The sequence below is a fragment of the Pseudomonas sp. F-14 TE3482 genome (genome assembly GCF_053629455.1).
Map to the genome: position 1 here is coordinate 6371782 of NZ_JBRJII010000001.1, position 56323 is coordinate 6428104.

Sequence of the window (56323 nt, forward strand, 5' to 3'; positions counted from 1 at the left end):
ATCACGCCGCCGATGCGCAGCCCTTGCGCCATGAACAGATTGCCGCCGCGCTGTCGGACCCACAGGCGCTGAGCGAGCTGACGGTCGGGTTTCATCCCTCCCTGAATCTGCTGACTTCAGCCTTTGCCGTGGTTGCGATCTGGGCGGCGCATCAACAGGACGCGACGCTGGCCGGGATCGACCTCGGCCACGGGCAAAACGCCCTGGTGCTGCGCAACGATCTGGAGGTTGAGGTCTTTGCCATCGACCACGGCGCCTGCACCTTCATTCAGAACCTGCGACTCGGCCAGCCTCTGGCCCAAGCGCTGGAAACAGCGCCTGACTTCGACCTCAGCCAAACCCTGGCGCTGCTGATCAGCCACAACGTCATTACCCATTTACACCACAAGGTATCGCCATGAACACCCACCAGAACCCCATCGCCCGCGCCATCAAGTGGCTGGAAAAAATCCCCCACAGCCTGATCGCCTTTATCGCGCGTTTTTCCATTGCCGCGGTGTTCTGGAAGTCCGGACAAACCAAGGTGGAAGGCCTGGCCATCGACTTGATCGACGGCACGTTTCAACTCGGCGTACCACGGCTGGCGGACTCGACTATTCCGTTGTTCGAGAGCGAGTATCACCTGCCATTGCTCTCCCCGGAACTGGCGGCGCACCTGGCAGCCTTTGCCGAGCATTTCTTTCCGGTGCTGATTCTGATCGGCTTCGCCACCCGCTTTTCGGCTCTGGCGCTATTGGGTATGACCCTGACCATTCAGCTGTTCGTGTACCCTGATGCTTATCCGACCCATGGCACTTGGGCGGCGGTGTTGCTGTACTTGATGGCGACCGGGCCGGGCAAGTTGTCGATTGATCATCTGATTGCCAAGCGGTATGCCAGACCTCAAAACTCCAGACAGTGAAGATCCCCTTGTGGGAGCGGGCTTGCTCGCGAAGGCGGTTTCACATTCAACAGAGATGTTGACTGATACACCGCTTTCGCGAGCAAGCCCGCTCCCACAGGGGATTGTGTGATGAATCAGATTTCAATGCCCTTTCGCTACCTTAAAGCCTGTCCAACGCCTCGCCACTGCGCTTGAACCAACCGATCAAATAATCCGCCAACACTTGGGTACGTTTCGGCAAACCGCCCTGATACGGGTGCACCAGGTACATCGGCATGCTGCGGGTCTGATAATCGCGCAGGAGCCAGCGCAAACGCCCGTCAGCCAATTCCTCTTGCAGCAAATACGACGGCAAACGCGCAATGCCCGCACCCGCCAGCGCGGCTTTCTTCAAGAGATTGTAATGGTTGCTGGCGAACGGCCCCGATACTCGTACCCGCAGTAACTCGTGCTGTTGGTGATAGAGCCATTCTTCGCGACCGCTGTAATGGCTGTTGAGCAGGCAGCGGTGTTCGGCCAGTGCCTGAGGCGTCAGTGGTTCACCGAATCGCCCAAGGTACGCGGGGCTGGCGCAGGTCATCTCGTGCCAGGCCAGCAGCGGGCGGGCGACAAGGCGTTCGTCGTTGGCCACTTCCGAGCGGATTGCCAAATCGAAACCGTCCCGGGACAGGTCGCGGTAATTATTGTTGAGCTCCAGCTCGATCTGCACCTCGGGGTATTGCCGGGAAAACTCCAGCAGCGCGCCGTCAAAGAAGGTTTCCCCCAATGAAACCGGAACCGTCATCCGCACAGGGCCGGCCATGTCGTCTTTCAACCGCGCCAGGGCCTGACGCGCTCGCTCGACTTGAACCACCAGCGCCTGGGCTTGCGGCAACAACGCCGCACCCGCCGCCGTCAGGCTCAAGCGGCGCGTAGTGCGTTGCAGCAACACCACGGCAAACCGCGCTTCCAGCAGGCTGATGCGCTTGGAGAGTTGCCCTTTACTGCAGCCCAGTTGCTGGGCAGCCGAGGTGAAACTGCCCGCCTCGATCAACACCGCGAATGCTGCCAGGTCGTCCATTTCGCTCACGGGATTGTTTCCATTTGAAAACCAAAGGTTGCCTATTAGCCCGCTTATCTATGGAAAAAACCACTCTAAACTTAAATTTAAATCCAACCCATTCAGGTACATCACGATGAAAATTCTTTTGATCGGCGCCTCTGGCACCGTCGGTTCGGCCATTGACCATGAACTGTCCCAGCGCCACGAAGTCATCCGTATCGGCCGCAAGAGCGGTGAGTTTCAGGTCGACATCAGTGACAGCGCCTCGATCCGCAAATTGTTCCAACAGACCGGCAACTTCGATGCGCTGATCTGCGCCGCTGGCAGCGTCAACTTCGTGCCACTGGCGACCATGACCGAACAAGACTTCGAGCTCGGCTTGCGGGACAAGCTGATGGGCCAGGTCAACCTGCTGCTGATCGGCCGGGAATTCGCCAATGACGGTGCGTCATTCACCTTCACCTCCGGCATCCTCAGCCACGATCCGATTCGCACCGGCAGCTCGGCCTCCCTGGTCAACGGCGCCCTGGACAGCTTCGTCCGTGCAGCAGCGATCGAACTGCCGCGCGGTTTGCGCATCAACTCGGTCAGCCCGAACGTGCTGGTCGAAGCCATGGGCAGTTATGCCCCGTACTTCCGTGGCTTCAAACCGGTTCCCGCCGCCGAAGTGGCGCTGGCCTACGCCAAAAGCGTGGAAGGCTTGCAGACCGGCCAGACTTACCACGTCGGTTAAACCGACCATGCCCCGTAGGAAAGCGAGGACATCGCAGGGTTGTGATGAACGGTCAGGCTAAGTAACGTGGCGACACTTGTCAGGAGACTCAAAGATGCGTGTTGCCCGTTCCTTAGTGCTTGTTGCCCTGCTTCCGCTGTTCGCCGCCTGTCAGTTGCTTGATGGCCCGCGCGAAAGTGCTTCCCATGTGGGCCAGACCCGCCTGCAGGGCCAGTTGACGGCGGCCGATGGCAAGTTGCTGTTCCAGCCATGCAATGAGCAGCGCAGCTTGGTGGTCAACGACACCGGCGGCACCAGCGTCCTGCAAGAGGCCGCGACCCTGGCCGATGATCAGGGCAAGCTGTTCGCCGACGTGCGCGGCCGGATCACCGCCAGCGGCCAGCTGGATCTGGAGCAGTTGTACCGCGTCGAACGCTCGGGCACGGCGTGCGACGATCCCGATTTCAAGCAGCTGACGCTGCGCGCCGCCGGCCATGGCCCGGAATGGAACGTCAGAGTCAGCGGCAAAGGCATGGTCATCGACCGCGCCGGCCAGCCGCCCCTGGCCCTGCCGTACGTTGAAGAGCAACTGGGCGATGGCCGTTTCAACCTGAGCACCGAAGCCAATAACCAGCGCATCGAGCTCTGGGCCGCGCCGCAACGTTGCGTCGACGGCAGCACCGGCAGCGTGCAGCACATGAGCGCCGAGCTGCGCATCAATGGCCAGGTGCAACGCGGCTGCGGGTATTTTGGCGGTTCGCGTAACGACTGATCGTTTTTGCCTCACGGGAATCATTCTTTGAGGCTTATAATCGCGGGCTTCAAACGCCTTGGCGCAGTTGTGCGCCCCGCGAACCGGATCCCGTCATGTTACGAATCACCGAACTCAAGCTGCCGATCGACCATCCCGAAGAAGACCTGCGCCCTGCCATCGTGCAGCGCCTGGGCATCGCCAGTGATGACCTGCTCGATTTCACCTTGTTCAAGCGCAGCTACGATGCGCGCAAAAAGTCCTCCGAACTGTGTTTCATCTACACCATCGACCTCAACGTTCGCGATGAGGCGGCGGTGCTGCACAGATTCGCCGATGACCGTAACGTCAACGTGGCGCCGGATGTCAGCTACAAAGTGGTCGGCCAGGCACCGGCCGACCTGAGCCAGCGCCCGATCGTGGTCGGGTTCGGCCCCTGCGGGATCTTCGCCGGCCTGCTGCTGGCGCAAATGGGCTTCAAGCCGATCATTCTCGAACGGGGCACCGAAGTGCGTCAGCGCACCAAGGACACTTGGGGCCTGTGGCGCAAAAGCGTGCTCAACCCCGAATCCAACGTGCAGTTCGGTGAAGGCGGCGCGGGTACGTTCTCCGATGGCAAGCTCTACAGCCAGATCAAAGACCCGAAATTCATCGGTCGCAAAGTCTTGCACGAGTTCGTCAAAGCCGGCGCGCCGGAAGAAATCCTCTACGTCAGCAAACCGCACATTGGTACGTTCCGTCTGACCGGTGTCGTGGAAAACATGCGTGAGCAGATTCGCGCCATGGGCGGCGAAGTGCGCTTCCAGCAGCGCGTCACTGACGTCTTGATCGAGGACGGCCAACTGGTCGGCGTCGAGCTCAATGGCGGCGAGCAGATCCATTCGAAACACGTGATTCTGGCCCTCGGCCACAGCGCTCGGGACACCTTCCGCATGCTCCACGGTCGTGGCGTGTACATGGAGGCCAAGCCGTTTTCGGTAGGTTTCCGCATCGAGCACCCGCAATCGCTGATCGACCGCGCACGCCTGGGCAAATACGCCGGGCACCCGAAACTCGGCGCTGCCGACTACAAACTGGTGCACCACGCCAGCAACGGTCGTTCGGTCTACAGCTTCTGCATGTGCCCGGGCGGCACCGTGGTGGCAGCGACCTCCGAGCCGAACCGCGTGGTCACCAATGGCATGAGCCAGTACTCGCGTAACGAGCGCAACGCCAACTCCGGGATCGTTGTCGGGATCACCCCGGAAGTCGATTACCCAGGTGGCCCACTGGCTGGCATCGAGTTGCAGGAACGTCTGGAATCCCACGCCTTTGTGTTGGGCGGCAGCAATTACGAAGCGCCAGCGCAATTGGTCGGCGACTTCATTGCAGGCAAACCGTCGACCGAATTGGGCAGCGTCGAGCCGTCCTACAAACCGGGCGTTGCCTTGGGCGATTTGGCCCTGGCGTTGCCGGCGTTCGCCATCGAAGCCATTCGCGAAGCCTTGCCAGCGTTCGAGAAGCAGATTCGTGGCTATTCGCTGCACGATGCCGTGTTGACCGGGATCGAGACGCGCACGTCATCGCCACTGCGGATTACCCGTAACGAGTCGATGCAAAGCCTGAACGTGAAGGGCTTGTTCCCGGCGGGTGAAGGCGCGGGTTATGCGGGCGGGATTCTGTCGGCGGGTGTCGACGGGATTCGGATTGCTGAAGCGGTAGCCCGAGACATACTTGGCCTCGAGGCCTGACCGGCATTTCCTGACAAAATGCAAACCCCTGTGGGAGCGGGCTTGCCCGCGATAGCGGTGGATCAGTCAACATTTCTGTTGAATTTGAATCCGCCATCGCGGGCAAGCCCGGCTCCCACAAGGGTCTTCAGCGTCTGTTAGGTCTTAGATATTGGCGCGCAACACGCTGGCCGGCAACGGCTCGCCACGCTCGACACTCGCCGCCACGGCATCCATCAAACCACTCAACTCATACCCCTGGGCCTTGAGCCAGGCCTGATCGTAATAGGTGGTGGCATAGCGCTCGCCGCCATCGCACAGAATCGCCACGATCGACCCCGACTCCCCCGCCGCCTTCATCTGTTGCGCCGCCATCAGCGCGCCAATCAGGTTGGTGCCGCTTGATCCGCCTACATGCCGACCCAAACGCTGCGCCAGATAGTGCATCGCCGCCAGCGACAACGCATCCGGTACTTTGACCATCGCATCGATCACCTTGGGCAGGAACGACGCTTCCACTCGCGGACGACCAATGCCTTCAATCCGTGACCCGCAATCCAGGCGCAAGCTGGCATCGCCGGTCTGGTAATAGTCGAAGAACACCGAACGCTCGGCATCGGCGCACAGCACGCGGGTGGAGTGCTGGCGATAGCGCACGTAACGGCCGAGCGTCGCGGTAGTGCCTCCGGTGCCGGGGCTGGAAATCAGCCAGCTCGGTTCCGGATGTTGCTCGAAGCGCATCTGCTGGAAGATCGATTCTGCGATGTTGTTGTTCGCCCGCCAGTCGGTGGCGCGTTCGGCGTAGGTGAACTGGTCGATGAAGTGCCCGTCATGTTCGCGAGCCAGGCGTTCGGACTCGGCGTAGATCTGCGTCGGATCGTCCACCAGATGGCTCTTGCCACCGTAGAAAGCGATCTGCGCGATCTTTTCCTTGGACGTGCTTGCGGGCATTACTGCAATGAACGGCAAACCCAGCAACCGGGCAAAGTACGCCTCGGAAATCGCCGTCGAACCGCTGGAGGCTTCGATCACCGGCGCACCGGGTTTGAGCCAGCCGTTACACAGGGCGTAAAGAAACAACGAGCGCGCCAGCCGATGTTTCAGGCTACCGGTGGGATGGCTCGACTCATCCTTGAAATACAACTCGATACCCGGCAACCCCGGCAGCGGCAAGGGAATCAGGTGGGTATCGGCGCTACGCTGGAAGTCGGCTTCGATGATCCGGATGGCTTCGCGGGCCCACTGTCGGTTGTCGCTCATGATGGTTTTCTCGTTGAATCAGGCAAAGAGTCGGCCTTGTCGCAAGGCTCAGCCCACAAGCTTAGGAAAGAACCTACATCATGCACAGATACAGCTGAGGTCCAATACGTCCGGCAACTGCTAGGCTCAGGCCTTTGCTGAGCGCCACACGTTGTAACGGTATATAACAAAAAAGAATATAACTTTTGTTTTAACAACTAACGGTACGGGTTAGGGTGTGCCACCTTTTTGAATTCATCGATGGAGAGCGACCTTGCCTCTGCGTAGCACGTTCACGCGTTTCTTTCAGTTGGAAGCTGCCAGCGGTCTGTTATTGATCGCCGCCGCCGCTCTCGCCCTGATCATCAACAATTCATCACTGTCGTGGCTCTATAGCGGGCTGCTGGACACCCCCGTGGTGGCTCAGATCGGCGCGCTGAAAATCGCCAAGCCACTGCTGTTGTGGATCAACGACGGCCTGATGGCCCTGTTCTTCCTGCTGATTGGCCTGGAAGTGAAACGCGAAGTCCTCGACGGCCAGCTGTCGAAACCGTCGCAAATCGTCCTGCCCGGCGCGGCGGCGATTGGCGGCATGGTGGTGCCGGCGCTGATCTACTGGTTCCTCAACCGCGACAACCCGTCCGCCCTGAGTGGCTGGGCCATTCCGACCGCCACCGACATCGCCTTCGCCCTCGGCGTATTGGCCCTGCTGGGCAAACGCGTGCCGGTGTCGCTGAAACTGTTCCTGATGACCCTGGCGATCATCGACGACCTGGGCGCGATCATCATCATCGCGATCTTCTATTCCGGCGCACTGTCGACCTTGTCCCTCGCGTTGGCCGCAGCCTGCATCGCGGCCTTGATCGGGATGAACCGACTCGGCGTGGTCAAGCTCGGGCCGTACATGATCATCGGGCTGATCCTCTGGGTCTGCGTACTCAAGAGCGGCGTGCACGCCACGCTGGCCGGCGTGACCCTGGCCTTCTGCATTCCACTGCGCACGAAAAACGCCGAGCCTTCGCCGCTGCTGACCCTGGAACATGCCCTGCATCCGTGGGTGGCCTACGGCATCCTGCCGCTGTTCGCCTTCGCCAACGCCGGCCTGTCCCTGAGCGGCGTGACCGCCGAAAGCTTCACCCACGACGTGCCGATGGGCATCGCCGTCGGCCTGCTACTGGGCAAGACCATCGGTGTCTACGGCCTGACCTGGCTGGCGGTAAAAATCGGCATCGCTACCCTGCCCCAAGGCGCCAATTGGGGCCAGGTGCTGGGTGTGGCGATCCTTTGCGGCATCGGGTTCACCATGAGCCTGTTCGTCGGCTCCCTGGCCTTCGTGCCCGGCACCAGTGAATACGCCGGGATGGATCGAATGGGGATTCTGACCGGCTCGATACTGGCGGCATTGATCGGTTATGCGGTGACGGCGGCAGCGAGTCGCAAGAACCCCGCACTGCCTTCCTGAGCGATAGAGAACACTCTTAGCGACATTCAGGATTCGTCCTACAGCCACGCTTAGCCACGTTCGTTAACGTCGTGCAGCCCCTCTTTCAGGGGTTGCCGATGGACGAGCGAAAGGACAATCAGTGGCTGGCAACAAGGACATCCCCCGGGTTAAAAACCCACCGTCAGGCGATGGGCATCACGTCACCCACCGCTACATGACTGCCACTGAATTGGCCGAGCGGGACGCCAGGCAAAACGCCTACGACGCCATGCTCGCCAGGCAGCAGATCTTCGAAGACAGCCTTCAAGTCGCGGCGAAGAAAGACAACGTTGTCCGCGCGGGCTGCGTATTCGCCAAGTCCTGCAAGCTGCCCGACGCAATCATCGACTACACGAATCCCTCTGGCGTTGTTCCGACTGACAGCCTGAAAGATTACGGCGAACTGATCCTGCTCGGCGCTCGCGAGGCCGATGAAAGCGGTGTTGTACCGCTCAAGAAAATCAGTGGCACTGCGGTTCCGGCAGGTTTCGGCAGTTTTGCTTTGACCGGCTCAGCGTTCACCGCACTGCCCGCCGTCGCCGCCAGCACCGCTGCGGCCACCTTGGCAGGCCTGGTGGCCCTGGTCATACCGTCGAGCCTTGGCGACAGCTCGCTCTATACCGAAGACCAACTGCGATCCCTTAAACAGGCCCGCACTCGCGTGCGCCTGCGGGTCGAGCAACAGGCTGACGGCAGTCTCAAGGGGTATGGTTTCTACACCGGTAAAAACCGTGACTGGGAGATGGTCGATGTCGTGCAATTCGCCTTGCGCGGCAGTCAGCAGGTGGCGGACCTTGGAGACGGCGTTGAGCTGATCTGGACACCGGGCGAGGACGGTTCAAACATCCTAGGCATCCCCGCGCTGGAAGCCGCACCGCAAGCACCGCATATCTGGGTTTACCCGCCGACGAAGGCGGCTGACAGCATCATCGTGAACCCGGTTTATCCGCCGGAGTATAAGGATTTCATTCTTGTTTTTCCGGCGGATTCGGGGGTGAAGCCGTTATACGTAGTGGTGGCAAGGCCTATCAGTGGTGACCACGGTTATCATCCTCCGCCAAAGGTTCTGCCGGCATTCCCCGATGCTATCCCTGTTCAAACTAAAGGAAATCGAAAACGCTGGGAAAGTAAGAAGCGCATTTATGAGTGGGATTATCAACATGGCGCCGTCGAAGTGTACAACTGGGCCGGGGATCACTTAGGGGAGTTTGATGCAAAAACTGGCGAACAGACAGGAAAAGCAAAACCTGAAAGACGGACTTCAACGAAGTAATGATGAGGGATAAGAATGATATTTATCGCAATTACCGGATTTTTCCCGGAGCCGAATCCCGACAATTCATTGCAATATGAAAAGGATGTGCCGCAAACCTTAGAGACGGCAGTGTTGAAAGTCATGGGCTGGTCAACCTTATGGGATGTACCTATGGGTGAGCACACACTCTCTCACGATCAAGCCAGTGTGATTTTGGACTTGGTGGGTGACCCCTTCAGAGAAGACCTGATGTACTACATGGGACTCTGTAGCAACGACTAAAGATATTGAATCTGACATAACTGACGAAACCAACTACAAAAAACCCCGACCAGTCACCTGATCGGGGTTTTCTTTTACCCGTATTCCCGCTTAGTGCGTAACGCGGCTGGTGCCATCAACCGTGGCAATCCGCACCCGCTCACCCACGCGGAACACTTCGTTTGGCTGAACTTCCTGCACGTAGGCGCGCATGCTGCCATCGTCTTCGCGCACGGTGATTTCAACACCTTGCGTACGGGTCAGGCCTTCTTCGGCAGCCGAGCCTATCAGGCCGCCGGCAACAGCACCGATGACCGCTGCGACAATGCTGCCGCGACCGCCGCCGATGGAGCTACCGCCGACACCACCCACGGCTGCGCCCGCGACGCTGCCGATCGGGGTTTTGGTGCCTTCGATTTTCACCGGACGAAGCGCTTCGATAGTGCCCATGCGAATCGTCTGCACACGACGCGCTTCGTCACGGGAGTAGGAGTCACCGGTCAGGCTCGATTGGCAACCGGAGAGCAACATCGCCATCGTGGAAAAGGAAGCAACCAGCAGAACAGACTTACGCATAGCATCAAACTCCATAGGACAGGTATCCATTAAACTCCGCAGCTTGACGCCTGTCACGGCATTGCCCGGATAAAATTGGTTTCATTCAGGCCCGATACAGGCGCTTTTTTCGAACTCACATACAGTAGCGGCAAATTACAAAATCTGCGCCGCAGACCCAAGGACTTTCATGGATTACTTCATCATTGTCGTCACGACCGTTGCCGGCTTGTACTTCCATTGGTGGCTGTACGTGCGGATCAAACGCTGGATGGACCGCGATCTGGCGTTGTCACTGGCGGGTAAAGACGAACAGAAAAGAGCCTTTATGCTCCAGCAACTGGCGAACGCTCAAGCGCAGAAGATCAAGCGGCGGGACCTGCCTCAGTGGCTGGCGGCCGCTGCGGCAGGGTACTCCGATCGGTAGGCTATTTACGTTACGGTGCCAGGCGCTCACGAACCCAGTCGGTGCCTTCCAAGCGATAGTTGAGGCGATCGTGCAAACGGCTCGGACGGCCCTGCCAGAATTCGATGCGCTCGGGTAGCAAACGATAACCGCCCCAGTGTTCGGGGCAGTGAGGCTGAGTATCGCTGAAACGTTGCTCGGTATTCTTGAGCAGCGCTTCCAGTTCGCCGCGATCGGCGATGACCCGGCTCTGGGGCGAGGCCCAGGCACCGAGACGGCTGCCCAGAGGACGAACCTGATAATAAGCGTCGGACTCTTCAGGCGTGACCTTCACCACCCGCCCTTCGATGCGCACCTGGCGCTCCAGGGCCGGCCAGAAGAACGTCATGGCCGCAAATGGATTGGCTGCCAGTTGCTGCCCCTTGTCGCTATCGTAGTTGGTGAAAAAGGTGAAGCCCTGCTCGTCCAACCCCTTGAGCAGCAGGATGCGGCAATGCGGCCGACCGTCCTGATCGACGGTGGCCAGCGTCATGGCATTCGCCTCCACCGGCACCTGCTCGGTTTTCACCGCATCGGCAAACCACTGATGAAACAGCGCGAACGGCTCGGCCGGGGCTTGCGCCTCGGTCAGGCCATCTCGGGTGTAGTCGCGACGCATATCTGCCAAGGGCCGGGTCATGGCGCATTCCTTTTGGTTAACGAATCACTTCTTTGTGTCATCGGCGACAGCGACTTTCTTGGTGTCGACAGCGGCTTTGGCTGGCGCAGTCTTTTTCACCACGGCTTTTTTGGCTGGCGCCTTGGCAGCCGCTTTCTTGGCCGGGGCCTTTTTCGTCGCCGGCACAGCCGCTTTCTTCGCAGCAGGCGCCGGGGTCACAGGCTTGGCCACTGGCTTGATGTCTTGCGCAGCGACCATGGTTTTCACGGGTGCAGGAGCCGGCATGTTGTACTTGCTCAGCAGCGCGACCATGGTGTTTGCCGGGGTCACCAACAACTCGACGCGACGGTTCAGGGCACGACCTTCAGAACTGTCGTTGGCGGCGCGCGGAGCCTCACCACCCATGCCGCGCAGCATCAAACGATCACGCTGCAGACCGCTGAGACGGAAGATCGCCGCCACCGCTTGGGCACGCTCCTGGCTCAGCTTCACATTGGCCGGTGCGGCGCCCGACGTATCACTGTGACCGAGTACCAGCACGGCTGTCTTTGGATCGACTTCGAGGATTTTCGCGACACGGGTGAACGGGCCGAGTGTCACCGGCAGCAGCATGGACGGACGGTCAGGGTTAAACGAACCTTCTACCGGTGCCGTGACGACCAGCACGTTTTCGCGGCGCTCGAGTTTCAGGTTGCTGTCCTTGATCGCCTCGCGCAGACGCGGTTCGTAGTCGTCGAGCCAGGCCTGGGTGACTTTCGGGTCGGGCATCGGTACGACCTTGGCGGTGCTCTGCTCCTTACCGCCGAACGGCCACCACCAATTGCCACCGGCATCGGCTTCAGCCTTGGCTGCAACGGCCGGCTTGGCTTCAGGTTTAACTTCCGGCTTCACGTCCGGTTTGGCCACTTTGTCGGCAGCGTCATCGGAACCGAACGGCCAGTACCAAGGGGATGCACTGTCAGCCTTGGCGACGGGGGCTGTTGCAGCAGGTTTCAACGGGGCCGGGGCCGGTTCTTTGGTCGCAACCTTGTCGGAAGAGCCGAACGGCCACCAGCTGCCGCCGTCTGCGTCATTTTGTGGGGTTTGTGCGCAACCGGTGATAGCGAAGCACAGGGCCAGGGCGAGAGTTTTATTGGATGACATTGGATATCCACAAAATGAAGTAATGAAAAATCAGACCGGGTTAGCCCGGATAAACAGCGCTTTGAAACCACAAAGGCTTTCGGGTTCCGGCCCTGGCCCCCTTAAGCGTGATTTACAGACAAGTGGCCAGTACTCGCACAAGCTGTTGCGCTCGTGGATCCATCAAGACGTACGGCCCCAGGGTATTTGTCACAAAGCCGAAGGCCACATCGTATTCCGGATCAGCAAAACCGATGGAACCGCCGGCGCCCGGGTGACCGAACGCCCGTGGGCCGAGGCCATAGGTGGCGTTGGGTACGTCCGGTTGATCGAGCATGCAACCCAGGCCGAAGCGGGTCCGGGTCAATAAAGTCTTGTCTTCGCCGACGCTGTGTTCGCGGGTCAGCTCCTCGAGCATGTCGCTTTCCAGCACGCTGCCGTCGAGCAAACCGGCGTAGAACCCGGCCAGGCTGCGGGCATTGCCGTGGCCATTGGCGGCCGGCTGCTGCATGCGCCGCCATTCCGGTTTGTTGGTGCTAGTCATTATAGACGGCGGATTGGTGAAGGCCCGCGTGCTCATGGCCGTCGGCTCGCGCATGGTCACTTGCAGCAAGCGCTGGGCCGCGGCGTCGCCGAGGTTGCCCTTGCTACGGGCAATGTGCGCCACGCGATGAAACTCTTTGTCGGCGAGGCCAACGTGGAAGTCCAGCCCCAAAGGCTTCGCGACCCGTGCCACGATGGACTCGCCCGGCCCACGACCGTCGGCGCGACGCAGCAATTCACCGACCAGCCAACCATAGGTGATCGCCGCATAACCGTGACCTTGACCCGGTGTCCACCATGGTGCTTCGGCAGCCAGGGCATCGACCATGGTCTGCCAGTCGTAAAGTGCTTCTGACGCCAGCAATTCGCGCAGCGCAGGCAGGCCGGCCTGATGACTGAGCAAGTGGCGCAGGGTCACGGATTCTTTGCCGGCGGCAGCGAACTCGGGCCAGTAGCGAGCGACTGGAGCATCCAGTTGCAGCTTGCCTTCGGCCACCAGTTGCAGCGCGGTCACGGCGGTGAAGGTCTTGGTGCAGGAAAACAGGTTGGCAATGGTGTCGCTGTGCCAGGCTTCGGTGCCGTCCTTGTCGGCGGTACCACCCCAGAGGTCGAGGACAGTTTCACCGCCAATGCGAATGCACAACGCCGCACCACGCTCCTGAGGATCGTCGAACAGCGCCGCAAAAGCTTCGCGCACCGCTTCGAACTTAAGCTCGTAATGACCCTGAATCTGCACCCACAACGCTCCCGGATAAACGCTCTATAAAGTGGCCCGCATTGTTCCAGCCCTTGAGGGATTTGGGAACAGGGTCGGGCCGGGCGGTCGCCCATGGAATTAATCAGTAACCTTTGTGGCGAGGGAGCTTGCTCCCGTTGGGGCGCGGAGCGGCCCCCTTATCCCCATAAAGAATGGGACTGCTGCGAGTCCAACGGGAGCAAGCTCCCTCGCCACAGGGGATCTCAGTGCTTAATGACCATTGCCCGAATGCCCACCCGCATGGCCGGCGCCCTGCTCCGCACCTTTGCCGGCAGCACCTTGCTTGCCGCTCTCGCCTTCATGGTTCCCGGCGGCTTTTTCCGCCTCGGCCCTGGCCTTCTCGGCCTCTTTGCCGAGTTGATCGACAGTCTGCACATTGCTTTTGCGCACCGTGTCGACAAAGCCCTGGAACGGCAGATCAGTAATACCCACCAGCCCGAAGTGACCGTTCTCGCCATCCAGCAGGCGACCGGTCACCGGTTGATCGAGGTACTGGAACCAATGCACCCCGACAATCGACGGTTCGCTCATCGCCTGCTTGAGGAAATTGGCGTAGGCCGGGCCGCGGTCTTCTTCTTTCGCCAGTTGCGTCACGCCTCCCCAGAACGGGCCGCGATCCGTCGAACCGAAATTGAATTCAGTGATCAGCACCGGCTTGTCCAGGCTGCGCAGTCTGGCGAAGTCGTAACCGTCCTGGGGTTGCAGGGTGTACATATTGAAGCTCAGCACGTCGCAGTATTGCGCGCAGGACTCGACGGCTTCCGGGGTGCTGACGGCAAAACGGCCACCCAGCAACAACTGGTTAGGCGCATGCCATTTGAGCGAGTCGGAAACGGTTTTGAAGTAGGTGTCGGCGAACACTTTCTGGAAGTATTTGAAGTCGGCTTCGATTTCCGGGTACTCGGCGCTCGGCTGCGGCGGCACGAAGCCCGGGTCTTCCATCAATTCCCAGGCCGGCAGATCAATGCCCCATGCCTTGGAAAGGCCCGCCTGGTTGCGGTACTTATCACGCAGTTGTTTGAGGAAGGCACGTTTGGCCGGCACATCGGTGGTCATTTTCAAGGTCCCGTAGGCCAGCGCGTAACGGGCCTTCGGGTCATCACCGGGACCGGCCCAGGCCAGTTCGTTATCGGCGAAGTAACCGATCAGCCAAGGATCGTCGCGATGGTCGCGGGCGGCGATGGCCACGGCGCGCTCGGTGGCCATGGCGAAACGCGGATCGAACGGATCGGGCATGCCGCCCCACCAATCGGTGCCGGTGCTGATGCTGGCGTAATCGCCGACGATCGACAGCGGCAGGGTGTATGGCACTCGGTCAGCGTTGCCAAACACCGGTGCGCTCCAGTTGCCGAGGGTGTTGAAACCCCAGGCTTGCAGGCGATCGAGGGTGTGACTGGCCCAACGCTTTTCGTCGAAAACCACTTTGCAAGGTTCGGCGGCCGTTTGCTCGGCCGCTTTTTCGACTGACGCTTCAACGGCGCCGGTCTTGGCCGCTTCGGCAACACCAGCCACGGACTCGGTCGCCGCAGGAGCGACTGATTGCTCGGCAGCCTTATCGGTCGTCGCCTCGACCGCATCAGCCTTGGCCGCTTCGGCAACACCGGCCTTGGTGTCGCTGCCCGGTGCGCAAGGCTCGCCATACAGACGCTGCAGGTTGGCGCCATAGAAATCGTACCAGCGCCCGGCATTGTAGGCTCGGCCCTGGTCGGCGCCATTGCCGCCACGGTTGTCGCCTTCGCCATAGTAGCTGGCAAGGGGCTCGTCGGGTTTGGGCAGGGACTCGAACATCCACTCGCGACCGGCGACGTAGGTCTGGTTTGCGCTCGGGGTCACGCTGTTGACGCCGAGGGAATAGAACAGATGCCCTTCCGGGGTTACCAGGTACCAGCGGCCGTCACGTTTTTCTGTGCGGAAAAAGCCGCTGGCCTTGAACGCAGGGCCTTTGGTCCAGCCGCCGAACTTGTCCAGGGACTGCTTCTCGCGCTCGGCCAGCCAGCTTTTCAGTTGTTGCTGTTCTTTGGCCGCGGCGGATTTCAGTTGCTCGTCGCTGCTGACCTTCTCCGGCCATTTGGCCCGGGTCGATTGGCCGTAGGCGTCCACCAGACCGCCATAAGCGGCCTTGGTGACAGCCTCGCCATCCTGCACGCCGAAGCGCTCGAGCAGGATGCTTTGGGCGACTTTGGGCTGATCCATCGACAAGGTCACTGACACCACTTGGCTGCGGTCCAGCTCACCGGTGCTGCTGGCCAGCAATACACGCTGGCCTTCGAAGTTGATCGGCATCGGCGGGCCGGCTTTCATGCCCAGGCTCAAAGGCGAACTCGGTTGCAGTGGCACCAGCAGGGTTTGCGCCGGGCCGGCCGGCAGATCGACGCGGCTGACCAGGGTCTTGCCGTCGTTGCTCTGGATTTTCACGTACAGGGTCACGGCCCAGTTCATCGCACTCTGGATCCGCAGGCTCATGACGCCCGACTGCGACCAGTCCCAGGCACCGGTCTGCGGCGTCAGACGCAAGTTCGGCTGGGCGACCGGGTTGAAGGTCACGCGGCGCAGCACTTCGCCTTCGGCCGTTTGCTCCGCGTTGGATTGCGGCAGGCTGGCGTCCTGGGTCGCCACCTGAACCACATCGGCGGGACGCACAAAGTTGAACAGCGTCTGCTGGCCGGCAGGGGCCGCCAGCAAGGGGGCTGCGAACATCAAGGCAAAAACGGCGGGCAACGAACGGCGAATCATAGGAACGTGGATCTCCCAAGCGACCATCAATGGGCCAGTGGAAAAGCGGTGGCAGTGTGGTAGACAACGCGGTGGGCTTATTTGCCCACCGGTGCATCAGGAAATTTCACGACGAAATGGCGGCAACGCATTGAGAATAGCTTTGCCGTAGCGCTGCGTGACCAGACGACGGTCGAGCAAGGTGATGGTGCCGCGGTCTTCTTCGGTCCGCAGCAAGCGACCGCAGGCCTGGACCAGTTTCAGCGAAGCGTCCGGCACGGAGATTTCCATGAACGGATTGCCGCCACGGGCCTCGATCCATTCCGCCAGCGCCGCTTCGACCGGATCGTCGGGCACCGAGAACGGAATCTTGGCGATCACCACGTGCTCGCAATACGCACCGGGCAAATCCACGCCTTCGGCAAAACTCGCCAGGCCGAACAGCACGCTGGAATCCCCGCCATCGACCCGCGCCTTGTGCTTGTTCAGGGTTTCCTGCTTCGACAGGTTGCCTTGAATGAACACTTGCTTGCGCCAGTCGCGGTCCAGGCCGTCGAACACGTCCTGCATCTGTTTACGCGATGAGAACAGCACCAGGGTGCCACGGGAACCTTCTACCAGTTGCGGCAGGTCGCGAATAATCGCCGCGGTGTGAGCCGGCGCGTCACGCGGGTCGGCTTTCAGGTCCGGCACCCGCAGCACACCGGCGTCGGCGTGATGAAACGGGCTCGGGACCACGGCGGTCACGGCTGTTTTAGGCAGGCCGGCACGCATGCGGAAGCGGTCGAAGGTGCCCAGAGCGGTCAGGGTCGCCGATGTCACCAGCGCCCCGTAAGCCACGTTCCACAGATTGCGCCGCAGCATGTCTGCGGCAAGGATCGGACTGGCATTGACCTCGATGTCGAACAGCGAACCGCTTTCGGCCAGGGTCAGCCAACGGGCCATGGGCGGGTTGTCTTCCGGGTCTTCGACGGTGAAGGCGGTCCACAGCTCCCAGTTGCCCGAAGAGCGCGACAACAGGCTACCGAACAGCGGATACCACTCTTCGGCCTGGTTGCTGGCGATGCCGATGTTGACCTCGCCGTCCATACCTTCCTTGAGCAGTTCGGTGAGGCGGGTGAACAAATCGGTCAGGCGGGCAAAGCCCTTCTTCAACTCAATGCCCATTTCGCGCATGTGCTCGGGAATCACCCCGCCGACGAAACGGTGACGTGGCCGCTCGCGGCCTTCGACGTCTTCGCCGGGTTTGAAGTCGGCGGCTTGCTCGCAGGCGCTGAACATGAACTGCTGCTGGGTCTTGATCTCCCGGGCCAGCTCCGGCACCTGCTCGATCAACTTGCCCAGATCGCCCGGCAGCGGGTGCTGGGCCAGCAATTTGGTGAGGTTCTTGGCGGTGGTTTCCAGCCAGTCGGCGGTGGAACGCAAACGGGTGTAATGCGCGAAGTGGCCGATGGCCTTGTCCGGCAGGTGGTGGCCTTCGTCGAACACGTAGATGGTGTCACGCGGGTCCGGCAGAACCGCACCGCCGCCCAGGGCTAGGTCGGCCAGGACCATGTCGTGGTTGGTGACAATCACGTCAACTTTGCCCATGCCTTCGCGGGCCTTGTAGAAGGCGCACTGGCCGAAGTTCGGGCAATGACGGTTGGTGCACTGACTGTGATCGGTCGTCAGGCGCGCCCAGTCGGCGTCTTCCAGCGCCGTCGACCAACTGTCGCGATCGCCGTCCCACTTATTGCCGGCGAGCTTCTCGATCATGCTGGTGAACAGCTTCTGACTGGCCTCATCGACCTCGATCTTGAAGCCTTCTTCTTCGAATAGCTGCGCGGTGGCAGTCTGCGCGTGCCCCTCCTGGAGCAACATATCCAGCTTGGACAAGCACATGTAGCGCCCCCGGCCCTTGGCCAGGGCGAAGCTGAAATTCAGCCCGCTGTTGCGCATCAGGTCGGGCAAATCCTTGTAGACGATCTGCTCTTGCAGGGCCACGGTAGCCGTGGCGATCACCAGACGCTTGCCGGCGGCCTTCGCGGCAGGGATGGCCGCCAGGCTGTAGGCCACGGTTTTGCCGGTACCGGTGCCGGCTTCCACCGCGACAATCGCGGGGTCGCCACTGCGCCGGCCTTCGTCGTCGGTGTCGATGTCACCGAGGACTTTGGCAATTTCGGCGATCATCAGGCGTTGGCCGTAGCGCGGCTTGAGGCTCTTGGCTTCGAGAAAACGCGAATAGGCGCCCTGGATCGTGGTTTTGAGTTCAGTGCTGATCATGGATTGTCGGGCGCAAAAAGGCTGGATAAATTTTCAGTACTTCGGATCGGCCGCTATCATACCCCGCTATTTAATCCCGCGCAGAACGGAGTACCTCAATGACACCTTTTGGCATCGTTTATACCCTGCATGTCATCGCTGCCCTGGTGTGGGTCGGCGGCATGTTTTTCGCCTGGATGGTCTTGCGCCCCGCGGCGATGAAGGCGCTGGAAGGCCCTGCCCGATTGAAGCTGTGGGTGGAAGTGTTTCAAGGTTTTTTCCGCTGGGTCTGGATCGCGGTGATGCTTTTGCCGATCAGCGGTGTGGGCATGATTCATCTGCAGTTCGCGGGGTTTGAAGCGGCGCCGCGGTATGTGCAGGTGATGATGGGATTGTATGTGGTGATGACGGCGCTGTTTATCCGGATTCAGGCGTTGTTGCTGCCGGAATTGCGCACGGCGGTGGCGGCTCAGGATTGGCCGACGGGTGCGGCGGTGCTGGGGAAGATTCGTCGGTTGGTGGGGATCAATCTGATAGTCGGATTGGTGCTGGTGGCGATTGCGGCGGCTCGGCCGATGTTCTGAGAAGTGTAAGTCTCTGTGGCGAGGGAGCTTGCTCCCGCTCGGCTGCGCAGCAGTCGTAAACCAGTCACCGCGTTCATTCTGAAAGAACTGGGTCGCCGGCTTTGGGGGGCCGCTTCGCGCCCCAGCGGGAGCAAGCTCCCTCGCCACAGGGGATCTCGGTCGTTATTACATCCGCTGAATGCTCACCGAACCCGCCACTCCCGCAGGCCCCGGCTGACCGTCGGCGCCAGGACGACCGCTCTTGCCGCCATCGGCTTTATAGACGAAACAGCCCTTGGCCTTGCCGCCCGCCCCTGGTTTTCCACCGGGCCCAGCCAAACCACCTTCCCCGCCCGCAATCTCGACCTTGATCTGCTGCGCAGGGTAATCACGCGGCACTTCCAGCCGAACCAGCGCTCCTGGCGCTCCCGGCTGGCCATCACTGCCATTACTGCCATCGGCGCCGCGACCGGCCTGGCCCCAGGTACAACCCGGTGCTTGACCATTAGCCCCATCAAGGCCGACAAAACCTGGAGCACCCGCGCCACCGCGAGCGTCTACCGACAATTGCGGCGCGTTCAACGCTTTGATCTGCAAATCCAGATTGCGTCCGGAGCGAGCGGCCTTGAGGTAAGTCCCCGGCGCGCCACGTGCAGTGATCTGACTGCCTTCGGCCAATTCGGCACGATTGACCTTCATCGCCAGAGCTTGTTCGCTCGGCACAATGGCGATCCGCGCGTCACGTCCCAGGTGCAACTCACCGACCGTCACTTCGGTCACGTTCGAAGGAATCAGCAAGGTGCCGTAATCGGCGACTTCCAGCCGTTCCAGTTGCAAGGTACTGGTGGTGTTGGGCAAGCGCATCAGCGAGTTGGTTTCGACGCTCACCACCTGTGCGCAGGCCAATGGGCTGATAAATGCAGCGAGCAGACAGAGTTTACGCATGGGAGGCCTTCGAAGCGGCCGGGGCCGGAATGGTTTGCAGGTGGAAAACGCCGAAAAAGACAATCTTCAGGCGATCACGCCAAGGGTGGGTTCGACCTTTGAGGCTGCGATTGCAGAACACCAGCTCCAGAAGATGGAGCCCTGCCAACACAGTGCCTGCAAAATTGGTCAGCAGGTGAAACGGATGAACAAACGGCATGAGCAGATTGACCAGCACCACCAACCAGAACAGCAGGGTCAATAACTTTCCCAGCCCCCAAAACACCTTCATACGCTGCCCCGTTGAGAATTATTCTTTGCGCGCACAGTAACGGCTTACACGCGGGATAAGCCAGAGGGCAACAAAAAATTCTTCCCGAAGGTCGCGCATTGGCCGTCGGATCAACCTGAATCGGTGTCCGACGGCTCTATCACGCGGTTTATTAGTCATAGAGCTAGCGATTGATGTGCAATTCCACGCGACGGTTTTGCGCCCGCCCTTCTTCCGTGTCGTTATCGGCCACCGGCTGGCTTTCGCCCCGGCCTTCGCTGGTGAGTTTGTCTGGCGCGACTCCCTGGCTCAACAGGTAGGCCGCGACGCTGCTGGCACGACGTTCCGACAGTTTCTGGTTATAGGCGTCCGAACCCTGGCTGTCGGTATGACCGATGACTTTAATGCTCACCACATCGGTGTTCTGCAATTTGGCCATCAACGAATCCAGCTCACTGCGCGCTTGGGGCATCAGCTCGGATTGGTTGTACGCGAACAGCACGTTGCCGTTCAGGGTGATGACTTCGGAGACCGGTGCTTCAACAGGTTTCACGCTGGCCGGGTATTGCGGCAGCGGGCAACCGTGATGTTCGACAGGGGTATCGGCAGGTGTATCGGGGCAACGATCACGTCGATCGAAGATGCCATCATCGTCTTCATCGCCATCCTGGGCGTAACAGATCAGGCCACCGGTCAAGATCCCGAGCGCCGCTCCACCCGCGGCCCAGGCACTACTTTCGATCGCGCCCAAACCGCCGCCGACCAGTCCACCCAGGACGCTGCAGATCGGCCAGGTACGTTGATTGAGAGGGGCGGTGCCATCGCTGTGAGTCGCACAACCGGTCAGAAGACTGCCAAGCAGCAGAACCGGCAAGACGGTCCTTGTGAGAACGCTCATTGTGAATGCTCCTGTGTCACCGGCCCATACCGGTCACACAGGAGTAAAGACCCGCATCCGCGACTGTACAAGCCGCGGAACGGGAGAGGCCTAGCGGTTGATTTTGATTTCCGTGCGCCGATTCATCGAACGGCCGTCAGCGGTTTTATTATCGGCCACCGGTTGGCTTTCACCAGCACCGGTCACAGACACGAAACTGCTGCGTGGCACGCCTTGGGAAATCAGGTATTCCACCACTGAATGGGCGCGTCTATCCGACAGTTTCTGGTTGTAGGCATCACTGCCGACGCTGTCGGTATGACCGGTGACGGTCAGTTGGGCGGTGGAGGATTCCTGTTTCAGGCGCGTGGCAATGGTGCTGAGTACGTCTTTATCGGCAGGGGTGAGCTTGGCCGAGTCGAACTGGAAGTGCACATCACGGATAACGATGACTTCTTCCTTGACCACCGGCGCCTCCTCGACCACCGGCGCAGGCGCGGGTGGAGGGCAGCCGTTGGCATCGACCTGCACGCCTTTAGGTGTGCCCGGGCACTTGTCGCGGCTGTCCGGTACGCCATCGCCGTCTTCGTCGCCGTCACCATGCACCCAGCAATAAGCGGCAGCCGTGCCGCCGACCAGCAGCGCGCCATACCCCGCCCATGCCGAGCTTTCGGTCGCGCCGAGCCCCGCACCGATGACACCACCGACCGCCGCACAGGACGGCCAGTCGGTTTTCTGCAAACCTGCGCAACCAGTCAACACACTGGTTAGCAGAACCAAGGGTAATGCTGTCCGAATTATGCTCATCTAGTTCTTCTCCTGAGGGATCGGCTTAAAACCGATTCTAGGGAGTAAAGACCCGACTTTTAATCTCCGCCAGCAATAGGCCATTGCTGTTTTGCCCCGTGTTCACGGAAGATCGGCGCTTTTTGGTTAAACCCGCCAGAAGGGACGCTAGGCCCGGACGTTGGGGCAGGCTAATCTTGGTGCTCTGATTGAGGATCTTCGATGATTGCAGGTATTTCTTCGCGCACGCCCCAGCAGGCGTTGGCCGCTTTGCTTGATCGTTATGCCCCGGCGCGTCTGTTACTGATTGGCGCCAGCGAATTCCCCGCGCTTGAGGCATTCAAACTCGCACACCCGGACAGCATCGTCGCCTTTGCTGCACCCGGGCCACTGCCCGCCGAACTGGCGGCGCAACGGTTTGATCTGGCGCTGGTGGTCGATTGCCTCGAACATTTGCCCAAGCGCGACGGCCTGAATCTGCTCGGCGGGATACGCAACCTCAATGCCAGTCGCATTGCGGTGCTGGCCGACTTGCCGGCATGCGGTTGGCAGGAGACGGACTTTTTCTCCCTGGCACTGCAAGCCAGTGAACGCTTCCAGCGCGATGATCAAGTACTGACCCTGTTTACCTACGATCTGCTTGACTATAAACAGGTGCCCGACTGGCTTAACTCACGCTTCTGGGCCAATCCGGAAAACTTCGGGAAATATTGGTGGTAACGCAATGAGTACATCCATTTGCCCTTGCGGTAGCGGCACGCTGCTCGATGCCTGCTGTGGCCATTACCACGCCGGCCACCCCGCCCCCAGCGCCGAAGTCTTGATGCGGTCGCGCTACAGCGCCTATGTACTGGGGTTGATTGACTATCTGGTAGCGACCACCCTGCCCGCACAACAGGCCGGCCTGGATCGCCAGTCGATCAGCGACTGGAGCGCCCAAAGCACCTGGCTGGGCCTGGAGGTGGAAAGCGCCGAAGTCTTCGGCGGTCAGCCGGAGCACGCTTTCGTCACCTTCACCGCTCGCTGGCACGACAGCAGCGGCGAACACAGTCACCGCGAACGTTCGTCATTCGTACAGAACGCCGGCCACTGGTATTTCATCGACCCCACCGTGTCACTCAAGGCCGGACGCAACGATGCGTGCCCGTGCGCCAGCGGGCAGAAGTTCAAGAAGTGCTGCGCGAGTTACTTTGGCGCTTGAGGTCACCGACTGCAAAAAAGATCGCAGCCTTCGGCAGCGCCCACAGACGCGTAGGAGCTGCCGAAGGCTGCGATCTTTTTAACGCTAGACTGGGTCTCAAGGGAGATACCTCACCATGACCCGTCAACGGCGCACATTACAGCTGGTCACCCTGCTCCTGTTTCTGGGGCTCGGCGGCTGTGCGTCGTGGTTCGGCGACGACTTGCCGGAGCCGCAGGTGCATCTGGTCAAGGTCGAGGTGGTCCGGGCCAAACTACTGGAGCAGAAATTCCTGCTGCATTTTCGCGTCGACAATCCCAATGACCAAGACCTGACGGTGCGTGCCCTGGAATATCGCATTCACCTGGGGGACATACTGCTGACCGAAGGCGAGTACGAACACTGGTTCACGGTCGGCCCCAAACGCAGTGCATATTTTAAAGTACCGATCCGCACCAACCTGTGGCCGAAAGTCCGGGACCTGGTCAAGCTGCTGAAAAAACCTGACCAACCCATTCCCTATCGTCTGGAAGGTGAACTGGAAACCGGCTTATTCATCGCGCACTACGTGCACCTGGCGCGTAATGGCGTGATAATCGCCGCCGATCTAATTCCGGAGCAAGCCCGATGACCCAGCAACCTCATGTCCATGGCCCTGACTGCAACCACGATCATGACCATCACGATCACCATGATCACGACCATGGCCATGTCCACGGCCCGAACTGCGGCCACGCCCACCAGGAACCGGTGCGCAATGCCTTGAAAGACGTCGGCCGCAACGACCCTTGCCCTTGCGGCAATGGCAAGAAATTCAAGAAGTGCCACGGCGCTTGATGCTTCGGGCGAAGATAATCTTCGCCTGTTGAATCGCTATCGCGGGCAAGCCTCGCTCCCACAGGGGTATCGTCGTTCACAGATTTCGCGTACGACACAATGTGGGAGCGGGCTTGCCCGCGATGACGGCGGCACATTCAATACAACTGTTTCAGCTAGATCCTCATCGGGGGCAAGCCCGCTCCCACAGGTTTTTTAGTCGGCCTGCAGAATTTTCGCGGTACTGACGACCGTCGCATATTCCCCATGCAAATTACCCAGCGACATCGCATGCACCTCCTCGGCTGAATGAGCATTGCCGAAAAAATCCGCCTTGTCGAAGGTAAAGCACGCATCCTCAGCAACCCACGCTTCAAACCCCAGATTCCCGGCCGTTCGCGCCGTGGACTCCACCGAGTTGTGGGTCGCCACGCCAACGATGATCAACTGATCGATCCCCGCCTCGCGCAAACGCGCCTCCAGCCCCGTCGAACAAAAGGCATCCGGCACCTGCTTCTGAATCAGCCACTCACCCATCGATGGTTGAAAACGCTCCTGAAATTCCACCCCCGATTGCTGCGGCCAGAACACTGAATCCTCTGAGCGGGACAGGTGCTGCACGTGAATCACCGGCCGCCCGGTTCGACGCCAATGCCCCAACAATTCAAGGATGCGCGCTTCGGCCTGAGGGTTGTTTCGACGACCCAGTTTGGAATGCAGAATGCCTTTTTGTTGATCGATGATGATCAGCGCCGCGTTTGTCTTGAGCTCCATGCCGACTTTTCTCCTGCTGGGGCATTGAATTTCCCGCACTTCAGCATCACCTCTTCCTGCTGGCAAGCCATCAAACGCAAACAGGACGACCTGATGCCGGCGGTCGCTGTCCGTACCTGACGATATCTCTTGATTTGGAGTACTTCATGATCGACCTGTATTACTGGACCACCCCCAACGGGCACAAGATTTCGATATTCCTGGAAGAAGCCGGCCTGCCGTACAACGTTTACCCGATCAACATCAGCCAGAACGACCAGTTCAAACCCGAGTTCCTGAAGATCTCGCCGAACAACAAAATCCCGGCCATCGTCGATCATGAGCCGGCCGATGGCGGTGAACCGTTGGCACTGTTCGAGTCGGGGGCGATTCTGCTGTACCTCGCGGAGAAAACCGGCAAGTTCCTGCCCAAGGATCTGCGCGGACGCCAGCAAGCGTTGCAATGGTTGTTCTGGCAGATGGGTGGCCTGGGGCCGATGGCCGGGCAAAATCATCACTTCAGCCAATTTGCACCAGAGAAGATCCCCTACGCGATCAAGCGCTACATCGACGAAACCGCCCGCCTCTATGGGGTGCTCGACAAGCAATTGGCCAACAATGACTTTGTCGCCGGCAGCGAATACAGCATTGCCGACATGGCAATCTACCCGTGGATCGTTTCTCACAAGTGGCAAAGCCAGAACCTGGAAGACTTCCCCAACGTATTGCGCTGGTTCACCCACATCCAGAACCGCCCGGCGACGGTGAAGGCGTATGCGCTGGTGGCCAAGGTCAATCCGCCGAAGTCCTGATGCCAACACCCCCCCCTCAGGTATCCACAAACTCCTGTGGCGAGGGAGCTTGCTCCCGCTCGGCTGCGAAGCAGTCGCAAAACAGACTCTATGTTCCCTCGGATAAAACGCGGGGGCAGGATTGGGAGTGCTGCGCACTCCAGCGGGAGCAAACTCCCTCGCCACAGAGACCACCGTTGCTTCTGGATTTGTGGTTTATCAGACAAATATTGAAATAACCCTATACCCCGCTTGCGCGGCCACCTCCTGCTCACTAACGTAGCGCCTTTATTGCGTCACTACCCCCGCAGGAGCTTTGCCATGGCCTCGCCAGCCCTCACACATTTTCTTCCCCGGTTCGGCGTTGCCGCAGCAGTGGCCGGTGTTTTAAGCCTGACCGGTTGTCAGACCTGGAACACTCAAGACACCCTCCCGCCGACCTCCGGCGTGCAACCGCTCAAGGGCCTGGCGCAGAACGTTTCGATTCGGCGCAATGCCATGGGCATGCCGCTGATTGAGAGCAACAGCTTCCACGATGCGCTGTTCACCCTCGGTTACGTGCATGCCAGCGACCGCATCAGCCAAATGGTCACTCTGCGTTTGCTGGCCCAGGGCCGTCTGGCGGAGATGTCCGGTTCGGACTTGCTCGACGCCGACCGCTACATGCGTGCGGTCAATCTGAAGAAAAGTGCGGGTGAGCTGTACAAAGCCTCTTCGCCGCGCCTCAAGCGTTTCTTCGAAGTCTATGCCCGTGGGGTCAACGCCTACCTGTTCCGCTACCGCGACAAACTGCCTGCGGACCTCGCAGCCACTGGCTACAAGCCTGAGTACTGGAAACCGGAAGATTCGGCGCTGATTTTCTGCCTGCTGAATTTCAGTCAATCGGCGAACCTGCCGGAAGAAATTTCCTCATTGATGCTGGCCCAGACAGTCAGTACCGACAAGCTGGCGTGGCTTGCACCGTCCGCTCCCGATGAAAAACTGCCAGTCGCAGAAGCGGAAAAACTTCAGGGCATCAAACTCAATGGGCAAATCCCGGGGCTGAGCGAAATCAGCAAAGCCACGGGCCAACTGTCCGACCTGAATCTGCTGGGCGCCACGTCTTCGAACAACTGGGCGATTGCCCCGCAACGCAGCCGCAGCGGCAAAAGCCTGTTGGCCAGCGACAGCCATGGACCGCTGGGCGTACCGTCGCTGTTCAGCTACGTGCAGATTCGCGCGCCGAAGTACCAGGCCTCCGGCGTGACCATTGCCGGGTTACCGATGGTGCTCGGTGGTTTCAACGGCAAAGTGGCGTGGAGCATGACCACGGTCATGGGCGACAACCAGGACCTGTTCCTGGAAAAAATCAAACGCCAGGGCAACGGCCTTTCTTACGAAGTCAGCGGCAAATGGCAGCCGGTGATCGTGCGCAACGAAACCTACTTCGTCAAAGGCCAGAAGCCGATTCGCGAAGCGGTGTACGAAACCCGCCACGGGTCGCTGCTCAACAGCGCCCAAGGCACCGCGTTGGCAAATGGTTTCGGCCTGGCCTTGCAGACGCCGAACTTCACCGACGACAAAACCCTGGATGCGTTTTTCGACCTGTCTCGAGCGCAGAGCGTCGAGAAAGCCTCGGACGCCAGCCGTGAAATACGCGCCATCGCCCTGAATCTGGTATTTGCCGATGCCAGCAACATCGGTTGGCAAGTCACCGGTCGCTACCCGAACCGTCGCGAAGGCGAAGGCTTGCTGCCGTCGCCGGGCTGGGAAGGTCGCTACGACTGGGACGGTTACGCCGACCCGATGCTCCATCCCTATGACCAGGACCCGGCTCAAGGCTGGCTCGGCACCGCCAACCAGCGGGTCATTCCCCATGGCTACGGCATGCAGCTGTCCAATTCCTGGTCGGCACCGGAGCGCGGTGAACGCATGGCCGAACTGGCAGGCGTGGGCAAACACGACACACGTAGCCTGATCGCCATGCAATACGACCAGACCACCACCTTCGCTGCCAAGCTGAAGAAGATGTTTGAAGCGCCGGGCATGTCTCAGCCCCTCAAGCAAGCCATCGAAGCGTTGCCGGTGGCCGATCGCGGCAAGGCTCGCGAGGCTTATACGCGCTTGATGGCCTTTGACGGCAAACTCAGCCCGACCTCCGCCGACGCGGCGATCTACGAGCTGTTCCTGCAGGAAAGCACTAAGCAGATTTTCCTCGACGAACTCGGCCCGGAAAGCACCCCGGCGTGGAAAGCCTTTATCGCCAACGGCAAGTTGTCTTACGCGGCGCAGGCCGATCATCTGCTGAGCCGTGAGGACAGTCCGTTCTGGGACGACCTGCGCACCTCGCAGAAAGAAGACAAACCGGCGATTCTCGCCCGTAGCCTGGTGGCCGCGATCAGCGCGGGGGACAGCCAGCTAGGTGGAGATCACAAAGCCTGGCAGTGGGGCAAACTGCATCGCTACGAATGGAAGAACGCCAGCGGCCAGACCGTGCGCGGTCCGCTGGCAGCCGGCGGCGACCACACCACGCTCAACACCGCCGCGTTCACCTGGGGCCAGGACTTCAACACCACGCTGGCGCCGGCCATGCGCTTTATCGTCGATTTCGGCCAGACCGAACCGCTGATGGGCCAGAACGGTAGCGGCCAGTCCGGCAACCCGGCCAGCGCGCACTATCTCGACAGCGTCGAGCCATGGCTCAAGGGGCAATACATGAGCCTGCCGATGCAGCCACAGAACTTTGACAAGGTGTATGGCAAGACGCGGTTGACGCTGACGCCTGGCAAGTAACCTGGAGTGGGACCGGGTCGGCTCGCGAAAGCATGCTGCCGGTCCCATTGATGCTGAAAATCCATTGTGGCGAGGGAGCTTGCTCCCGCTCGACTGCGCAGCAGTCGCAATCAATACAGACGCCTGTGTTCTAACGGGATCTGCGCGGTGGCAGATTCGGGGCCGCTGCGCGCGCCAGCGGGAGCAAGCTCCCTCGCCACAAGTGCGATAATTCCTCTCTAAAAAGCCTTAACTGGCTTGCTCGCAAAAGCGGCCTGTTTAACGCCTCCATTCTTCCCGAAAATAAATAGAACTTCTCGTTTCGCGCAAACCTCCTAGCTAACAGGCCTCTCCATTTGGGTAACAACATGGACCTTGTTATCGCTCGTCCTGAAGGTTTGTACTGCCCGCCCGGTGATTTCTACATCGACCCGTGGCGCCCGGTCGAACGCTCGATCATCACCCACGCCCACAGCGACCATGCTCGCCATGGCAATCAACATTATCTAGCCGCAGCACCGGGGGCAGCCATACTGCGTGCGCGTCTGGGCCAGGACATCAACCTGCAAACCTTGCCTTATGGCGAGCCATTGCTGCACCGCGGTGTAAAACTGAGTTTTCACCCCGCGGGCCACGTACTCGGCTCCGCCCAGGTACGTCTGGAATATGGCGGGGAAGTCTGGGTCGCCTCGGGGGATTACAAGACCGAGCTCGATGGCACCTGTGCGCCATTCGAACCGGTGCGTTGCCACACGTTCATCACGGAATCGACGTTCGGCCTGCCGATTTACCGCTGGCAACCCCAGACGCAGATCTTTGCCGAGATCAATCAGTGGTGGCGGGCCAATGCGGCGGCCGACAAGACCAGCGTGCTGTTCTGCTATGCCTTCGGCAAGGCCCAGCGGATTCTCCACGGCATCGATGCCAGCCTCGGCCCCATTCTGGTCCACGGCGCGGTTGAACCCATCAATCGGATTTATCGCGAGAGCGGCATTTATTTACCGCCAACGATCTATGCCGGCGACGTTAAAAAGCATGACCCGATGATGCGCAAGGCCTTGGTCCTCGCGCCTCCTTCTGCGGGTGCCAGCCCTTGGGTACGGCGTTTCGGTGATTACAGCGATGGCTTCGCCAGCGGTTGGATGCGCTTGCGCGGTACACGGCGCCGGCGCAGTGTGGATCGCGGTTTTGTGCTATCGGATCATGCCGACTGGCCCGGCCTGCTTTGGGCCATCGAGCAAACCGGAGCCGAACGCGTGATCGTCACCCATGGTTCGATCGGGGTATTGGTGCGCTATCTGCGCGAACAAGGCCTCGATGCCATGAGTTTCAGCACCGAATATGGCGATGATGAAGAGACCACGGTCCTCGAACCCGAGAGCGCCGAGGTGCTGGCATGAAAGCCTTCGCCGACTTGTATGCCGAACTCGACGCCACCACCTCGAGCAATGCCAAACTGGCGGCGATGCAGAGCTATTTCGCCCAGGCCGCGCCCGAAGATGCCGCCTGGGCGGTGTACTTTCTGTCCGGTGGGCGCCCTCGACAATTGGTGCCGGTACGAATGCTGCGGGAAATGGCCACAGCGTTTTCCGGGCTCTCACCCTGGTTGTTCGAAGAGAGTTATCAGGCCGTCGGTGATCTGGCGGAAACCATTTCGCTGGTGCTACCCGAAACGCACCACACCTCTACCGATGGGCTGGCGGTGTGGATTGAAGACAAACTGCTGCCGCTGCGTAACGCGCCCCCGCTGACCCTCTCCGAATCCTTGCCCGCCTTGTGGGCTCAACTGGATCGCCAAAGCTTGATGCTGTGCATCAAATTGATCACCGGCAGTTTCCGTGTCGGGGTCTCCAAATTGCTGGTTACCCGCGCCTTGGCGGCGATGGCCGGGCTCGACAGCAAACGCGTGGCCCAGCGGCTGGTGGGTTACACCGATTTGTCTAACCGCCCAAGCGCCGTCAGTTACCTGAAGCTGATCGCCCCCGAATCACCCAATGAGCATGCCCAACGGGGTGGTCAGCCCTACCCGTTTTTCCTCGCCCATGCGTTGTCGCACCCGGTCGAACAGTTCGAAAACCTGCTCGGACCGGCCAGCCAATGGCAAGTGGAATGGAAGTGGGACGGCATCCGCGCCCAGGTGGTCAAGCGTGACGGACGCTTGTGGGTCTGGTCGCGTGGAGAAGAATTGGTGAGTGAGCGTTTTCCCGAACTGGACAGCCTGGTTTATGACTTACCCGACGGCACGGTGATTGACGGTGAAATCGTCGCCTGGAAAGCCGCACAACGAGGTACCGAGGACGCCTTCGACCCGAAGTCGACGTTGTCACCCGCTGTGCAACCCTTCGCGCTGCTGCAACAGCGGATCAGTCGAAGAACGCTGAGCAAGAAAATCCTCGATGAGGTGCCCGTGGTGATCCTGGCCTATGACCTGCTGGAATGGCAGGGTGAGGATTGGCGTAACCGGACCCAAGCCACGCGCCGCACTCAGTTGGAGCAACTCATCCTCAACTGCGCAAACCCGGTATTAATGAGCTCGCCCGTGCTGACCGGCGAAGACTGGTTCGACCTTGGCCGTCAACGGGAAGCCTCCCGCAGACTGGGCGTCGAAGGCATGATGCTCAAGGCCCGCGATGCGCTGTATGGCGTCGGGCGGACCAAGGACATGGGCGTGTGGTGGAAATGGAAAGTCGACCCGTTCAGCGTTGATGCGGTGTTGATCTATGCCCAGCAGGGCCATGGCCGCCGGGCCAGCCTCTACACTGATTACACGTTCGCGGTGTGGGACGGTCCTCCCTCTGCCCGCGAGCGAACGCTGGTGCCTTTCGCCAAGGCTTACTCCGGGTTGACTGACGAAGAAATGCGTCAGGTCGACAGCATCGTACGCAAGACCACTGTGGAAAAATTCGGACCGGTGAGCAGTGTGAAACCGACTTTGGTGTTTGAGCTGGGATTCGAGGGTATTGCCCTGTCGAAGCGGCATAAGAGCGGGATTGCGGTGCGGTTTCCGAGAATGCTGCGTTGGCGGAAGGACAAATCGGTGGAGGAAGCTGACAACCTGGCGACGTTGCAGGATTTGCTCGCCTGACCTGATTTCTGTGAGCTGCTACAGGCCCTCACCGTTCTGCGCACCATCCAGGCGCAGGGATCTGGCGATGCCCGTTTTCGTGCATAAAATCCCGCTTTGCCGCTTCTTGTATTACCTTTTAAACGCTTGTTCGGGACTCTGGTTCGGAAATTGCTACTTTTAATAGGTCTTACGCTTTCCAGTAACAGTACTTCTGCGCCACAAGCGCTCATATTGGTTCTTAGGGATTGAATAATGAAAAAAGCATTGCTGACCCTTTCTGCACTGGCGTTGTGCATGGCTGCCGGCTCCGCGCTGGCCAAGGAATACAAAGAATTGCGTTTTGGCGTTGACCCTTCTTACGCACCGTTCGAGTCCAAAGCAGCCGACGGTAGCCTGGTAGGCTTCGACATCGACCTGGGCAATGCAATTTGCGCCGAGCTGAAGGTCAAGTGCAAATGGGTCGAAAGCGATTTCGACGGCATGATTCCGGGCTTGAAAGCCAATAAATTCGACGGTGTGATCTCTTCGATGACCGTCACCCCGGCGGCCCGCGAAAAAGTCATCGACTTCTCCGACGAGCTGTTCTCCGGCCCAACCGCTTACGTGTTCAAGAAAGGTTCCGGCCTGAGCGAAGACGTCGCTTCGCTGAAGGGTAAAACCGTCGGCTACGAGCAAGGCACCATCCAGGAAGCCTACGCCAAGGCCGTGCTGGACAAGGCGGGCGTGAAAACCCAGGCCTATCAGAACCAGGATCAGGTGTATTCCGACCTGACTTCCGGCCGTCTCGATGCAGCGATCCAGGACATGCTGCAAGCCGAACTGGGCTTCTTGAAGTCACCAAAAGGCGAAGGCTACGAAGTCAGCAAGCCAGTCGACAGCGAATTGCTGCCGTCAAAAACAGCGATCGGTATCTCTAAAGGTAACAAAGACCTCAAAGAGCTTTTGAATAAAGGTATCAAAGCGTTACACGACGATGGCACCTACGCCACCATTCAGAAGAAACACTTTGGCGATCTGAATCTGTACAGCGGCAAATAATGCCCGGCGCCCATCTCGCGATGGGCGCTTTTTTCACCCGATCAGGTTGCTGATTTATGTTCGAAAACCTATTACAAAGCCTGGGGCTCTCAGCCTTCAGCCTCCAGGGCTTCGGTCCGTTGCTGATGGAAGGCACCTGGATGACCATCAAATTATCGGTGTTGTCACTGTTGTTGGCCGTATTGCTCGGTCTGCTCGGTGCCAGTGCCAAACTGTCAAAAGTCAAAATGATGCGCATACCGGCGCAGCTCTACACCACGCTGATTCGTGGGGTGCCCGACTTGGTGCTGATGCTGCTGATCTTCTACAGCCTGCAAACCTGGCTGACCTCGTTTACCGATTTCATGGAATGGGAATACATCGAAATCAACCCCTTCAGCGCCGGGGTCATCACTCTGGGCTTCATTTATGGCGCGTACTTCACCGAAACGTTTCGCGGAGCGATTCTCGCCGTGCCACGGGGCCAGGTCGAAGCCGCCACCGCCTACGGCCTCAAACGCGGCCAGCGTTTTCGTTTCGTGGTGTTCCCACAAATGATGCGCTTCGCCCTGCCGGGTATCGGTAACAACTGGATGGTGATGCTCAAGGCCACCGCGCTGGTCTCGATCATCGGCCTGGCCGATCTGGTCAAGGCTGCGCAGGACGCCGGTAAAAGCACCTATCAACTGTTCTACTTCCTGGTACTGGCCGCACTGATTTACCTGGTGATCACCAGCGCCTCCAACGTCGTCCTGCGCTGGCTCGAACGCCGCTACGCCGCCGGTTCCCGGGAGGCCGTACGATGATCGAACTCTTGCAGGAATACTGGAGACCCTTCCTTTATACCGATGGCTACAACATCACTGGCCTGGCCATGACCCTGTGGCTGCTCAGCGCGTCGCTCTTCATCGGTTTTGTGGTCTCGATACCGCTGTCCATCGCCAGGGTTTCGCCCAAAATCTACATCCGCTGGCCGGTGCAGTTTTACACCTACCTGTTTCGGGGCACGCCGCTGTATATCCAGCTGCTGATTTGCTACACCGGCATCTACAGTCTGGCCGCCGTACGGGCCCAGCCAGTCCTCGATGCGTTCTTTCGCGATGCGATGAACTGCACGATCCTGGCCTTCGCCCTGAACACCTGCGCCTACACCACGGAGATCTTCGCCGGGGCGATTCGCAGCATGGCGCATGGTGAAGTCGAAGCGGCCAAGGCCTATGGTCTGACAGGCTGGAAGCTCTACGCCTACGTGATCATGCCGTCGGCCCTGCGTCGCTCGTTGCCTTATTACAGCAACGAAGTGATTCTGATGCTGCACTCGACCACCGTGGCGTTCACCGCAACCATCCCGGATGTCTTGAAAGTCGCTCGCGATGCGAACTCTGCGACCTTCCTGACATTCCAGTCGTTCGGCATCGCCGCGCTGATCTACCTGACCGTTACCTTTGCGCTGGTCGGCCTGTTCCGCCTCGCCGAACGCCGATGGCTGGCCTTCCTCGGGCCGACTCACTAGGACAACTCGTACATGCGCCACCAGATTCATGACCTGCTGGCCCCGCTGCCGGGGACCGTGCGACAGATTCACAGTTTCCACTTCGGCCCGTCGTCGGCCAAAGGCAAGGTTTACATCCAGTCCTCCCTGCATGCCGATGAATTGCCCGGCATGCTGGTGGCCTGGCACCTCAAGCGACGTCTGGCGGAGCTGGAAGCCGCCGGCCATCTGCGCAGTGAAATCGTGCTGGTGCCCGTGGCCAACCCGGTCGGCCTGGAACAAGTGTTGATGGACGTGCCACTGGGCCGCTACGAGCTGGAAAGCGGGCAGAACTTCAATCGCTGGTTCGTCGACTTGAGTGAAGAAGTCGGCAACGAGATCGAAGGCCTGCTCGGCGACGATCCGCAACGTAACCTCGAACTGATCCGCGACAGCCTGCGCAAGGCGTTGGCGCGGCAGACCGCAGGCACTCAACTGCAATCCCAGCGCCTGACCCTGCAACGGCTGGCCTGTGATGCAGACATGGTGCTGGACCTGCATTGCGATTTCGAAGCCGTGGCGCACCTTTACACCACGCCCGAGGCCTGGCCCCGGGTCGAGCCACTGGCGCGCTACATCGGTTCCGAAGCCAGTCTGCTGGCTACCGATTCGGGTGGCCAATCGTTCGATGAATGCTTCACCCTGCTCTGGTGGCAGTTGAAAGAGCGCTTCGGCGAGCAGTTCGAAATTCCGCTGGGCAGTTTTTCAGTCACTGTCGAATTACGCGGCCAGGGTGACGTCAATCACCCGCTGGCCAGCCTCGATTGCCAGGCGCTGATCGATTATCTGATTCATTTCGGCGCGATTGCCGGTGAGCCGGCGCCATTACCGGAACTGCCCTACCCGGCCACACCGCTGGCCGGCGTCGAACCGGTGGCGACACCCGTGGGCGGGCTGCTGGTGTTCACGGCCCTGCCCGGGGAATACCTGGAAGCCGGACAACTGATCGCCGAAGTCATCGACCCGATCAATGATCGCGTCACCCCTGTTCATTGCACCGCCGCCGGGCTGATGTACGCCCGTTCGCTGCGACGCATGGCCACTGCCGGCATGGTGATCGCTCACGTCGCGGGCACCGAAGCCTATCGCAGTGGCTACCTACTTTCGCCTTGAGGATGCATGCCCCATGTACAAACTGACCATTGAAGGCCTGCATAAAAGCTATGGCGAGCATCAGGTGCTCAAAGGCGTTTCGCTCAAGGCCAAGACCGGCGACGTCATCAGCCTGATCGGCGCCAGCGGCTCGGGTAAAAGCACCTTTTTGCGCTGCATCAACTTTCTCGAACAACCCAACGACGGTGCCATGAGCCTGGATGGCCAGACGATCCGCATGATCCACGACCGTCACGGCATGCGCGTGGCCGATGCCGATGAACTGCAGCGGATTCGCACCCGCCTGGCTATGGTGTTCCAGCACTTCAACCTGTGGAGCCACATGACGGTGCTGGAAAACATCACCATGGCCCCGCGCCGGGTCCTGGGTTGCAGCAAGCAAGAGGCCGAAGACCGTGCCCGACGTTACCTCGACAAAGTTGGCCTGGCGGCGCGCGTAGCGGATCAGTACCCGGCGTTCCTGTCAGGCGGCCAGCAACAACGGGTAGCCATTGCCCGCGCACTGGCCATGGAACCGGAAGTCATGCTGTTCGACGAACCGACCTCGGCGCTCGACCCGGAACTGGTGGGCGAAGTGCTCAAGGTCATCCAGGGCCTGGCCGAAGAAGGCCGGACCATGATCATGGTCACCCACGAAATGAGCTTCGCCCGTAAGGTATCGAGTCAGGTGCTGTTCCTGCACCAGGGGCTGGTGGAAGAGGAAGGCGCGCCAGAGGATGTGCTGGGCAACCCGAAGAGCGAGCGGTTGAAGCAGTTCCTCAGCGGCAACCTGAAATAAAACATCGCAGGTTTCGCCCACTGCTACGGATCGCCGTAGGAGCTGGCGAAGCCTGCGTTCTTTTGTGAGTTGCGAGATTTGACAGCCGAAAAGCAAGATCAAAAGATCGCAGCCTTCGGCAGCTCTTACAGGTATCAGACAACAGGCGCGGGAGGCGGCTCATCCGGCAGGGTGGGCTCTCCGGGTTCTGTCGGATCTTCATTGGGTGTGTCGGGATCAGGCTGATGGGGGATGCCCCCTGCCATGACGGGCGGATGTGCCAACAAGGACCAGGCCAGCATGCCAACCTGATTGGGCTCAAGCCTTGCCAGTTCGGCACTTATTCGCGGATCGATCTTCATGAAGCACTCCTGAGCGATGGCCCGATCCGCCTTGCGCGAATCGGAGCAGTACATTCCATAGAGTGTACGCCCGCTCAGGAATTCCAACGGTTTGTCAGACGGCTGACTCAGGTACGCGGCAGGGTCACGCCACGCTGCCCCTGATACTTGCCGCCACGGTCCTTGTAGGAGACTTCGCACTCTTCGTCCGACTCAAGGAACAACATCTGCGCCACGCCTTCGTTCGCGTAGATTTTCGCCGGCAGATTGGTGGTGTTGGAGAACTCCAGGGTCACGTGACCTTCCCACTCAGGCTCGAGCGGTGTGACGTTGACGATAATGCCGCAACGCGCGTAGGTGCTTTTACCCAGGCAAATGGTCAATACGTTACGCGGGATGCGGAAGTATTCGACGGTGCTGGCCAGAGCGAAGGAGTTCGGCGGAATGATGCACACGTCGCTGTGGATGTCGACGAAGCTGCCAGCATCGAAGTTTTTCGGGTCGACGATCGCCGAATTGATGTTGGTAAACACCTTGAAGTGATTGGTGCAACGCACATCGTAGCCGTAGCTGGACACGCCGTAGGAGATCACACGGCTATCGTCGCTGCCGCGCACCTGGCGCTCGACGAAGGGCTCGATCATGCCGTGCTCTTGCGCCATGCGGCGAATCCACTTGTCCGATTTGATGCTCATGGCGGGTGTCCTGAATAGCGAGGTGGAAAAATTCTGTCCGGCATCTTACCGGGCAGGCGCGCCGGGTTCAAAGTCCGGGAGACAATTCTCGACGATCCCCCGTGAATTCCGGGCCTTCACCGCTATTCGATGCACCGTCAGTCATGAAAACAGAGAAACCTTCGCAAGAAACATTGGCACGTTCCGGAAAAAGGGTTAAGGTGGCGCCACTGTGCTGCTTGTGTCACTGAGAATCTCTACACGATATGTTGAATTTCGATCCAACCATCTACAAGAATTTTTCCTGCTCTTTGCACTCAGTCTCGGCCAGGGTTCTTCCTGCGTCGCAGTTATCTTTGTTCAAGGAGTTACACCATGTCTAATCGCCAAACCGGTACCGTTAAGTGGTTCAACGATGAAAAAGGCTTCGGCTTCATCACTCCACAATCCGGTGACGACCTGTTCGTTCACTTCAAAGCTATCCAATCCGACGGCTTCAAAAGCCTGAAAGAAGGCCAACAGGTTTCTTTCATCGCTACCCGCGGTCAGAAAGGCATGCAAGCTGAAGAAGTTCAAGTTATCTAACTTGTACTTGCTTTAGTAAAAAGCCCCGCCCTCAAAAGCGGGGCTTTTTTGTGCCTGTGTGTTTTGCATGGCAAAAAAGATCGCAGCCTTCGACAACTCCTACAGGACGTACCTCAATCCTGTGCAGGAGCTGTCGAAGGCTGCGATCTTTTGATCTTTCAGCGTGTTACCAGGTCACGCCAAACCCTGCGGTGTATCGGGTCTTGCTCAGGTCGGCCTCTTCGCTACCGCTGATGATGTCTTTCTCGGCCTTCAGGTTCAGCGACGCCCAATCGGTGACTTTGTAGCGCAGGCCGACCTCGGCATCGAGGGCGTAATCCGCCACGCCCGACAGCGGCTTGCCGACCTCACCATTGGTGAAGAACTCGACCTTCTTGCCGACCAGATATCGGTTGTAGTCCCACTTCATCGCCAGGGAGTAGAAGTTTTCCTTGTTGCCGTTGGAATATTCATAGTCCGTGTTGTTCAGCAGCGAGCCCAAGGAGAAGGCACCCAGTTCGTTATCCCAGAATTGATAACCGGGGCCGGTACCGATGGTGCGCTGACGGGCGAGCTCTTCGACCTTGTCGCGCTTATAGTTCAAACGACCTTGCCAGAACCATTTCTCGGTAAGAAAACGGTCGAGAGCGTACTCACCCCGCCAATTATCCGTGGTGACTACGTCATCCTGGAATTCGCGGTTGTACTCACCTTCTGCCGTGTGTCGCCATCTGCCATGGCGCGCACTGGTCTTGAAGTCGACGTCATAATCATCCGTGTCTTTTTCGGCACGCTGGTAATCCAGCGCCATATCGACATGCCCCTTCCATACCAGATCCTCAACCACCGGTTTAGGCTTGAGCATCTGCTGGATACTGGCCAGCTCCACGGTCTTGGGGCCATCGCCGTTGGCCAGGGTGACTTTGCCGTCCTCTGCCGCGTGCAGCGACTTGGCCTTCTCACCGGTGTAGGCATCCTGTTTGACCAGCAGTTGCTGATCGCTTTCCAGGGTTTTGACCTGATTCCAGTCGATCGGAACCGCGCCCGCGTACTCGGTCTGAATCAGCAGCTTGCCACCATCGAATACGGTGATTTTGCCGCTCAATTTGTCACCGTTCTTCAACCAGACGGTATCGGCGAGCAAGGGAGTGGAAGCACTGACGACAGCGAGGCACAGCAAGGTTCTGGACAACATAAGCGTATCGAAGGCTCAACTTTGCGAAAAAAAGTCGGCATTATCCTTACGAATAAGGCCATGACAAGGACTGACCCGACTTTTTCTATTGAGTTCATTTCTCAATCGGCGATCCAGGATTTACTCTACAGACGGTCAATGCGCATTTTTTCAGGAAGCCCGGGACGTGACCGACTCAACCGCCGAAACCGAAAGCGCAGCGCAAATCCGACGCACGGCGCTCTACCTGACCCTGGCGCAAGTGCCCGAGGGCAAAGTCGTGAGTTACGGCCAGCTCGCCGAGCTAGCCGGACTGGGTCGTGCTGCCCGCTGGGTCGGGCGAACACTGAGCCAATTGCCCGGTGACACCAAACTTCCCTGGCACCGGGTACTGGGTGCCGGCGGTCGGATCAGCCTGCCTGTGGGCAGCCCTTCGGGGGATGAACAACGGGCCCGATTGCGCATGGAAGGCATCAGTGTCCTGAACAATCGTGTTGATATTCAGCGCCATGGGTGGCGCCCGGTAGAGCACAGCGGTTAGAGTGCGCGCTTTGTTTCCGTAATCCTTGAGGCAGACTCCAGCCCATGCCCCGTAAAACCTGGCGCGCCGCGCTCGCCGCCTATGCCAGCCCCTCGACGCTCGTGCTGTTGCTGCTTGGTTTCGCCGCCGGCTTGCCCTACATGCTGGTGTTTTCGACGCTTTCAGTCTGGCTGCGCGAGGCCGGTGTTGCCCGCGAAACCATCGGCTATGCAAGCCTGATCGGCCTGGCCTACGCCTTTAAATGGGTCTGGTCCCCGCTGCTCGACCAATGGCGCCTGCCATTTCTTGGCAAGCTTGGTCGACGACGCTCCTGGCTGGTCCTGGCCCAGGCACTCGTCATCCTTGGCCTGATCGGCATGGGATTCTGCGACCCGCAAAAGCACCTGTCCTGGTTGATCGCGATCGCCGTGGTCGTCGCCTTCGCCTCGGCGACGCAAGACATCGCCGTCGACGCTTATCGACTGGAAATCGCCGACGAAACCCGCCAAGCCGCGCTGGCGGCCAGTTACATGGCCGGTTATCGGGTCGCGGCCCTGCTGGCGACGGCCGGCGCACTGTTCTTCGCCGAAGGCTTCGGCTCCACTGGCTTCAACTATAAGCATGCGGCGTGGACCGGCACCTACGTGCTGTTCGGCGTCTTGATGATCCCGGCGCTGCTGACCACCCTGTTCATGCGCGAACCACCGGTGCCTCTGCGTACTCAATTACAGGCCGGACGCTACAGCTTTGTGCACCAATTGGCGTCGGTGTTCGTGCTGATCGTGCTGCTGGTGTCCGTACCGGCCATGTTCACCCAGCTCTACAACACTGACTTCGCCAGCGTACTGTTCAACGGCGTCAGCGTACTGGACCTGCTGCTCGAAGACCGTGCGTTCCTGCGGGCGATTCTCTATATCACGCTTACCGGCCTGTGCCTGTCGGCCATGGGCCGCCGTGGCTTGGCCCCGGTGCTGACACCGGTCAACGACTTCATCCTGCGTTACCGCTGGCAAGCCCTGCTGCTGCTCGGGCTGATCGCCACCTACCGGATGTCCGATACGGTCATGGGCGTGATGGCCAACGTGTTCTACATCGACCAGGGGTTCACCAAGGATCAGATTGCCAGCGTCAGCAAGATTTTCGGCCTGATCATGACACTGGTCGGCGCCGGCATGGGCGGCCTGCTGATCGTGCGCTTCGGCATCCTGCCTATCCTGTTCATTGGCGGCGTTGCATCGGCTGGTACCAACCTGCTGTTCCTGGTGCTTACGGATATGGGGGCCGATCTGCAGATGCTGATCGCCACCATCTCTCTGGATAACTTCAGCTCGGGGCTGGCGACTTCAGCATTTGTCGCTTACCTGTCGAGCCTGACCAATCTCAAGTTCTCCGCCACCCAGTACGCCCTGCTCAGCTCGATCATGCTCCTGCTGCCCCGCCTGATCGGCGGCTACTCCGGGGTCATGGTGGAAAAATTCGGCTATCACAACTTCTTCCTGATCACTGCCCTGCTGGGTGTTCCGACCTTGGTGCTGATCGCCCTGCACTGGTTCCAGGAAAACCGCCGAGCGGGCCCGACACCGACGCCGGAGCCGGTACAGTCCCAGGTCGCGGAAGAATCGTAGGCATTTGAAAAATAGTAGGCACTTGATGCCAGAAGCATCGCAGAGGGGGCAGATTCTCGCCCTCTGCGACACTGCCGGCCGCACGCCTGTACGCCAGCGGATCTCGCCCGTACAATGTTCCGTCATTTCTCGTCATCAGCAACCGACAACGGCCAACCATGCGCACCAGTCAATTTTTGCTCGCCACACAGAAAGAAACGCCTTCCGACGCGGTCGTCATCAGCCATCAGCTGATGCTGCGCGCCGGCATGATCCGCAAACTCGCCTCGGGCCTGTACACCTGGCTGCCCATGGGCTTGCGAGTGATGCGCAAGGTTGAAGCCATCGTGCGTGAAGAAATGAACGCCGCTGGCTCTCTCGAAGTGTTGATGCCGAGCACTCAACCGGCTGAGCTGTGGCAGGAATCCGGTCGCTGGGAAGAATACGGCCCGGAATTGCTGCGCTTCAAGGATCGCCACGGTCGCGATTTCTGTGCCGGCCCGACTCACGAAGAAGTCATCACCGACCTGATGCGCAACGAGCTGAGCAGCTATAAACAGCTGCCGATCAACCTGTATCAGATCCAGACCAAATTCCGTGACGAAATCCGCCCACGCTTCGGTTTGATGCGCGGCCGCGAATTCATCATGAAGGACGCCTATTCGTTCCACGCTGATCAGCCTTCGCTGCAGATCACCTACGACCGCATGCATCAGGCGTACTGCAACGTGTTCACTCGCTTGGGCCTGAAGTTCCGCCCGGTTGAAGCCGACAACGGCTCGATCGGTGGTGCCGGCTCCCACGAGTTCCACGTGCTGGCCGAATCCGGCGAAGACGACATCGTCTTCAGCAACGGTTCCGACTACGCAGCGAACATCGAAAAGGCCGAAGCCGTACCGCGCGAAACCTCTCGTGCCGCGCCTACCGAGGAGCTGCGCCTGGTCGACACGCCGAACGCCAAGACCATTGCGCAACTGGTCGAAGGCTTCAATCTGCCGATCGAAAAAACCATCAAGACCCTGGTGGTGCACGCTGAAGAGAAAGGCAAACTGATTGCCCTGATCATCCGTGGCGATCACGAGCTGAACGAAATCAAGGCCGCCAACCAGCCTGGCGTTGCCAGCCCGCTGGTCATGGCTTCCGAAGCCGAACTGCGCGACGCCATTGGCGCCGGCGCCGGTTCTCTTGGCCCGTTGAACCTGCCACTGCCGATCATCATCGACCGTTCCGTCGAGCTGATGAGCGACTTCGGCATCGGTGCCAACATCGACGACAAGCACTACTTCGGCGTGAACTGGGAACGTGATCTGCCGGTTCCGACCGTTGCCGACCTGCGCAATGTCGTGGCCGGTGATCCGAGCCCTGACGGCAAAGGCACCCTGGAAATCAAGCGCGGCATCGAAGTCGGGCACATCTTCCAGCTGGGCAACAAGTACAGCAAAGCGATGAAGTGCGAAGTGCTGGGCGAGAACGGCAAGCCGGTCACCCTGGAAATGGGCTGCTATGGCATTGGCGTATCTCGTGTAGTGGCGGCTGCCATCGAACAGAACAACGACGAGAACGGGATTATCTGGAGCGACGCTCTGGCTCCGTTCCAGGTTGCCCTGGTTCCGCTGCGCTACGAAACCGAACAGGTTCGCGAAGCCACCGACAAGCTTTACGCAGAACTGACTGCCGCCGGCTTCGACGTGCTGCTGGACGACCGCGACAAGAAAACCAGCCCGGGCATCAAGTTCGCGGACATGGAGCTGATCGGCATTCCACACCGGATCGTGGTCAGTGACCGCGGCCTCGCCGACGGCAATCTGGAATACAAGAGCCGCACAGAGGCCGAGGCGCAAGCGCTGCCGGTCGCTGACGTGCTGTCTTTCCTCCAGGCCCGTATCCGCCGCTGACACCAGATAGAGACGTCATGTTCAAGCGAAACACCTTAGGCCTCGGTGGCGCCGCCTTGTGCGGCGCCCTGCTGGTCAGCGGCTGTGCCAATCAGATGTCACAACGCAACGAGCACGAGGAGCGGGTCGAGCGCAAATTGCTCGATCACAGCCTGCAGATCGATGTCGGCGAGCCCAAGGTGCTTGAGCTGCCACAACGTCGGGTGAAAATTCACGAGCAGAAGACTTTCGAAGTCACCGAGTTCGAAGTCACGCGTCACTACGATCGCTACACGCCTTACCAACCCTGGAGGGAAGTCTACGAGATCCCGCTGGGCGCGGTGGCCGTGGTGGCCGGTGTCGGTGCGAACGTGGTCAACGTGTTTGCCCTCGGCAATCTGCCGGACAGCGTGACGAAGGACTGGCTCAGCTATGGTTTCGCCGGGCTCAACCCGTTCATGAACGCGCAGTCCCATGGCCGGGCGCAACAGAACCTGGCGGGTATCGACGAAGTCCAGCGCGACAAGCGCACGGAATACTCGAGCCTGCCGTGGAGCGAGCGCCCGGTGCAGGTCAAGGCGGGCAAGAACACCTTCGAACTGACCACCGACCGTAACGGCGTGTTGCGCCTGAACCTGCTGGACAGCCCGTTCGCCGAACATGAGCTCAATCATCTGGGCAAGCTGCAGATCAGTGTCGAGGACAACAAGGACGATGTGCACACCGACTCGTCCCTGGCGATCAGCAGCAACTTGCGCGGCAAGCTGCTCGAAGCGCATGGGTTGATTTACGACGACCTCGAAGACGACGAAGTGAGCCAGTGGGTACACCGGGTCAAACGCCTGTCGGAACTGGGGCTGGAAGAAGAAGCCAGTGAACTGGAACAGAGCCTGATCGAACTGACCCGCAACGATCCCGAGTTGCAGACCGAATTCCTCAAGTCATTGACCAAGGATGCCGGACGACTGGTGGCGGATCCGGGGCCGAATTAAACGCTTAAAAGCATCGCGGGCAAGCCCGCTCCCACAGGTACCGCATCGTCCCTGTGGGAGCGGGCTTGCCCGCGATGAAGCCATTACATTCACTGCAAAACTACCGCTCAAACAACTCCATCTGCTCAAACCCGCCCCGCAAATCCTCCAGCCTCACCCCAACCCCCAACAACCGCACCGGTTTCCCACCACGGTTAAAGGCCTGGGTCAGCAGCAACTGATAACTCCCCAGATCCCGCCCTGCCCCGGCCTGCTCCAAAGTAGTCTGGGTAAAGTCATGAAATTTCACTTTGACGAACGGCTTTCCCGGCCGATAACTACTGTCGATCCTTGCCATGCGGCCATTCAGGGAGTCCAGCAACTCGGGCAATTTATCCAGACAACTCACCAGATCCGGCAGATCCGTGTCGTAGGTATTTTCGACGCTGATTGATTGCCGCCGACTGTCGTTATGCACCAACCGCTCATCGATCCCCCGGGCCAGGCTCCAGAGCCGCTCGCCGAAGCTGCCGAATTCGCGCACCAGCGCCAACTTGTCCCATTCGCGCAAATGCGAGCAATCGACGATGCCGAGCCTGCCGAGTTTGTCGGCGGTCACTTTGCCGACACCGTGCAGCTTGCTCACTGGCAAACCACTGACAAAGTCTTCCACCTGATCCGGCGTGATCACGAACAGACCGTTAGGCTTCTTCCAGTCGCTGGCGATTTTGGCGAGAAACTTGTTCGGCGCCACGCCGGCCGACACGGTGATGTGCAACTGGTTGGAGACACGGCGGCGAATGTCCTGGGCGATTCGCGTGGCGCTGCCGCCAAAATGCGCGCTGTCCGATACATCGAGGTAGGCCTCATCCAGGGAAAGCGGCTCGATCAGGTCGGTGTAATCGCGAAAGATCGTATGAATTTCCTTCGATGCTTCTCGATAGGCCTCCATGCGCGGCTTGACGATGGTCAGGTCCGGACAGAGTTTCAAGGCATGTCCGGAAGACATGGCCGAGCGAACGCCATAAGCCCGCGCTTCATAGTTACAGGTGGCAATCACCCCACGCCGATCCGCCGAGCCGCCCACCGCCAATGGCTTACCGGCCAGGCGCGGGTCGTCACGCATCTCGATGGCGGCGTAGAAACAGTCACAATCGACGTGGATGATTTTTCGCTGCGTCATATAAAAGCAGTGTTCATGGCGAAGAAATGAGGTGTGGGTGAGTCATATCGGCAGTATCTCACTGACACCTGTATATAGCACCAGTACTCTGAATGTTCTTTTTCCTTTGTAGGAAAAGCACCGGAGGAATTTATTTTCTCAATCGAAACAGCCCTCTCGATAGAGCCACAACCCTTGCCCTGCCTGCCTTTCAGGCCGATCAGCCGCTCCTTGTTTCACCTAAGCGCTTGAACAGGAACAGGTTTTATCGAGATTGAAGGTTGACAGCCCTACGATCCTCTGTAGAATGCCGACACACAGACGCGGGATGGAGCAGTCTGGTAGCTCGTCGGGCTCATAACCCGAAGGTCGTCGGTTCAAATCCGGCTCCCGCAACCAAACATCAAAAAAGGCTACTCGAAAGAGTGGCCTTTTTTGTGCGTGCCTGTTTTATAAAAAATCAGCGGTCTATGCCTTACTGCACAGAAACAAGAAATCGTTCTGATTCCGAAACTTAGGTCTCCCCTTCGACCATTCGCCGTCGTTTTAAACTTATTTGAGCCATACTGGGATTAACGGTTGACACTCCGGCGTTCGCCTGTAGAATGCCGCCACACAGACGCGGGATGGAGCAGTCTGGTAGCTCGTCGGGCTCATAACCCGAAGGTCGTCGGTTCAAATCCGGCTCCCGCAACCAAACATCAAAAAAGGCTACTCGAAAGAGTGGCCTTTTTTGTATCTGTTGAAAAAGTCCTTTCGCAACAATGATCTGTCACTGTGCAGTGAGCCGTTCGGGATCGCCGGGCTGTGAGTTCAGTCCAGGCTGAACCGCAGACAGAACCCTCTACGACTGATAACGCGCCATCGCCGGCATCCGGTGAGAGGCGTTAATATTTGTGATTATTTTTTTCCACAGGGATTGGTAACTTGGCTGGATACCTCCATCCTGTCGCGCACAATCCAAGAGGTGATTGATGCGCGCCAACTCGTCTGATTCACAAGACACCGTCACAGCGACACAACCGATCAAAGCCGAACGTTTACGCTTGCTTGATCGAATCAGCAAATACCGTCAGCCCATCGGGCTGGCAGTCACTTTGCTCTTGTTCGCCATCGCGCTGATTGCCTGTCGTCACCTGCTGAGCGAACTCGATCTGTACGCGCTGCACGACTCGATTCTGGAAGTGCCGAAACCGGCCTTGCTAGGTGCGCTCGGCGCGACCGTCATCGGCTTCATCATTCTGCTGGGTTACGAATGGTCGGCCAGCCGTTATGCCGGCGTGACGCTGGCGCCGCGAATATTGGCATTGGGCGGCTTCACCGCATTTGCCATTGGCAATGCCATCGGCCTGTCGCTGCTGTCAGGCGGCTCGGTTCGCTACCGTTTATATGCACGTCATGGTGTGGGGGCTTCGGAAGTCGCGCGCATGACCTTGTTTGCCAGCCTCTCGCTCGGCTGCGCCCTTCCGCCCCTGGCCGCCCTCGCCACCCTCAGCAACCTGTCCGCCGCCTCCGTGGCCCTGGGTTTCTCCGAGACGTTGCTGGGTGCGATTGCGGTGGCCGTACTGCTGCTTTCAACCGTGCTGGCCATCGGCATCTATCGCCGCCGCTTGCCGGAACAGCCTTATCCCGACAACCTGCTGGTCAAGGTCGGTCGCCGCACCTTGCGCCTGCCGGGTCGTCGCCTGACGTTCCTGCAATTGGTCATCACCGCCCTGGACGTGGCCGCTGCCGCGACGGTGCTCTATCTGTTGCTGCCGGAAGCACCGCCCTTTGGTGCCTTCCTGCTGGTCTATCTATTGGCCCTGGCTGCTGGCGTGCTCAGCCATGTACCGGGTGGTGTCGGGGTGTTCGAAGCGATTTTGCTGGCCGCCTTCGCCGACAAGCTCGGCGCCGCGCCACTGGCTGCTGCGCTGCTGCTCTACCGCCTGATCTACGTGGTGTTGCCGCTGCTGGTGGCTTGCGTACTGCTGCTGGTCAATGAAGGTCAGCGCCTGTTTCAGACTCGCCAGTCCCTGCGTGCAGCATCTGGTTTGGCCGCGCCGATTCTGGCGGTGCTGGTGTTTTTGTCCGGGGTGGTGTTGCTGTTTTCCGGCGTGACGCCGGAGATCGATACCCGCCTTGAACACATCGGTTTTCTGATTCCGCATCGCTTGGTCGACGCCTCGCACTTCGGCGCCAGCCTGGTGGGCGTGCTTTGCCTGCTGCTGGCTCAAGGGCTGCGTCGCCGCCTGTCAGCCGCATGGATGCTGACCACCATTCTGTTGTTGGTCGGCGCCCTGCTCTCTCTGCTTAAAGGGTTCGACTGGGAAGAGGCTTGCCTGATGACCCTGACCGCGAGTTTGCTGGGGGTTTTCCGGCGCTCGTTCTATCGCCCCAGTCGCCTGACCGAAGTGCCGTTTTCGCCGCTGTACCTGGTGGCCAGCCTGTGCGTACTCGGCGCATCGATCTGGTTGCTGCTGTTCGCCTATCAGGACGTTCCCTATAGCCATCAACTCTGGTGGCAGTTCACCCTCGACGCCGATGCCCCGCGTGGCTTGCGCTCGTTGCTTGGCGCCGCGGTCCTGCTGGTGGTGGTGTCCCTGACCTGGCTGCTGCGCACCGCGCGCCCGGTGATCCATCTGCCAACGCCCGATGAACTGGACCGCGCGGTAAAGATTCTCATGGCCTCGGCCCAACCGGATGGCGGCCTGGCCCTGACCGGTGACAAGGCGCTGCTGTTCCATCCCAACGACGAGGCGTTTCTGATGTACGCCCGCCGTGGCCGCAGCCTGGTGGCGTTGTACGACCCGATCGGCCCGAGCCAGCAACGGGCGGAAATGATCTGGCAGTTCCGCGACCTCTGCGATATCCACCACGCCCGCCCTGTGTTCTATCAAGTGCGCGCCGAGAACCTGCCGTATTACATGGACATCGGCCTGACCGCGATCAAGCTCGGCGAAGAAGCCCGGGTCGATCTGCACCGCTTTGATCTCGAAGCCAAGGGCAAAGAGATGAAGGACCTGCGCTACACCTGGAACCGCGGCACCCGTGACGGCCTGTCACTGGAGATCCATGAGCCGGGGCAGGCGCCGATGGATGAGCTCAAGGCTATTTCGGACGCCTGGCTGACCGGCAAGAACGTGCGCGAGAAAGGCTTCTCGCTCGGGCGTTTCAGTGATGACTACCTCAAACACTTCCGTGTCGCGGTGATTCGTTTCGAAGGGCGCCCGGTGGCGTTCGCCAACCTGCTCGAGACCTACGGCCATGATCTGGCCAGCCTCGACCTGATGCGCGCGCACCCCGACGCCCCCAAGCTGACCATGGAGTTCATGATGGTCGGCCTGATTCAACATTATAAAAATCATGGATACGCGCGCTTCAGCCTGGGCATGGTGCCGTTGTCGGGGTTACAACCCCGGCGCGGCGCACCACTGACCCAGCGCCTGGGCTCGATGGTATTCCGCCGTGGTGAGCAGCTGTACAACTTCCAAGGTTTGCGCCGCTTCAAAGACAAGTTCCAGCCCGACTGGGAACCCCGTTATATGGCCGTGCCCGCCGGACTCGATCCGCTGGTTGCCCTGGCCGACACTGCCGCCCTGATAGCAGGCGGCTTGACTGGATTGGTGAAACGCTGATGATTCAACGCTCCCTGCGGTACGTACTGGCCACACTGGTAGTGCTGGCCCTGATGGTCGGTGGCGGTTACTGGTACCTGAAACGCCCGGCGCCAGAACCGACCCTCGAACTGCTGGCGCCGGCCGATGGCGCCGCGATGACCCGCGTCATCCCCGGCAACACGCCGCGCGCCCAGGTGCTGGTGGCGGTCAATGAAGAGCAGAAGCTCAGCGACAAACAATTGCTGACCCTGAGCCGCAGCGGCTCGGCGCAGATCGTCCAGGTGATCCTGCCCAAGGACTGCATCCTGCAAGGTCGCGCCCTGCAAGCCGGCCTCAGGCAACTCAAAGGCCCGGCAACCCTGGTCAGCGGCATCGGCCCTGGCGCCGTGCTGGCGTGGCGCTGGCTGGCCGAGCAGAAGGACGACAAGGCCCAGGCCATTTCGGTTGACCTGGCGCTGGAAAAACCCGGCTGCACTCACCTGCTGCCGAAAAGCGCCACCCACGGCCACTGGCTGGTGGCCTGGAACGACAACCCCGACGATACCAGTGCCGGCTTCGTGCGTGACCAGCCCAACGCCGAAACCAGCATCAGCGACTACGACATCAACCTGCCGCAAGTGCTGAACAACGAACTGCGCAAAATCCTCGTCGGCGGCGATAAAGCCGCTGGTGGCCTGCAGATCCCGGTGGTCGAAGTCCCGGCTGGTCAGGCCAAGGACACTGTCACCCTGTTCCTATCCGGCGACGGCGGCTGGCGCGACCTGGACCGCGACGTGGCGGGCGAGATGGCGAAGATCGGCTACCCGGTGGTCGGCATCGACACCCTGCGCTACTACTGGCAACACAAAAGCCCGGAACAGAGCGCGCTGGACCTGACCGAACTGATGCAGCACTACCGGCAGAAATGGGGCACCAAGCGCTTCATCCTGACCGGTTACTCGTTCGGCGCCGACGTACTGCCCGCCATCTACAACCGCCTGCCGGAAGCCGAACAACAGCGGGTCGACGCAATCATCCTGCTGGCCTTCGCCCGCACCGGCAGCTTCGAAATCGAAGTCGAAGGCTGGCTCGGCAACGCCGGCAAAGAAGCCGCCACCGGCCCGGAAATGGCCAAGCTGCCCCCCGCAAAAGTGGTGTGCATCTATGGTGAAGAAGAAGTCGATGAGAGCGGCTGCACCGACAAGACCGCCGTAGGCGAAGCGATGAAACTGCCTGGCGGCCATCACTTCGACGAGAACTACCCGAAACTGGCGCAGCGGTTGGTGGATGTGATCGAGAAGCGTCAAGCCAAAGAGACGGCCGCTCAAGAGTGATCTGAGCCGCACTCACAAAAAAGCCCCCGCAGCCCTAAGGTTGCGGGGGCTTTTCAAATTTACCTGCTCAACTACACACCATAGATCCCTGTGGGAGCGGGCTTGCCCGCGATAGCGGTATGTCTGTCACATCAATATCGGATCTGCCGCCGCCATCGCGGGCAAGCCCGCTCCCACAGGATCTGCGCTGCACTCAGATAAATGGCTACAAAGAAGCCCACGCTGCCGCAAGGCGGCAGGGCTTTTTAATTAGAGACGGCGCTCTGCAGCGTCGTAAACCTCTTCATCACGCCGCGCACCGACGGCGACGATCAAAACCTGGATCGCCTGTCCATCGACTCGATAAACAATACGCGTGTCACCTGTGCGGATCCGTCTGCAACCTGCAAGACTGGCTCTTAGGGGCTTACCGCTCTTGTCCGGCTCGCCGTTGATAATCCGCTCTTCGATAACATCAAGAATGCGATTCGCCGCCACAGCTCCCAGCAGATCCAGATCCTTCTGGACCTCCGGATGATAGATAACGCCCCAAACCATCCACAGCTCCTTTAGTCTTTCCTGGCGTACCGCGCCCGCATATCGTCGTGGCTTATGGCCTTGGCCTGATCAAAACCGATCAATCGCTCCCGAGCCGCGGCTTCAACCCGAAGGTCCTCAAGCTCGTCGAGCATTTCCTGATACGCATCGACATTGATAATGACCGCTGCCGGCTGATTGTCTTTGAAAATGACCAGCCGCTCAGTGGCTCGGCTGGAAATCTCTTTTAGCCTCGCGCTGAACCCCCTGACCATTGCCGTCACAGAAATCGCTTGGTCAGCACGCTCCAGTAATGCCGTCATACTCACCTCTCTACACATTCATGCAAATTTGAACACACAGTTCTACGCAGAGTATCGCGTCGAATTAGACATACAGCAAGCTGCAAAAGACGCGAATCTACCAACCTGTGTTTTTCCATGCCTACAAAAAATGAGCCGAACGACTTGTGGATTCTTTCGCCACGTTTAGTTTCGTTTACTTAAGGTATCGCAATATCGGATGACGCCCGCAGACCCTGTAGGCAAACTCCTAATCGTCCTTTTTGGGCTCTTTGATGCCTTGTTGCGCTTTTCTTCGACGGGATACTCTCCGGACGTCGCTGACCATTCAGCGATCGGGCTTGGAAACCCGTCGAACCACAGCGCACCAGCGCCCTATCATGACTGCAGACGTTTTTACGACTGCAATCCTGAGTTATGGCGGCTGTGCGTGGGACGCCTTTGGGCGTGCCGGTTCCTTGGTTCCCGGTTTTCCAACCTGCGTACAGCCGCCACCTATTCGCTTGGAAACGAAAGTGTCGGCTCCTCGAACCTTGGAGTAACACAATGACGAAAACAGATACGTCCGCGATTGCAGAACTAAAAACCATCGGCTTCACTCCGCTCATCTACTGCTCCGATCAGGCATTATTCAACGTCCGCGCCGGCGTCCCTATCGTTGATGCCTTGTCACAAGCCTCCGACCTGCTGTTCCTCGCCAAATCATTTACCGAGGATGCAGCCTACATAAAAGACACCGACCGCCATGCCTGGGCCGCGCATTACCTGACGGCGATGAGTAAGGCAGTGATTGATGATGTGGTGAAGGTGCTGACACCTCGGCCTGCCCGGACAAGAACCGAATCCGAAGAAGAGCTGCCTGGAAGCCAGTAAAGGCTCAAATCCCCTGTGGGAGCGGGCTGCCCGCGATGACGGTGGCAGATCAGGCATTGATGTGACAGACATACCGCTATCGCGGGCAAGCCCGCTCCCACAGGGATTTTTGTAGGTTCGGATCAAGTGCCAGGCACAAAAAAGCCCCCGCCACCTTCCTGGCAACGGGGGCTTTTTCATGTGGCTTACATCTCGACTTGCGTACCCAACTCAATCACCCGATTCAACGGCAAATTGAAGAACCGCAGATTACCGTTGGCATTCTTCAACATGAAGGCGAACAACGCCTCGCGCCAGCGGGCCATGCCTTCGAGTTTGGAGGCGATTACCGTCTCGCGGCTGAGGAAGTAGGTAGTGCGCATCGGGCTGAAATTCAGGTCATCCAGATGGCACAGTTTCAAGGCCTCAGGCACGTCCGGCTCGTCGGTGAAGCCGAAGTGCAGGATCACCCGGAAGAACCCTTCGCCGTAGGAATCGACCGCGAAACGCCGTTGCGGCGGGACGCGCGGGATGTCTTCGTACACCACTGTCAGCAACACTACTTGTTCGTGCAGCACCTGGTTATGCAGCAGGTTGTGCAACAGCGCATGAGGCACGGCGTCCGGGCGGGCGGTGAGGAACACCGCCGTGCCCTGGACCCGATGCGGCGGTTGCACGCGGATGCTGCTGATGAAGATCGGCAGCGGCAGCCCGCCTTCGTCCATTCGCTCCACCAGCAGTTGCTTGCCGCGTTTCCAGGTGGTCATCAACACGAACAGCGCGATACCGGCAATCACCGGGAACGCACCGCCCTGAATGATTTTCGGCACGTTGGCGGCGAAGTACAGACCGTCTACCAACAGAAAACCCAGCAACACCGGAACAGCGAGGATCGGTGGCCACTTCCACAACAGCAACATCACCGCAGACACCAGGATGGTGGTCATCAGCATCGTGCCCGTCACCGCCACGCCGTAGGCCGAAGCCAACGCGCCGGAGGACTCGAAGCCCAGCACCAATAGAATTACGCCAACCATCAATGCCCAATTCACCGCGCCGATATAGATCTGGCCTTGCTCGGCACTGGACGTGTGCTGGATGTGCATGCGCGGAATGTAGCCGAGCTGGATCGCCTGACGAGTCAGGGAGAACGCCCCAGAAATCACCGCCTGAGAGGCGATTACCGTGGCCAGGGTCGACAACCCCACCAAAGGAATCAGCGCCCAGCTTGGTGCCAACAAGTAGAAAGGGTTACGGGCGGCTTCCGGATCACCGAGCAGCAACGCGCCCTGACCGAAGTAGTTCAGCACCAGGGCCGGCAGCACCAGAATGAACCAGGCCCGGGCGATCGGCTTGCGGCCGAAGTGGCCCATGTCGGCGTACAACGCCTCGGCACCGGTCAAGGCCAGCACCACGGCGCCAAGAATCGCGATCCCCATGCCCGGGTGGACCATGAAGAAGCGTACGCCCCACACCGGATTCATCGCCTGCAACACTTCCGGATGCTGACTGATGCCATACACGCCCAGCGCGCCCAGCACCAGAAACCAGGTGACCATGATTGGCCCGAACAGAATGCCGATCCGCGCCGTACCGTGACGTTGAATCAGGAACAATGCCACCAGCACGATCAACGACAGCGGCACCACCCAATGGTCGATGCCCTCGAATGCCAGCCCAAGGCCTTCAATCGCCGAGAGAACGGAAATCGCCGGGGTGATCATGCTGTCGCCATAGAACAGCGCCGCGCCGATCAGCCCGCAGACCACCAGCAAGGTACGCAACTTCGCATGCCCCGCCGCTGCCCGTCGCGCCAGCGCGGTCAAGGCCATGATCCCGCCCTCGCCCTGGTTGTCGGCACGCAGCACAAACATCATGTATTTGATGGAGACGACCCAGATCAGCGACCAGAAGATCAGCGCCAGAATGCCCAGCACGCCGTCATGGTTGACCGGCACGCCATAGCCACCGGAAAACACTTCTTTGAGGGTGTACAGCGGGCTCGTGCCGATATCGCCATAAACCACCCCGACTGCTGCGACCAGCATGCCGATCGGCTTCGCCGCCGAATGCTCGCTGACCGCCACCTGACTACTTGCCTGCCCCATCCAAAAACTCCTACTACTCAGACTCGGACTTCTTATAAGAAGCACTATGCTTTGTGGCGCAGCATGCGCTGTTTTACGTGTTGTTACAGACGTTTTATTGACTGTAGAAAATCGGTAAAGCGTAAAGGCGCGAAGCATAGCGCAGCACTCGTCGCATTTCCCTGCATAAAGCTGGTCAAGTGCGCCTCTCATCGCTAGAATTGCGCACTTTTTGACCAGAGACGCAACATAGCGTCCGTCTGTCGCCTTGCCGTCTTCGGCTGGAGGCGTCACAAATACCGAGGTTAGACATGTCCACCACTCCTGCGCCGGCCAATCCAAAGGTTGGCTTCGTATCCCTGGGTTGCCCGAAAGCACTGGTCGACTCCGAGCGCATCCTTACCCAGCTGCGCATGGAAGGCTATGACGTTGTGTCCACCTATCAGGACGCCGATGTCGTGGTGGTCAACACCTGCGGCTTCATCGATTCGGCCAAGGCAGAGTCTTTGGAAGTGATCGGCGAAGCCATCAAGGAAAACGGCAAGGTCATCGTGACCGGCTGCATGGGCGTCGAAGAAGGCAACATTCGCAACGTACACCCAAGCGTGCTGGCCGTGACCGGTCCGCAGCAGTACGAGCAAGTGGTCAACGCCGTGCACGATGCCGTGCCGCCGCGTCAAGATCACAACCCGCTGATCGACCTGGTGCCGCCGCAAGGGATCAAACTGACCCCGCGCCACTACGCCTACCTGAAGATTTCCGAAGGCTGCAACCACAGCTGCAGCTTCTGCATCATCCCGTCGATGCGCGGCAAACTGGTCAGCCGCCCGGTCGGTGACGTGCTTGACGAGGCTCAGCGCCTGGTCAAGGCCGGCGTCAAAGAGCTGTTGGTGATTTCCCAGGACACCAGCGCCTACGGCGTCGACGTGAAATACCGCACCGGCTTCTGGAACGGCGCGCCGGTGAAAACCCGCATGACCGAACTCTGCGAAGCCCTCAGCACCCTCGGTGTCTGGGTGCGCCTGCACTACGTTTACCCGTACCCACACGTCGACGAGTTGATCCCGCTGATGGCCGCCGGGAAAATCCTGCCGTACCTGGACATCCCGTTCCAGCACGCCAGCCCGAAAGTCCTGAAAGCCATGAAACGCCCGGCCTTCGAAGACAAGACCCTGGCGCGGATCAAGAACTGGCGTGAAATCTGCCCGGATCTGATCATCCGTTCGACCTTCATCGTCGGCTTCCCTGGCGAAACCGAAGAAGACTTCCAGTACCTGCTGAACTGGCTGACCGAAGCCCAGCTGGACCGCGTTGGCTGCTTCCAGTACTCGCCGGTCGAAGGTGCACCGGCCAACCTGCTGGACGCGGCCATTGTGCCGGACGATGTCAAGCAAGACCGTTGGGACCGCTTCATGGCGCACCAGCAGGCCATCAGCTCGGCGCGCCTGCAAATGCGCATCGGCCGTGAAATCGAAGTACTGGTCGATGAAGTCGACGAGCAAGGCGCGGTCGGCCGTTGCTTCTTCGATGCCCCGGAAATCGACGGCAACGTGTTCATCGACAACGGCAGCAACCTGAAGCCAGGCGACAAAGTCTGGTGCAAAGTGACCGACGCCGACGAATACGACCTGTGGGCTGAACAGATCTAAACGCAAAAAATACGAAAAGCCCCGCTCTCTTGACGAGATGCGGGGCTTTTTTACGTCTATCGTTTTGTGAGAGAAAGAACTCGCGTCATCCACGCAACAGAGGCCAGCGGGCATGCGCCAACACTCGGTCATTCACACACCGAAACAGAGCGACTACGAAGAACTCACCCAAGTGTGGGAAGCCTCGGTACGCGCCACCCATGACTTTCTGCCCGACAGCTACATCGACCTGCTGAAAAATCTGGTGCTGACCCGCTACCTCGACGCGGTGATGCTGATCTGCACCAAAGACTCGCGCCAACGCATCACCGGGTTCGCCGGTGTGGCGGCGGGCAAGATCGAAATGCTCTTCATCGACCCGGCGCATCGCGGCAAAGGCCTGGGCAAGCAATTGCTGCGTTATGCCCTGGAACACCTGAATGCCGACGAGCTGGACGTCAATGAGCAGAATCCGCAGGCCTTGGGGTTTTACTTCAAGCAGGGTTTTGAGGTGATCGGTCGCTCCGAGCACGACGGTATGGGTCAGCCGTATCCGTTGCTGCACATGCGTTTGCGTCAGTCTCAACAACTGACGCGTAATGGTTAATGGCTGACCCAACACAGAACAATGTGGGAGCTGGCTTGCCTGCGATGCAGACGACGCGGTCTGTCTGTCAGGCCGCAGCGATGCTATCGCAGGCAAGCCCGCTCCCACAAAAAAGCCGCACGGCGCAAATGGAGCCGGGATTAACCGGCGTCCAGCAGGTACAATGCCCACCCCTTTTTTGTTACGGCCCTGTCATGACTGACCCGATTCGTCTCTCCAAACGCCTCATCGAACTCGTCGGCTGTTCCCGTCGGGAGGCTGAGCTGTTCATCGAGGGCGGCTGGGTCACCGTGGACGGCGAGGTCATCGACGAGCCGCAGTTCAAGGTCGACACCCAAAAAGTCGAGCTCGATCCCGAAGCCAAGGCCACTGCGCCGGAGCCCGTGACCATCCTGTTCAACGTCCCTGCGGGCATGGACGCGGAAACGGCCATGGCGACCATCAGCGCCGAAACCCTGAGCGAAGAACACCGCTACGGCAAACGCCCGCTCAAGGGCCACTTCCTGCGCCTGACCGCCAGCACCGATCTGCAGGCCAATGCCAGCGGTCTGCTGGTGTTCACCCAGGACTGGAAGATCCTGCGCAAACTCACTGCCGACTCCGCCAAAATCGAGCAAGAGTATGTGGTCGAGGTTGAAGGCGACATGGTGGCTCACGGCCTCAACCGCCTGAACCATGGCCTGACCTACAAGGGCAAGGAATTGCCGCCGGTCAAAGCCAGCTGGCAGAACGAAAACCGCCTGCGCTTTGCGATGAAGAACCCACAACCGGGCGTGATCGCCCTGTTCTGCCAGGCCGTCGGCCTGAAGGTCGTCGCCATCCGCCGCATCCGCATTGGCGGCGTGTCCATCGGCAAAGTGCCTTTGGGGCAATGGCGCTACCTGTCCGGCAAAGAGAAGTTCTAATACTTTTCACGCCGCCCTACATTTCGGCGCCGCGGCTTATGCGACGCCCACTGCTGAATATCAGGATTGCACACCATGATTCATAACGACGTACTGCGCAGCGT

Annotated in this window: 55 protein-coding genes and 2 tRNA genes (2 of these 57 running past the window's edge); 37 read left to right on the forward strand and 20 right to left on the reverse strand. The window is 59.6% G+C overall.

Annotated elements, in window-relative coordinates; all coding sequences use genetic code 11:
- A protein-coding gene (locus AB7M26_RS29000) for an HvfC/BufC N-terminal domain-containing protein (RefSeq protein ID WP_123499242.1) crosses the window boundary here: on the forward strand, positions 1 to 401 show its 3' portion. 358 nt of this gene lie to the left of the window's left edge; 401 of the gene's 759 nt are visible here — the last part of the coding sequence; the start codon falls outside the window, past its left edge; the stop codon is at positions 399 to 401.
- Complete coding sequence (locus tag AB7M26_RS29005) at positions 398 to 901, forward strand: DoxX family protein (RefSeq protein WP_123499245.1); 504 nt, start codon at positions 398 to 400, stop codon at positions 899 to 901. The genes AB7M26_RS29000 and AB7M26_RS29005 overlap by 4 nt, the downstream gene beginning before the upstream one ends.
- Before the next feature lie 142 nt (positions 902 to 1043).
- Here AB7M26_RS29005 and AB7M26_RS29010 read toward each other — a convergent pair whose 3' ends face one another.
- Positions 1044 to 1952, reverse strand: a complete 909-nt coding sequence (locus AB7M26_RS29010; RefSeq protein WP_123499247.1) for a LysR family transcriptional regulator — start codon at positions 1950 to 1952, stop codon at positions 1044 to 1046.
- 106 nt (positions 1953 to 2058) lie between these two features.
- On the opposite strand from AB7M26_RS29010, the gene AB7M26_RS29015 reads away from it, so the two are divergent.
- The 3 genes from AB7M26_RS29015 (at position 2059) to AB7M26_RS29025 (ending at position 5118) form a co-directional block, all read left to right on the forward strand.
- A complete protein-coding gene (locus AB7M26_RS29015) occupies positions 2059 to 2658 on the forward strand; it encodes a short chain dehydrogenase (protein WP_123499250.1) in 600 nt (199 codons plus the stop codon).
- A gap of 94 nt (positions 2659 to 2752) precedes the next feature.
- Positions 2753 to 3409, forward strand: a complete 657-nt coding sequence (locus AB7M26_RS29020) for a COG3650 family protein (RefSeq protein WP_123499252.1) — start codon at positions 2753 to 2755, stop codon at positions 3407 to 3409.
- A 95-nt stretch (positions 3410 to 3504) separates the two neighbouring features.
- Complete coding sequence (locus AB7M26_RS29025; protein WP_008074604.1) at positions 3505 to 5118, forward strand: NAD(P)/FAD-dependent oxidoreductase; 1614 nt, start codon at positions 3505 to 3507, stop codon at positions 5116 to 5118.
- Between the two features lie 144 nt (positions 5119 to 5262).
- Here AB7M26_RS29025 and AB7M26_RS29030 read toward each other — a convergent pair whose 3' ends face one another.
- A complete protein-coding gene (locus tag AB7M26_RS29030; RefSeq protein WP_185022204.1) occupies positions 5263 to 6360 on the reverse strand; it encodes a PLP-dependent cysteine synthase family protein in 1098 nt (365 codons plus the stop codon).
- A gap of 250 nt (positions 6361 to 6610) precedes the next feature.
- Between AB7M26_RS29030 and nhaA the strand changes: the two genes are divergently transcribed.
- The 3 genes from nhaA to AB7M26_RS29045 all read left to right on the forward strand — a co-directional run bounded on the left by nhaA (position 6611) and on the right by AB7M26_RS29045 (position 9356).
- Positions 6611 to 7798 (forward strand): Na+/H+ antiporter NhaA, encoded by a 1188-nt coding sequence (gene nhaA, locus AB7M26_RS29035; protein WP_429387288.1) that lies wholly within the window; start codon positions 6611 to 6613, stop codon positions 7796 to 7798.
- Positions 7799 to 7919: 121 nt separating this feature from the next.
- Positions 7920 to 9092 carry an S-type pyocin domain-containing protein gene (locus AB7M26_RS29040; RefSeq protein WP_429387291.1) on the forward strand — a complete coding sequence of 391 codons (1173 nt, stop codon included), beginning with the start codon at positions 7920 to 7922 and terminating at the stop codon, positions 9090 to 9092.
- Positions 9093 to 9107: 15 nt separating this feature from the next.
- On the forward strand, positions 9108 to 9356 hold the full coding sequence (locus AB7M26_RS29045; protein ID WP_429377866.1) for a pyocin S6 family toxin immunity protein: 249 nt from the start codon (positions 9108 to 9110) through the stop codon (positions 9354 to 9356).
- A 90-nt stretch (positions 9357 to 9446) separates the two neighbouring features.
- Here the strand turns inward: AB7M26_RS29045 and AB7M26_RS29050 are convergent, their stop codons facing one another.
- Positions 9447 to 9911, reverse strand: a complete 465-nt coding sequence (locus tag AB7M26_RS29050; protein ID WP_123499264.1) for an outer membrane lipoprotein — start codon at positions 9909 to 9911, stop codon at positions 9447 to 9449.
- Positions 9912 to 10080: 169 nt separating this feature from the next.
- On the opposite strand from AB7M26_RS29050, the gene AB7M26_RS29055 reads away from it, so the two are divergent.
- A complete protein-coding gene (locus AB7M26_RS29055; protein ID WP_192344281.1) occupies positions 10081 to 10317 on the forward strand; it encodes a hypothetical protein in 237 nt (78 codons plus the stop codon).
- Positions 10318 to 10327: 10 nt separating this feature from the next.
- Here AB7M26_RS29055 and pdxH read toward each other — a convergent pair whose 3' ends face one another.
- From pdxH to dinG, 5 genes are all read right to left on the reverse strand, one after another.
- Positions 10328 to 10975: a pyridoxamine 5'-phosphate oxidase gene (gene pdxH / locus AB7M26_RS29060; protein ID WP_123499266.1), complete on the reverse strand. Its 648-nt coding sequence runs from the start codon at positions 10973 to 10975 to the stop codon at positions 10328 to 10330.
- Positions 10976 to 10999: 24 nt separating this feature from the next.
- Positions 11000 to 12097, reverse strand: a complete 1098-nt coding sequence (locus tag AB7M26_RS29065) for an OmpA family protein (RefSeq protein ID WP_123499270.1) — start codon at positions 12095 to 12097, stop codon at positions 11000 to 11002.
- 112 nt (positions 12098 to 12209) lie between these two features.
- Positions 12210 to 13355 (reverse strand): serine hydrolase domain-containing protein, encoded by a 1146-nt coding sequence (locus AB7M26_RS29070; RefSeq protein ID WP_429377869.1) that lies wholly within the window; start codon positions 13353 to 13355, stop codon positions 12210 to 12212.
- Between the two features lie 231 nt (positions 13356 to 13586).
- On the reverse strand, positions 13587 to 16109 hold the full coding sequence (locus AB7M26_RS29075) for a beta-agarase (RefSeq protein WP_429387298.1): 2523 nt from the start codon (positions 16107 to 16109) through the stop codon (positions 13587 to 13589).
- Positions 16110 to 16205: 96 nt separating this feature from the next.
- A complete protein-coding gene (gene dinG, locus AB7M26_RS29080) occupies positions 16206 to 18350 on the reverse strand; it encodes an ATP-dependent DNA helicase DinG (RefSeq protein ID WP_218398340.1) in 2145 nt (714 codons plus the stop codon).
- Positions 18351 to 18448: 98 nt separating this feature from the next.
- On the opposite strand from dinG, the gene AB7M26_RS29085 reads away from it, so the two are divergent.
- Positions 18449 to 18913 (forward strand): CopD family protein, encoded by a 465-nt coding sequence (locus AB7M26_RS29085; protein ID WP_429387301.1) that lies wholly within the window; start codon positions 18449 to 18451, stop codon positions 18911 to 18913.
- 165 nt (positions 18914 to 19078) lie between these two features.
- Here the strand turns inward: AB7M26_RS29085 and AB7M26_RS29090 are convergent, their stop codons facing one another.
- The 4 genes from AB7M26_RS29090 to AB7M26_RS29105 all read right to left on the reverse strand — a co-directional run bounded on the left by AB7M26_RS29090 (position 19079) and on the right by AB7M26_RS29105 (position 21771).
- On the reverse strand, positions 19079 to 19837 hold the full coding sequence (locus AB7M26_RS29090; protein WP_123499282.1) for a collagen-like triple helix repeat-containing protein: 759 nt from the start codon (positions 19835 to 19837) through the stop codon (positions 19079 to 19081).
- The gene (locus tag AB7M26_RS29095) at positions 19830 to 20108 is read right to left on the reverse strand and encodes a DUF1145 domain-containing protein (RefSeq protein WP_123499285.1); all 279 of its coding nucleotides are present in this window, start codon (positions 20106 to 20108) and stop codon (positions 19830 to 19832) included. Before AB7M26_RS29095 ends, AB7M26_RS29090 begins: the two co-directional genes overlap by 8 nt.
- A 163-nt stretch (positions 20109 to 20271) precedes the next feature.
- On the reverse strand, positions 20272 to 20985 hold the full coding sequence (locus AB7M26_RS29100; protein WP_123499288.1) for an OmpA family protein: 714 nt from the start codon (positions 20983 to 20985) through the stop codon (positions 20272 to 20274).
- A gap of 90 nt (positions 20986 to 21075) precedes the next feature.
- Complete coding sequence (locus AB7M26_RS29105) at positions 21076 to 21771, reverse strand: OmpA family protein (RefSeq protein WP_429387304.1); 696 nt, start codon at positions 21769 to 21771, stop codon at positions 21076 to 21078.
- 201 nt (positions 21772 to 21972) lie between these two features.
- Here AB7M26_RS29105 and AB7M26_RS29110 point away from each other — a divergent pair, with 201 nt between their 5' ends.
- The 4 genes from AB7M26_RS29110 (at position 21973) to AB7M26_RS29125 (ending at position 23767) form a co-directional block, all read left to right on the forward strand.
- The gene (locus AB7M26_RS29110; protein ID WP_123499293.1) at positions 21973 to 22470 is read left to right on the forward strand and encodes a DUF6231 family protein; all 498 of its coding nucleotides are present in this window, start codon (positions 21973 to 21975) and stop codon (positions 22468 to 22470) included.
- Between the two features lie 4 nt (positions 22471 to 22474).
- Positions 22475 to 22951, forward strand: a complete 477-nt coding sequence (locus AB7M26_RS29115; protein WP_123499295.1) for a YchJ family protein — start codon at positions 22475 to 22477, stop codon at positions 22949 to 22951.
- A gap of 115 nt (positions 22952 to 23066) precedes the next feature.
- The gene (locus AB7M26_RS29120; protein WP_123499298.1) at positions 23067 to 23561 is read left to right on the forward strand and encodes an LEA type 2 family protein; all 495 of its coding nucleotides are present in this window, start codon (positions 23067 to 23069) and stop codon (positions 23559 to 23561) included.
- Entirely contained in the window at positions 23558 to 23767 is a 210-nt protein-coding gene (locus AB7M26_RS29125; RefSeq protein ID WP_007906737.1) for an SEC-C metal-binding domain-containing protein, read from the forward strand. Before AB7M26_RS29120 ends, AB7M26_RS29125 begins: the two co-directional genes overlap by 4 nt.
- Before the next feature lie 195 nt (positions 23768 to 23962).
- On the opposite strand, the gene AB7M26_RS29130 is transcribed toward AB7M26_RS29125, so the two are convergent.
- On the reverse strand, positions 23963 to 24520 hold the full coding sequence (locus AB7M26_RS29130; protein ID WP_429387308.1) for a cysteine hydrolase family protein: 558 nt from the start codon (positions 24518 to 24520) through the stop codon (positions 23963 to 23965).
- 146 nt (positions 24521 to 24666) lie between these two features.
- On the opposite strand from AB7M26_RS29130, the gene AB7M26_RS29135 reads away from it, so the two are divergent.
- The 9 genes from AB7M26_RS29135 to AB7M26_RS29175 all read left to right on the forward strand — a co-directional run bounded on the left by AB7M26_RS29135 (position 24667) and on the right by AB7M26_RS29175 (position 35547).
- Positions 24667 to 25311, forward strand: coding sequence for a glutathione binding-like protein (locus AB7M26_RS29135; RefSeq protein WP_123499303.1), 645 nt, complete (start codon positions 24667 to 24669; stop codon positions 25309 to 25311).
- A 300-nt stretch (positions 25312 to 25611) separates the two neighbouring features.
- Positions 25612 to 28062: a penicillin acylase family protein gene (locus AB7M26_RS29140; protein WP_123499305.1), complete on the forward strand. Its 2451-nt coding sequence runs from the start codon at positions 25612 to 25614 to the stop codon at positions 28060 to 28062.
- A gap of 347 nt (positions 28063 to 28409) precedes the next feature.
- Positions 28410 to 29441, forward strand: coding sequence for a ligase-associated DNA damage response exonuclease (locus AB7M26_RS29145; protein ID WP_429387311.1), 1032 nt, complete (start codon positions 28410 to 28412; stop codon positions 29439 to 29441).
- Positions 29438 to 31126 carry an ATP-dependent DNA ligase gene (locus AB7M26_RS29150; protein WP_123499310.1) on the forward strand — a complete coding sequence of 563 codons (1689 nt, stop codon included), beginning with the start codon at positions 29438 to 29440 and terminating at the stop codon, positions 31124 to 31126. The genes AB7M26_RS29145 and AB7M26_RS29150 overlap by 4 nt, the downstream gene beginning before the upstream one ends.
- 234 nt (positions 31127 to 31360) lie before the next feature.
- A complete protein-coding gene (locus AB7M26_RS29155) occupies positions 31361 to 32146 on the forward strand; it encodes a transporter substrate-binding domain-containing protein (protein WP_454238993.1) in 786 nt (261 codons plus the stop codon).
- 56 nt (positions 32147 to 32202) lie between these two features.
- Positions 32203 to 32931: an ABC transporter permease gene (locus AB7M26_RS29160; protein WP_123499313.1), complete on the forward strand. Its 729-nt coding sequence runs from the start codon at positions 32203 to 32205 to the stop codon at positions 32929 to 32931.
- Positions 32928 to 33638: an ABC transporter permease gene (locus tag AB7M26_RS29165; RefSeq protein WP_123499315.1), complete on the forward strand. Its 711-nt coding sequence runs from the start codon at positions 32928 to 32930 to the stop codon at positions 33636 to 33638. The genes AB7M26_RS29160 and AB7M26_RS29165 overlap by 4 nt, the downstream gene beginning before the upstream one ends.
- Positions 33639 to 33650: 12 nt before the next feature.
- A complete protein-coding gene (locus AB7M26_RS29170; RefSeq protein ID WP_123499319.1) occupies positions 33651 to 34769 on the forward strand; it encodes a succinylglutamate desuccinylase/aspartoacylase family protein in 1119 nt (372 codons plus the stop codon).
- Positions 34770 to 34782: 13 nt separating this feature from the next.
- On the forward strand, positions 34783 to 35547 hold the full coding sequence (locus AB7M26_RS29175; protein WP_123499321.1) for an ABC transporter ATP-binding protein: 765 nt from the start codon (positions 34783 to 34785) through the stop codon (positions 35545 to 35547).
- Between the two features lie 134 nt (positions 35548 to 35681).
- Here AB7M26_RS29175 and AB7M26_RS29180 read toward each other — a convergent pair whose 3' ends face one another.
- Together AB7M26_RS29180 and dcd are read right to left on the reverse strand one after the other, a co-directional pair.
- The gene (locus AB7M26_RS29180; RefSeq protein WP_123499322.1) at positions 35682 to 35888 is read right to left on the reverse strand and encodes a hypothetical protein; all 207 of its coding nucleotides are present in this window, start codon (positions 35886 to 35888) and stop codon (positions 35682 to 35684) included.
- A gap of 107 nt (positions 35889 to 35995) precedes the next feature.
- The gene (gene dcd, locus AB7M26_RS29185) at positions 35996 to 36562 is read right to left on the reverse strand and encodes a dCTP deaminase (RefSeq protein ID WP_007904652.1); all 567 of its coding nucleotides are present in this window, start codon (positions 36560 to 36562) and stop codon (positions 35996 to 35998) included.
- A 354-nt stretch (positions 36563 to 36916) separates the two neighbouring features.
- On the opposite strand from dcd, the gene AB7M26_RS29190 reads away from it, so the two are divergent.
- Positions 36917 to 37126 (forward strand): cold-shock protein, encoded by a 210-nt coding sequence (locus tag AB7M26_RS29190; protein WP_002554837.1) that lies wholly within the window; start codon positions 36917 to 36919, stop codon positions 37124 to 37126.
- Positions 37127 to 37292: 166 nt separating this feature from the next.
- Here AB7M26_RS29190 and AB7M26_RS29195 read toward each other — a convergent pair whose 3' ends face one another.
- Positions 37293 to 38300 carry a DUF481 domain-containing protein gene (locus tag AB7M26_RS29195; RefSeq protein ID WP_123499324.1) on the reverse strand — a complete coding sequence of 336 codons (1008 nt, stop codon included), beginning with the start codon at positions 38298 to 38300 and terminating at the stop codon, positions 37293 to 37295.
- 166 nt (positions 38301 to 38466) lie between these two features.
- Here AB7M26_RS29195 and AB7M26_RS29200 point away from each other — a divergent pair, with 166 nt between their 5' ends.
- The 4 genes from AB7M26_RS29200 to AB7M26_RS29215 all read left to right on the forward strand — a co-directional run bounded on the left by AB7M26_RS29200 (position 38467) and on the right by AB7M26_RS29215 (position 43269).
- Positions 38467 to 38820: an MGMT family protein gene (locus AB7M26_RS29200; protein WP_007940587.1), complete on the forward strand. Its 354-nt coding sequence runs from the start codon at positions 38467 to 38469 to the stop codon at positions 38818 to 38820.
- A 44-nt stretch (positions 38821 to 38864) separates the two neighbouring features.
- Positions 38865 to 40424 carry an AmpG family muropeptide MFS transporter gene (locus AB7M26_RS29205; RefSeq protein WP_123499326.1) on the forward strand — a complete coding sequence of 520 codons (1560 nt, stop codon included), beginning with the start codon at positions 38865 to 38867 and terminating at the stop codon, positions 40422 to 40424.
- Between the two features lie 158 nt (positions 40425 to 40582).
- Entirely contained in the window at positions 40583 to 42298 is a 1716-nt protein-coding gene (locus AB7M26_RS29210; protein ID WP_401175830.1) for a proline--tRNA ligase, read from the forward strand.
- Positions 42299 to 42315: 17 nt separating this feature from the next.
- On the forward strand, positions 42316 to 43269 hold the full coding sequence (locus AB7M26_RS29215; protein ID WP_123499330.1) for a hypothetical protein: 954 nt from the start codon (positions 42316 to 42318) through the stop codon (positions 43267 to 43269).
- Between the two features lie 100 nt (positions 43270 to 43369).
- On the opposite strand, the gene dinB is transcribed toward AB7M26_RS29215, so the two are convergent.
- On the reverse strand, positions 43370 to 44431 hold the full coding sequence (gene dinB, locus AB7M26_RS29220) for a DNA polymerase IV (protein WP_123499332.1): 1062 nt from the start codon (positions 44429 to 44431) through the stop codon (positions 43370 to 43372).
- A gap of 301 nt (positions 44432 to 44732) precedes the next feature.
- Here dinB and AB7M26_RS29225 point away from each other — a divergent pair.
- The 4 genes from AB7M26_RS29225 (at position 44733) to AB7M26_RS29240 (ending at position 49322) form a co-directional block, all read left to right on the forward strand.
- A tRNA-Met gene (locus tag AB7M26_RS29225) sits at positions 44733 to 44809 on the forward strand.
- Positions 44810 to 45030: 221 nt separating this feature from the next.
- Positions 45031 to 45107 (forward strand) — tRNA-Met (locus AB7M26_RS29230).
- Between the two features lie 277 nt (positions 45108 to 45384).
- Positions 45385 to 48027 carry a bifunctional lysylphosphatidylglycerol flippase/synthetase MprF gene (gene mprF, locus AB7M26_RS29235; RefSeq protein WP_429387321.1) on the forward strand — a complete coding sequence of 881 codons (2643 nt, stop codon included), beginning with the start codon at positions 45385 to 45387 and terminating at the stop codon, positions 48025 to 48027.
- Positions 48027 to 49322, forward strand: coding sequence for a virulence factor family protein (locus tag AB7M26_RS29240; protein WP_123499336.1), 1296 nt, complete (start codon positions 48027 to 48029; stop codon positions 49320 to 49322). Before mprF ends, AB7M26_RS29240 begins: the two co-directional genes overlap by 1 nt.
- 249 nt (positions 49323 to 49571) lie before the next feature.
- Here AB7M26_RS29240 and AB7M26_RS29245 read toward each other — a convergent pair whose 3' ends face one another.
- Both AB7M26_RS29245 and AB7M26_RS29250 read right to left on the reverse strand, forming a co-directional pair.
- Positions 49572 to 49859 carry a type II toxin-antitoxin system RelE family toxin gene (locus AB7M26_RS29245; protein ID WP_123360592.1) on the reverse strand — a complete coding sequence of 96 codons (288 nt, stop codon included), beginning with the start codon at positions 49857 to 49859 and terminating at the stop codon, positions 49572 to 49574.
- Between the two features lie 11 nt (positions 49860 to 49870).
- Entirely contained in the window at positions 49871 to 50161 is a 291-nt protein-coding gene (locus AB7M26_RS29250) for a Phd-YefM (RefSeq protein ID WP_008010129.1), read from the reverse strand.
- A gap of 525 nt (positions 50162 to 50686) precedes the next feature.
- Between AB7M26_RS29250 and AB7M26_RS29255 the strand changes: the two genes are divergently transcribed.
- Positions 50687 to 51013, forward strand: coding sequence for a DUF3077 domain-containing protein (locus AB7M26_RS29255; protein WP_123499338.1), 327 nt, complete (start codon positions 50687 to 50689; stop codon positions 51011 to 51013).
- A 185-nt stretch (positions 51014 to 51198) separates the two neighbouring features.
- Here AB7M26_RS29255 and AB7M26_RS29260 read toward each other — a convergent pair whose 3' ends face one another.
- A complete protein-coding gene (locus AB7M26_RS29260) occupies positions 51199 to 53100 on the reverse strand; it encodes a potassium transporter Kup (protein ID WP_429387324.1) in 1902 nt (633 codons plus the stop codon).
- 290 nt (positions 53101 to 53390) lie between these two features.
- Between AB7M26_RS29260 and rimO the strand changes: the two genes are divergently transcribed.
- The 4 genes from rimO to AB7M26_RS29280 form a co-directional block, all read left to right on the forward strand.
- Complete coding sequence (gene rimO, locus AB7M26_RS29265) at positions 53391 to 54728, forward strand: 30S ribosomal protein S12 methylthiotransferase RimO (RefSeq protein ID WP_123499342.1); 1338 nt, start codon at positions 53391 to 53393, stop codon at positions 54726 to 54728.
- A gap of 112 nt (positions 54729 to 54840) precedes the next feature.
- The gene (locus AB7M26_RS29270; RefSeq protein WP_007907294.1) at positions 54841 to 55314 is read left to right on the forward strand and encodes a GNAT family N-acetyltransferase; all 474 of its coding nucleotides are present in this window, start codon (positions 54841 to 54843) and stop codon (positions 55312 to 55314) included.
- A 194-nt stretch (positions 55315 to 55508) separates the two neighbouring features.
- Positions 55509 to 56219 (forward strand): rRNA pseudouridine synthase, encoded by a 711-nt coding sequence (locus AB7M26_RS29275; protein WP_008072721.1) that lies wholly within the window; start codon positions 55509 to 55511, stop codon positions 56217 to 56219.
- A 75-nt stretch (positions 56220 to 56294) separates the two neighbouring features.
- Positions 56295 to 56323 carry the 5' end (the start) of a YehS family protein gene (locus tag AB7M26_RS29280; RefSeq protein WP_008010137.1) on the forward strand. 442 nt of this gene lie beyond the right edge of the window, so the window shows 29 of its 471 coding nt (coding positions 1-29); its start codon is at positions 56295 to 56297; its stop codon lies beyond the right edge, outside the window.

Bases quoted from the DNA above. Each gene is read 5' to 3' on its own strand.
- AB7M26_RS29160 (WP_123499313.1), top strand. From the start codon at position 32,203: ATGTTCGAAAACCTATTACAAAGCCTGGGGCTCTCAGCCTTCAGCCTC.
- dcd (WP_007904652.1), bottom strand. From the start codon at position 36,562: ATGAGCATCAAATCGGACAAGTGGATTCGCCGCATGGCGCAAGAGCAC.
- AB7M26_RS29100 (WP_123499288.1), bottom strand. From the start codon at position 20,985: ATGAGCGTTCTCACAAGGACCGTCTTGCCGGTTCTGCTGCTTGGCAGT.
- AB7M26_RS29150 (WP_123499310.1), top strand. From the start codon at position 29,438: ATGAAAGCCTTCGCCGACTTGTATGCCGAACTCGACGCCACCACCTCG.
- AB7M26_RS29190 (WP_002554837.1), top strand. From the start codon at position 36,917: ATGTCTAATCGCCAAACCGGTACCGTTAAGTGGTTCAACGATGAAAAA.
- AB7M26_RS29095 (WP_123499285.1), bottom strand. From the start codon at position 20,108: ATGAAGGTGTTTTGGGGGCTGGGAAAGTTATTGACCCTGCTGTTCTGG.
- AB7M26_RS29275 (WP_008072721.1), top strand. From the start codon at position 55,509: ATGACTGACCCGATTCGTCTCTCCAAACGCCTCATCGAACTCGTCGGC.
- AB7M26_RS29155 (WP_454238993.1), top strand. From the start codon at position 31,361: ATGAAAAAAGCATTGCTGACCCTTTCTGCACTGGCGTTGTGCATGGCT.
- AB7M26_RS29270 (WP_007907294.1), top strand. From the start codon at position 54,841: ATGCGCCAACACTCGGTCATTCACACACCGAAACAGAGCGACTACGAA.
- AB7M26_RS29170 (WP_123499319.1), top strand. From the start codon at position 33,651: ATGCGCCACCAGATTCATGACCTGCTGGCCCCGCTGCCGGGGACCGTG.
- AB7M26_RS29005 (WP_123499245.1), top strand. From the start codon at position 398: ATGAACACCCACCAGAACCCCATCGCCCGCGCCATCAAGTGGCTGGAA.
- AB7M26_RS29085 (WP_429387301.1), top strand. From the start codon at position 18,449: ATGACACCTTTTGGCATCGTTTATACCCTGCATGTCATCGCTGCCCTG.
- AB7M26_RS29025 (WP_008074604.1), top strand. From the start codon at position 3,505: ATGTTACGAATCACCGAACTCAAGCTGCCGATCGACCATCCCGAAGAA.
- AB7M26_RS29120 (WP_123499298.1), top strand. From the start codon at position 23,067: ATGACCCGTCAACGGCGCACATTACAGCTGGTCACCCTGCTCCTGTTT.
- AB7M26_RS29175 (WP_123499321.1), top strand. From the start codon at position 34,783: ATGTACAAACTGACCATTGAAGGCCTGCATAAAAGCTATGGCGAGCAT.
- rimO (WP_123499342.1), top strand. From the start codon at position 53,391: ATGTCCACCACTCCTGCGCCGGCCAATCCAAAGGTTGGCTTCGTATCC.
- dinB (WP_123499332.1), bottom strand. From the start codon at position 44,431: ATGACGCAGCGAAAAATCATCCACGTCGATTGTGACTGTTTCTACGCC.
- AB7M26_RS29075 (WP_429387298.1), bottom strand. From the start codon at position 16,109: ATGATTCGCCGTTCGTTGCCCGCCGTTTTTGCCTTGATGTTCGCAGCC.
- AB7M26_RS29105 (WP_429387304.1), bottom strand. From the start codon at position 21,771: ATGAGCATAATTCGGACAGCATTACCCTTGGTTCTGCTAACCAGTGTG.
- AB7M26_RS29205 (WP_123499326.1), top strand. From the start codon at position 38,865: ATGCCCCGTAAAACCTGGCGCGCCGCGCTCGCCGCCTATGCCAGCCCC.
- AB7M26_RS29135 (WP_123499303.1), top strand. From the start codon at position 24,667: ATGATCGACCTGTATTACTGGACCACCCCCAACGGGCACAAGATTTCG.
- AB7M26_RS29130 (WP_429387308.1), bottom strand. From the start codon at position 24,520: ATGGAGCTCAAGACAAACGCGGCGCTGATCATCATCGATCAACAAAAA.
- AB7M26_RS29210 (WP_401175830.1), top strand. From the start codon at position 40,583: ATGCGCACCAGTCAATTTTTGCTCGCCACACAGAAAGAAACGCCTTCC.
- AB7M26_RS29140 (WP_123499305.1), top strand. From the start codon at position 25,612: ATGGCCTCGCCAGCCCTCACACATTTTCTTCCCCGGTTCGGCGTTGCC.
- AB7M26_RS29255 (WP_123499338.1), top strand. From the start codon at position 50,687: ATGACGAAAACAGATACGTCCGCGATTGCAGAACTAAAAACCATCGGC.
- AB7M26_RS29055 (WP_192344281.1), top strand. From the start codon at position 10,081: ATGGATTACTTCATCATTGTCGTCACGACCGTTGCCGGCTTGTACTTC.
- pdxH (WP_123499266.1), bottom strand. From the start codon at position 10,975: ATGACCCGGCCCTTGGCAGATATGCGTCGCGACTACACCCGAGATGGC.
- AB7M26_RS29065 (WP_123499270.1), bottom strand. From the start codon at position 12,097: ATGTCATCCAATAAAACTCTCGCCCTGGCCCTGTGCTTCGCTATCACC.
- AB7M26_RS29015 (WP_123499250.1), top strand. From the start codon at position 2,059: ATGAAAATTCTTTTGATCGGCGCCTCTGGCACCGTCGGTTCGGCCATT.
- AB7M26_RS29250 (WP_008010129.1), bottom strand. From the start codon at position 50,161: ATGACGGCATTACTGGAGCGTGCTGACCAAGCGATTTCTGTGACGGCA.
- AB7M26_RS29215 (WP_123499330.1), top strand. From the start codon at position 42,316: ATGTTCAAGCGAAACACCTTAGGCCTCGGTGGCGCCGCCTTGTGCGGC.
- AB7M26_RS29050 (WP_123499264.1), bottom strand. From the start codon at position 9,911: ATGCGTAAGTCTGTTCTGCTGGTTGCTTCCTTTTCCACGATGGCGATG.
- AB7M26_RS29145 (WP_429387311.1), top strand. From the start codon at position 28,410: ATGGACCTTGTTATCGCTCGTCCTGAAGGTTTGTACTGCCCGCCCGGT.
- mprF (WP_429387321.1), top strand. From the start codon at position 45,385: ATGCGCGCCAACTCGTCTGATTCACAAGACACCGTCACAGCGACACAA.
- AB7M26_RS29115 (WP_123499295.1), top strand. From the start codon at position 22,475: ATGAGTACATCCATTTGCCCTTGCGGTAGCGGCACGCTGCTCGATGCC.
- AB7M26_RS29090 (WP_123499282.1), bottom strand. From the start codon at position 19,837: ATGCGTAAACTCTGTCTGCTCGCTGCATTTATCAGCCCATTGGCCTGC.
- AB7M26_RS29240 (WP_123499336.1), top strand. From the start codon at position 48,027: ATGATTCAACGCTCCCTGCGGTACGTACTGGCCACACTGGTAGTGCTG.
- dinG (WP_218398340.1), bottom strand. From the start codon at position 18,350: ATGATCAGCACTGAACTCAAAACCACGATCCAGGGCGCCTATTCGCGT.
- AB7M26_RS29195 (WP_123499324.1), bottom strand. From the start codon at position 38,300: ATGTTGTCCAGAACCTTGCTGTGCCTCGCTGTCGTCAGTGCTTCCACT.
- AB7M26_RS29125 (WP_007906737.1), top strand. From the start codon at position 23,558: ATGACCCAGCAACCTCATGTCCATGGCCCTGACTGCAACCACGATCAT.
- AB7M26_RS29180 (WP_123499322.1), bottom strand. From the start codon at position 35,888: ATGAAGATCGATCCGCGAATAAGTGCCGAACTGGCAAGGCTTGAGCCC.
- AB7M26_RS29245 (WP_123360592.1), bottom strand. From the start codon at position 49,859: ATGGTTTGGGGCGTTATCTATCATCCGGAGGTCCAGAAGGATCTGGAT.
- AB7M26_RS29110 (WP_123499293.1), top strand. From the start codon at position 21,973: ATGATTGCAGGTATTTCTTCGCGCACGCCCCAGCAGGCGTTGGCCGCT.
- AB7M26_RS29165 (WP_123499315.1), top strand. From the start codon at position 32,928: ATGATCGAACTCTTGCAGGAATACTGGAGACCCTTCCTTTATACCGAT.
- AB7M26_RS29020 (WP_123499252.1), top strand. From the start codon at position 2,753: ATGCGTGTTGCCCGTTCCTTAGTGCTTGTTGCCCTGCTTCCGCTGTTC.
- AB7M26_RS29260 (WP_429387324.1), bottom strand. From the start codon at position 53,100: ATGGGGCAGGCAAGTAGTCAGGTGGCGGTCAGCGAGCATTCGGCGGCG.
- AB7M26_RS29045 (WP_429377866.1), top strand. From the start codon at position 9,108: ATGATATTTATCGCAATTACCGGATTTTTCCCGGAGCCGAATCCCGAC.